54 protein-coding genes and 7 tRNA genes (2 of these 61 only partly in view) are annotated in these 55,759 nt (G+C 71.7%); 15 read left to right on the forward strand and 46 right to left on the reverse strand.

From position 1 onward, the window contains the following. From ACQB60_RS16690 to pgsA, 16 genes are all read right to left on the reverse strand, one after another. On the reverse strand, positions 1–1,312 hold the 5' portion of the coding sequence (locus tag ACQB60_RS16690; RefSeq protein ID WP_496926778.1) for a serine/threonine-protein kinase. The gene continues 11 nt to the left of window position 1, outside the view; only the first 1,312 of its 1,323 coding nucleotides appear in the window; the start codon lies at positions 1,310–1,312; its stop codon lies beyond the left edge, outside the window. 49 nt (positions 1,313–1,361) lie between these two features. Beyond that, positions 1,362–3,932 (reverse strand): RelA/SpoT family protein, encoded by a 2,571-nt coding sequence (locus ACQB60_RS16695; protein WP_496926779.1) that lies wholly within the window; start codon positions 3,930–3,932, stop codon positions 1,362–1,364. A 170-nt stretch (positions 3,933–4,102) separates the two neighbouring features. Further along, positions 4,103–4,642 carry an adenine phosphoribosyltransferase gene (locus ACQB60_RS16700; protein ID WP_496926780.1) on the reverse strand — a complete coding sequence of 180 codons (540 nt, stop codon included), beginning with the start codon at positions 4,640–4,642 and terminating at the stop codon, positions 4,103–4,105. Then, on the reverse strand, positions 4,639–5,763 hold the full coding sequence (gene secF / locus ACQB60_RS16705; RefSeq protein ID WP_496926781.1) for a protein translocase subunit SecF: 1,125 nt from the start codon (positions 5,761–5,763) through the stop codon (positions 4,639–4,641). Before secF ends, ACQB60_RS16700 begins: the two co-directional genes overlap by 4 nt. 1 nt (position 5,764) lies before the next feature. Then, on the reverse strand, positions 5,765–7,534 hold the full coding sequence (secD, locus tag ACQB60_RS16710) for a protein translocase subunit SecD (RefSeq protein ID WP_496926782.1): 1,770 nt from the start codon (positions 7,532–7,534) through the stop codon (positions 5,765–5,767). Between the two features lie 162 nt (positions 7,535–7,696). Beyond that, positions 7,697–8,161 carry a preprotein translocase subunit YajC gene (gene yajC / locus ACQB60_RS16715; RefSeq protein WP_384843366.1) on the reverse strand — a complete coding sequence of 155 codons (465 nt, stop codon included), beginning with the start codon at positions 8,159–8,161 and terminating at the stop codon, positions 7,697–7,699. A 219-nt stretch (positions 8,162–8,380) separates the two neighbouring features. Then, positions 8,381–9,454: a Holliday junction branch migration DNA helicase RuvB gene (ruvB, locus tag ACQB60_RS16720; RefSeq protein WP_496926783.1), complete on the reverse strand. Its 1,074-nt coding sequence runs from the start codon at positions 9,452–9,454 to the stop codon at positions 8,381–8,383. 59 nt (positions 9,455–9,513) lie between these two features. Beyond that, positions 9,514–10,122, reverse strand: coding sequence for a Holliday junction branch migration protein RuvA (ruvA, locus tag ACQB60_RS16725; RefSeq protein WP_496926784.1), 609 nt, complete (start codon positions 10,120–10,122; stop codon positions 9,514–9,516). After that, entirely contained in the window at positions 10,119–10,667 is a 549-nt protein-coding gene (gene ruvC, locus ACQB60_RS16730; protein WP_496926785.1) for a crossover junction endodeoxyribonuclease RuvC, read from the reverse strand. Before ruvC ends, ruvA begins: the two co-directional genes overlap by 4 nt. 104 nt (positions 10,668–10,771) lie before the next feature. Continuing rightward, complete coding sequence (locus ACQB60_RS16735) at positions 10,772–11,524, reverse strand: YebC/PmpR family DNA-binding transcriptional regulator (protein ID WP_135333390.1); 753 nt, start codon at positions 11,522–11,524, stop codon at positions 10,772–10,774. Between the two features lie 79 nt (positions 11,525–11,603). After that, the gene (pdxT, locus tag ACQB60_RS16740) at positions 11,604–12,212 is read right to left on the reverse strand and encodes a pyridoxal 5'-phosphate synthase glutaminase subunit PdxT (RefSeq protein ID WP_496926786.1); all 609 of its coding nucleotides are present in this window, start codon (positions 12,210–12,212) and stop codon (positions 11,604–11,606) included. 12 nt (positions 12,213–12,224) lie between these two features. Further along, complete coding sequence (pdxS, locus tag ACQB60_RS16745) at positions 12,225–13,139, reverse strand: pyridoxal 5'-phosphate synthase lyase subunit PdxS (protein WP_496926787.1); 915 nt, start codon at positions 13,137–13,139, stop codon at positions 12,225–12,227. Positions 13,140–13,367: 228 nt separating this feature from the next. Then, positions 13,368–13,913, reverse strand: coding sequence for a LemA family protein (locus ACQB60_RS16750; RefSeq protein WP_384843346.1), 546 nt, complete (start codon positions 13,911–13,913; stop codon positions 13,368–13,370). 218 nt (positions 13,914–14,131) lie between these two features. Further along, positions 14,132–15,292, reverse strand: a complete 1,161-nt coding sequence (locus ACQB60_RS16755; RefSeq protein ID WP_496926788.1) for a glycosyltransferase family 4 protein — start codon at positions 15,290–15,292, stop codon at positions 14,132–14,134. Then, a complete protein-coding gene (locus tag ACQB60_RS16760) occupies positions 15,289–16,251 on the reverse strand; it encodes a phosphatidylinositol mannoside acyltransferase (protein ID WP_496926789.1) in 963 nt (320 codons plus the stop codon). Before ACQB60_RS16760 ends, ACQB60_RS16755 begins: the two co-directional genes overlap by 4 nt. Continuing rightward, the gene (pgsA, locus tag ACQB60_RS16765; RefSeq protein WP_496926790.1) at positions 16,248–16,916 is read right to left on the reverse strand and encodes a phosphatidylinositol phosphate synthase; all 669 of its coding nucleotides are present in this window, start codon (positions 16,914–16,916) and stop codon (positions 16,248–16,250) included. Before pgsA ends, ACQB60_RS16760 begins: the two co-directional genes overlap by 4 nt. 259 nt (positions 16,917–17,175) lie before the next feature. Between pgsA and ACQB60_RS16770 the strand changes: the two genes are divergently transcribed. Beyond that, on the forward strand, positions 17,176–19,374 hold the full coding sequence (locus ACQB60_RS16770; RefSeq protein WP_496926791.1) for an elongation factor G-like protein EF-G2: 2,199 nt from the start codon (positions 17,176–17,178) through the stop codon (positions 19,372–19,374). 185 nt (positions 19,375–19,559) lie between these two features. After that, the gene (locus ACQB60_RS16775; RefSeq protein WP_496926792.1) at positions 19,560–21,230 is read left to right on the forward strand and encodes an AbeC-like domain-containing protein; all 1,671 of its coding nucleotides are present in this window, start codon (positions 19,560–19,562) and stop codon (positions 21,228–21,230) included. A 20-nt stretch (positions 21,231–21,250) separates the two neighbouring features. On the opposite strand, the gene ACQB60_RS16780 is transcribed toward ACQB60_RS16775, so the two are convergent. The 4 genes from ACQB60_RS16780 to ACQB60_RS16795 form a co-directional block, all read right to left on the reverse strand. Beyond that, the gene (locus ACQB60_RS16780) at positions 21,251–21,814 is read right to left on the reverse strand and encodes an HIT family protein (RefSeq protein WP_496926793.1); all 564 of its coding nucleotides are present in this window, start codon (positions 21,812–21,814) and stop codon (positions 21,251–21,253) included. Between the two features lie 101 nt (positions 21,815–21,915). Beyond that, the gene (gene thrS, locus ACQB60_RS16785) at positions 21,916–23,895 is read right to left on the reverse strand and encodes a threonine--tRNA ligase (RefSeq protein ID WP_496926794.1); all 1,980 of its coding nucleotides are present in this window, start codon (positions 23,893–23,895) and stop codon (positions 21,916–21,918) included. A 128-nt stretch (positions 23,896–24,023) separates the two neighbouring features. After that, complete coding sequence (locus tag ACQB60_RS16790) at positions 24,024–25,247, reverse strand: hypothetical protein (RefSeq protein WP_496927098.1); 1,224 nt, start codon at positions 25,245–25,247, stop codon at positions 24,024–24,026. Beyond that, on the reverse strand, positions 25,244–25,810 hold the full coding sequence (locus ACQB60_RS16795; protein WP_496926795.1) for a DUF4365 domain-containing protein: 567 nt from the start codon (positions 25,808–25,810) through the stop codon (positions 25,244–25,246). Before ACQB60_RS16795 ends, ACQB60_RS16790 begins: the two co-directional genes overlap by 4 nt. Before the next feature lie 168 nt (positions 25,811–25,978). Here ACQB60_RS16795 and ACQB60_RS16800 point away from each other — a divergent pair, with 168 nt between their 5' ends. After that, positions 25,979–26,704, forward strand: a complete 726-nt coding sequence (locus ACQB60_RS16800) for a 3'-5' exonuclease (RefSeq protein WP_496926796.1) — start codon at positions 25,979–25,981, stop codon at positions 26,702–26,704. A 72-nt stretch (positions 26,705–26,776) separates the two neighbouring features. Here ACQB60_RS16800 and ACQB60_RS16805 read toward each other — a convergent pair. The 4 genes from ACQB60_RS16805 to ACQB60_RS16820 all read right to left on the reverse strand — a co-directional run bounded on the left by ACQB60_RS16805 (position 26,777) and on the right by ACQB60_RS16820 (position 28,052). Then, a tRNA-Val gene (locus tag ACQB60_RS16805) sits at positions 26,777–26,848 on the reverse strand. A 39-nt stretch (positions 26,849–26,887) separates the two neighbouring features. Beyond that, the gene (locus tag ACQB60_RS16810; RefSeq protein ID WP_496926797.1) at positions 26,888–27,334 is read right to left on the reverse strand and encodes an SRPBCC family protein; all 447 of its coding nucleotides are present in this window, start codon (positions 27,332–27,334) and stop codon (positions 26,888–26,890) included. 139 nt (positions 27,335–27,473) lie between these two features. Further along, positions 27,474–27,545: transfer RNA gene (locus ACQB60_RS16815), tRNA-Val, on the reverse strand. A 63-nt stretch (positions 27,546–27,608) separates the two neighbouring features. Continuing rightward, positions 27,609–28,052 (reverse strand): TIGR02611 family protein, encoded by a 444-nt coding sequence (locus ACQB60_RS16820; protein ID WP_384843315.1) that lies wholly within the window; start codon positions 28,050–28,052, stop codon positions 27,609–27,611. Between the two features lie 191 nt (positions 28,053–28,243). Between ACQB60_RS16820 and ACQB60_RS16825 the strand changes: the two genes are divergently transcribed. After that, positions 28,244–28,657: an SsgA family sporulation/cell division regulator gene (locus ACQB60_RS16825; RefSeq protein WP_003959770.1), complete on the forward strand. Its 414-nt coding sequence runs from the start codon at positions 28,244–28,246 to the stop codon at positions 28,655–28,657. A 207-nt stretch (positions 28,658–28,864) separates the two neighbouring features. Then, positions 28,865–29,422, forward strand: a complete 558-nt coding sequence (locus ACQB60_RS16830) for a CGNR zinc finger domain-containing protein (RefSeq protein ID WP_496926798.1) — start codon at positions 28,865–28,867, stop codon at positions 29,420–29,422. A 22-nt stretch (positions 29,423–29,444) separates the two neighbouring features. Here the strand turns inward: ACQB60_RS16830 and ACQB60_RS16835 are convergent, their stop codons facing one another. Both ACQB60_RS16835 and ACQB60_RS16840 read right to left on the reverse strand, forming a co-directional pair. Next, positions 29,445–29,600, reverse strand: coding sequence for a hypothetical protein (locus ACQB60_RS16835; protein WP_384843309.1), 156 nt, complete (start codon positions 29,598–29,600; stop codon positions 29,445–29,447). A 240-nt stretch (positions 29,601–29,840) separates the two neighbouring features. Further along, positions 29,841–30,287 (reverse strand): hypothetical protein, encoded by a 447-nt coding sequence (locus ACQB60_RS16840; RefSeq protein WP_496926799.1) that lies wholly within the window; start codon positions 30,285–30,287, stop codon positions 29,841–29,843. Positions 30,288–30,462: 175 nt separating this feature from the next. Between ACQB60_RS16840 and ACQB60_RS16845 the strand changes: the two genes are divergently transcribed. After that, positions 30,463–31,005, forward strand: a complete 543-nt coding sequence (locus ACQB60_RS16845) for a DsbA family protein (protein ID WP_496926800.1) — start codon at positions 30,463–30,465, stop codon at positions 31,003–31,005. On the opposite strand, the gene ACQB60_RS16850 is transcribed toward ACQB60_RS16845, so the two are convergent. From ACQB60_RS16850 to ACQB60_RS16860, 3 genes are read right to left on the reverse strand one after another with little or no spacing between them, the layout of a single operon-like run. Continuing rightward, positions 31,002–31,826: a GNAT family N-acetyltransferase gene (locus tag ACQB60_RS16850; RefSeq protein WP_496926801.1), complete on the reverse strand. Its 825-nt coding sequence runs from the start codon at positions 31,824–31,826 to the stop codon at positions 31,002–31,004. The genes ACQB60_RS16845 and ACQB60_RS16850 overlap by 4 nt on opposite strands. A gap of 41 nt (positions 31,827–31,867) precedes the next feature. After that, on the reverse strand, positions 31,868–32,689 hold the full coding sequence (locus ACQB60_RS16855) for an aminotransferase class IV (protein WP_496926802.1): 822 nt from the start codon (positions 32,687–32,689) through the stop codon (positions 31,868–31,870). A 19-nt stretch (positions 32,690–32,708) separates the two neighbouring features. Beyond that, positions 32,709–33,746, reverse strand: a complete 1,038-nt coding sequence (locus tag ACQB60_RS16860; RefSeq protein WP_496926803.1) for a chorismate-binding protein — start codon at positions 33,744–33,746, stop codon at positions 32,709–32,711. A 156-nt stretch (positions 33,747–33,902) separates the two neighbouring features. On the opposite strand from ACQB60_RS16860, the gene ACQB60_RS16865 reads away from it, so the two are divergent. From ACQB60_RS16865 to ACQB60_RS16885, 5 genes are all read left to right on the forward strand, one after another. Next, positions 33,903–33,975 (forward strand) — tRNA-Gly (locus ACQB60_RS16865). Between the two features lie 39 nt (positions 33,976–34,014). Continuing rightward, positions 34,015–34,088, forward strand: a tRNA-Cys gene (locus tag ACQB60_RS16870). Position 34,089: 1 nt separating this feature from the next. After that, positions 34,090–34,161 (forward strand) — tRNA-Val (locus ACQB60_RS16875). A gap of 38 nt (positions 34,162–34,199) precedes the next feature. Next, positions 34,200–34,271, forward strand: a tRNA-Val gene (locus tag ACQB60_RS16880). Between the two features lie 30 nt (positions 34,272–34,301). Next, positions 34,302–34,376: transfer RNA gene (locus ACQB60_RS16885), tRNA-Val, on the forward strand. A gap of 60 nt (positions 34,377–34,436) precedes the next feature. Here ACQB60_RS16885 and ACQB60_RS16890 read toward each other — a convergent pair. From ACQB60_RS16890 to ACQB60_RS16905, 4 genes are all read right to left on the reverse strand, one after another. Continuing rightward, positions 34,437–34,736 carry a TFIIB-type zinc ribbon-containing protein gene (locus tag ACQB60_RS16890; protein WP_384843293.1) on the reverse strand — a complete coding sequence of 100 codons (300 nt, stop codon included), beginning with the start codon at positions 34,734–34,736 and terminating at the stop codon, positions 34,437–34,439. 69 nt (positions 34,737–34,805) lie between these two features. Further along, positions 34,806–35,774, reverse strand: coding sequence for a phosphotransferase family protein (locus ACQB60_RS16895; RefSeq protein WP_496926804.1), 969 nt, complete (start codon positions 35,772–35,774; stop codon positions 34,806–34,808). 301 nt (positions 35,775–36,075) lie between these two features. Beyond that, positions 36,076–36,279 (reverse strand): hypothetical protein, encoded by a 204-nt coding sequence (locus ACQB60_RS16900; protein ID WP_496926805.1) that lies wholly within the window; start codon positions 36,277–36,279, stop codon positions 36,076–36,078. 198 nt (positions 36,280–36,477) lie between these two features. Further along, the gene (locus ACQB60_RS16905; protein WP_384843283.1) at positions 36,478–36,768 is read right to left on the reverse strand and encodes a DUF8836 family protein; all 291 of its coding nucleotides are present in this window, start codon (positions 36,766–36,768) and stop codon (positions 36,478–36,480) included. A gap of 196 nt (positions 36,769–36,964) precedes the next feature. Here ACQB60_RS16905 and ACQB60_RS16910 point away from each other — a divergent pair, with 196 nt between their 5' ends. Next, positions 36,965–38,347, forward strand: a complete 1,383-nt coding sequence (locus tag ACQB60_RS16910) for a serine/threonine-protein kinase (RefSeq protein WP_496927099.1) — start codon at positions 36,965–36,967, stop codon at positions 38,345–38,347. On the opposite strand, the gene ACQB60_RS16915 is transcribed toward ACQB60_RS16910, so the two are convergent. From ACQB60_RS16915 to ACQB60_RS16955, 9 genes are all read right to left on the reverse strand, one after another. Beyond that, positions 38,338–39,165: a TrmH family RNA methyltransferase gene (locus ACQB60_RS16915; RefSeq protein WP_496926806.1), complete on the reverse strand. Its 828-nt coding sequence runs from the start codon at positions 39,163–39,165 to the stop codon at positions 38,338–38,340. The genes ACQB60_RS16910 and ACQB60_RS16915 overlap by 10 nt on opposite strands. A gap of 112 nt (positions 39,166–39,277) precedes the next feature. Beyond that, entirely contained in the window at positions 39,278–40,522 is a 1,245-nt protein-coding gene (cobA, locus tag ACQB60_RS16920) for a uroporphyrinogen-III C-methyltransferase (RefSeq protein WP_496926807.1), read from the reverse strand. A gap of 316 nt (positions 40,523–40,838) precedes the next feature. Then, positions 40,839–44,558, reverse strand: coding sequence for a nicotinate-nucleotide--dimethylbenzimidazole phosphoribosyltransferase (cobT, locus tag ACQB60_RS16925; protein WP_496926808.1), 3,720 nt, complete (start codon positions 44,556–44,558; stop codon positions 40,839–40,841). A 410-nt stretch (positions 44,559–44,968) separates the two neighbouring features. Next, on the reverse strand, positions 44,969–46,186 hold the full coding sequence (gene cbiE / locus ACQB60_RS16930) for a precorrin-6y C5,15-methyltransferase (decarboxylating) subunit CbiE (protein ID WP_496926809.1): 1,218 nt from the start codon (positions 46,184–46,186) through the stop codon (positions 44,969–44,971). 152 nt (positions 46,187–46,338) lie between these two features. Continuing rightward, positions 46,339–46,992 (reverse strand): GNAT family N-acetyltransferase, encoded by a 654-nt coding sequence (locus ACQB60_RS16935; RefSeq protein WP_496926810.1) that lies wholly within the window; start codon positions 46,990–46,992, stop codon positions 46,339–46,341. Between the two features lie 150 nt (positions 46,993–47,142). Beyond that, positions 47,143–47,961 (reverse strand): MetQ/NlpA family ABC transporter substrate-binding protein, encoded by an 819-nt coding sequence (locus ACQB60_RS16940; protein ID WP_496926811.1) that lies wholly within the window; start codon positions 47,959–47,961, stop codon positions 47,143–47,145. A 93-nt stretch (positions 47,962–48,054) separates the two neighbouring features. After that, positions 48,055–48,789, reverse strand: coding sequence for a methionine ABC transporter permease (locus ACQB60_RS16945; protein WP_496926812.1), 735 nt, complete (start codon positions 48,787–48,789; stop codon positions 48,055–48,057). Beyond that, positions 48,786–49,841, reverse strand: a complete 1,056-nt coding sequence (locus tag ACQB60_RS16950) for a methionine ABC transporter ATP-binding protein (RefSeq protein ID WP_496926813.1) — start codon at positions 49,839–49,841, stop codon at positions 48,786–48,788. The genes ACQB60_RS16945 and ACQB60_RS16950 overlap by 4 nt, the downstream gene beginning before the upstream one ends. Positions 49,842–50,232: 391 nt before the next feature. Continuing rightward, positions 50,233–50,892: an HAD-IA family hydrolase gene (locus tag ACQB60_RS16955; RefSeq protein ID WP_496926814.1), complete on the reverse strand. Its 660-nt coding sequence runs from the start codon at positions 50,890–50,892 to the stop codon at positions 50,233–50,235. Between the two features lie 69 nt (positions 50,893–50,961). On the opposite strand from ACQB60_RS16955, the gene ACQB60_RS16960 reads away from it, so the two are divergent. Together ACQB60_RS16960 and ACQB60_RS16965 are read left to right on the forward strand one after the other, a co-directional pair. Continuing rightward, positions 50,962–51,321 carry a hypothetical protein gene (locus tag ACQB60_RS16960; RefSeq protein WP_384843252.1) on the forward strand — a complete coding sequence of 120 codons (360 nt, stop codon included), beginning with the start codon at positions 50,962–50,964 and terminating at the stop codon, positions 51,319–51,321. A gap of 1 nt (position 51,322) precedes the next feature. Beyond that, on the forward strand, positions 51,323–51,760 hold the full coding sequence (locus ACQB60_RS16965) for a hypothetical protein (protein WP_496926815.1): 438 nt from the start codon (positions 51,323–51,325) through the stop codon (positions 51,758–51,760). On the opposite strand, the gene ACQB60_RS16970 is transcribed toward ACQB60_RS16965, so the two are convergent. The 3 genes from ACQB60_RS16970 to ACQB60_RS16980 all read right to left on the reverse strand — a co-directional run bounded on the left by ACQB60_RS16970 (position 51,747) and on the right by ACQB60_RS16980 (position 54,085). Beyond that, positions 51,747–52,250: a GNAT family N-acetyltransferase gene (locus ACQB60_RS16970; RefSeq protein ID WP_496926816.1), complete on the reverse strand. Its 504-nt coding sequence runs from the start codon at positions 52,248–52,250 to the stop codon at positions 51,747–51,749. The genes ACQB60_RS16965 and ACQB60_RS16970 overlap by 14 nt on opposite strands. A 37-nt stretch (positions 52,251–52,287) precedes the next feature. Next, positions 52,288–52,845 (reverse strand): sigma-70 family RNA polymerase sigma factor, encoded by a 558-nt coding sequence (locus ACQB60_RS16975; RefSeq protein ID WP_496926817.1) that lies wholly within the window; start codon positions 52,843–52,845, stop codon positions 52,288–52,290. 73 nt (positions 52,846–52,918) lie between these two features. Beyond that, positions 52,919–54,085, reverse strand: coding sequence for a glycerophosphodiester phosphodiesterase (locus ACQB60_RS16980; RefSeq protein WP_496926818.1), 1,167 nt, complete (start codon positions 54,083–54,085; stop codon positions 52,919–52,921). A gap of 342 nt (positions 54,086–54,427) precedes the next feature. Between ACQB60_RS16980 and ACQB60_RS16985 the strand changes: the two genes are divergently transcribed. Next, the gene (locus tag ACQB60_RS16985; protein ID WP_496926819.1) at positions 54,428–55,117 is read left to right on the forward strand and encodes a lysophospholipid acyltransferase family protein; all 690 of its coding nucleotides are present in this window, start codon (positions 54,428–54,430) and stop codon (positions 55,115–55,117) included. A gap of 85 nt (positions 55,118–55,202) precedes the next feature. On the opposite strand, the gene ACQB60_RS16990 is transcribed toward ACQB60_RS16985, so the two are convergent. Beyond that, positions 55,203–55,759, reverse strand: partial view of an MFS transporter gene (locus ACQB60_RS16990; protein WP_496926820.1) — the 3' portion only. 997 nt of this gene lie beyond the right edge of the window; 557 of the gene's 1,554 nt are visible here — the last part of the coding sequence; its start codon lies off the right edge, out of view; it ends in the stop codon at positions 55,203–55,205.

The following is a 55,759-nucleotide window of genomic DNA, read 5'->3' on the forward strand; positions in this document are numbered from 1 at the left end:
CCGCTCCTTTGCGCCGGTCGACGTACTTGTTCACCCGGGCCAGCAGGTCCAGTGCCTCGCGCCCGGCGTCCAGCCTGGCCAGGCATACAGCTTGCCAGTACTGGCTCGTCAGCGTGGTCGGATGGTCGGGACCGAGACGCGCGGCACAGACGGGCACGACGGCCGCCAACATCCGTGCCGCCGACTCGAGTTCGCCGCGCTGGACGAGGGTGACCGCCTCGCGCTGGCGGGACAGGGCGGTCTCGCGGGACATGCTGCCGAGCACCATGCGGCGGGTGTTGTCGCTGAGGGTGGGCGGCCCGGCGCCGGGGACGGCGACCGGGACGTGCACGGCGCCCGTCGCTGGCTCGTCGGTGCGCGGGGCGGGCACCGCCACCTCGTCCCACGCGTACTCGGGCCCCTTCTGCAGCCGTACGCCGCGCACTGTCCGTACGGCCTGGTCGCGCAGGAGCGTGGCGAGCCGCCCGATCACGACGTCCTGGCCGCCCGCGAACAGCGTCCCGAGCGCCTCCACCACCTCGGTCGCCGTGCGCGGCCGCTCCCCGGGGTCCTGGGCGCACAACCGGTCGACCAGTTCGGCCAGTTCGGCGGGTGGTCCGGAAGGGCGCCCCGCGAGGCGGGGGATGCCGGTCCCCAGGGCCCGCTCCACGACGGCCCCGACGTCGACGGCGGGGCCGAGCGGGCTCTCGCCCGTGAGCATGAAGTACATGCAGGCCCCGAGCCCGTACAGGTCGGCCGCCGTGCCCGCGCGTCCGCCCTTCATGGCCTCGGGCGCCATGAACTGCGGGGAGCCGAGCACCACCCCGGTCGCCGTGATCGCCCGCTCGCCGGCGAGGCGGGCGAGGCCGAAGTCGTGCAGCACGACACGGCCGTCACGGGTCAGGCTCACGTTCGACGGCTTGATGTCCCGGTGCATCACCCCGGCCTTGTGCGCGGCGGCGAGCGCCTCCGCCATGCTCAGGGCGATCCAGCACACGGCCCGGACCGGCAACTGGCCGGTGGAGCCGACGAGATGGGCGAGGTTGCGCCCGTCGAGGATCTGCATGACGAGATACGCGACCCCTCGGTGCAGGCCGCTGTCGTACAGCGTGACGACCCCGGGGTGCTCGATCCGCGCCATCGCGCGAGCCTCGCGCCGGAACCGGTCGAGCTCCTCGCCGCCCGGCTCCATTCCCCCTACGGCGGTCAGGAGCTTCACCGCGACCCGGCGCCCCAGCTGGGTGTCCTCGGCCTCGTAGACCTCGCCCATGCCGCCGCGGCCCAGGAGCCCCACCAACCGGTAGCGCCCGTCGACCAGTTCGCCCCGCGCCATGTCCTCCCCCGTGAACTCGCCCTGAAGTCAGGCTAGTTCACGAGGGGCCTCATGGGCGGCGCGCCGACGTCACCCGGTACACGTCGTAGACGCCCTCGACTCCCCTGACGGCCTTGAGCACATGGCCCAGGTGCTTCGGGTCGCCCATCTCGAAGGTGAAGCGGGACGTGGCGACGCGGTCGCGGGAGGTCTGGACGGCGGCGGACAGGATGTTCACGTGCTGGTCCGAGAGGATGCGCGTGACGTCCGACAGGAGCCGGGAGCGGTCGAGGGCCTCCACCTGGATGGCGACCAGGAAGACCGACGACTGCGTGGGCGCCCACTCGACCTCGAGGATCCGCTCGGGCTCGCGGGACAGCGAGTCGACGTTCACGCAGTCGCTGCGGTGAACCGATACGCCACTGCCGCGCGTGACGAAGCCGATGATGGGGTCGCCGGGCACGGGCGTGCAGCAGCGGGCCAGCTTGACCCAGACGTCCTCGACGCCCTTGACGACGACGCCCGGATCGGCGTTCGACCGGCGCTTGGAGCGGCCGCGCGAGGGCGGTGTGCTCTCGGCGATGTCCTCGTTGGCCGCCTCCTCGCCGCCGAGCGCCTGGACGAGCTTCTGCACGACGGACTGGGCGGTGACGTGGCCCTCGCCGATCGCCGCGTACAGGGACGAGATGTCGGGGTAGCGCATCTCGTGCGCGAGGGTCACGAGCGAGTCGCCGGTGAGGATGCGCTGGATCGGCAGGTTCTGCTTGCGCATGGCGCGCGCGATGGCGTCCTTGCCCTGCTCGATGGCCTCGTCCCGGCGCTCCTTGGAGAACCAGGCACGGATCTTGTTGCGCGCCCGCGGCGACTTGACGAAGCCGAGCCAGTCCCGGGACGGACCCGCACCGGCGGCCTTCGAGGTGAAGACCTCCACCAAGTCGCCGTTGTCCAGGGTCGATTCGAGCGGCACGAGCCGTCCGTTGACCCGCGCCCCTATGGTGCGGTGGCCGACCTCGGTGTGCACGGCGTACGAGAAGTCGACCGGGGTGGCGCCCGCCGGAAGCGCTATCACGTCGCCCTTCGGCGTGAAGACGAAGACCTCGTTGCGCGAGAGGTCGAAGCGGAGCGACTCGAGGAACTCGCTCGGGTCCTCGGTCTCCTTCTGCCAGTCGAGCAACTGGCGCAGCCACGCCATGTCGTTGAGGTGGTCGTCCTTGCCGCTGCCCTTCTTGGGCACGTCGGTGCGGACCTTGGAGGCGCCGGCGACGGCCTCCTGCTTGTACTTCCAGTGCGCGGCGATGCCGTACTCGGCGCGGCGGTGCATGTCGAACGTGCGGATCTGCAGCTCGACGGGCTTGCCGTTGGGGCCGATCACCGTCGTGTGCAGCGACTGGTACATGTTGAACTTGGGCATCGCGATGTAGTCCTTGAACCGGCCGGGAACCGGATTCCATCGCGCGTGCACGGTGCCGAGCGCCGCGTAACAGTCGCGGACCGTGTCGACAAGGACGCGAATACCCACCAGGTCGTAGATCTCGGCGAAGTCGCGGCCGCGCACGATCATCTTCTGGTAGACGCTGTAGTAGTGCTTCGGCCGCCCGGTGACGGTGGCCTTGATGCGGGCGGCGCGCAGGTCGGCCTGGACCTCGTCGGTCACTATGGCGAGGTACTCGTCCCGCTTGGGGGCGCGCTCGGCCACCAGACGCACGATCTCGTCGTACATCTTGGGGTAGAGGATCGCGAAGGCGAGGTCCTCCAGCTCCCACTTGATGGTGTTCATGCCCAGGCGGTGCGCCAGCGGAGCGTAGATCTCCAGCGTCTCGCGGGCCTTCTTCTCCTGCTTCTCGCGCTTCAGGTACCGCATGGTGCGCATGTTGTGCAGGCGGTCGGCGAGCTTGATGACCAGGACGCGGGGGTCCTTGGCCATGGCGACGACCATCTTGCGCACGGTCTCGGCCTGCGCGGCCTCGCCGAACTTGACCTTGTCCAGCTTGGTGACGCCGTCGACGAGCAGCGCGACCTGGTCGCCGAAGTCCCGGCGCAGGGTGTCCAGGCCGTACTCGGTGTCCTCGACGGTGTCGTGCAGGAGGCCCGCCATGAGCGTGGCCGGGTCCATGCCGAGCTCGGCGAGGATGGTCGTGACGGCGAGCGGGTGCGTGATGTACGGGTCGCCGCTCTTGCGCTTCTGGCCGCGGTGCCAGCGTTCGGCGACCTGGTAGGCGCGCTCGATCTGGCGGAGCGTGGACGTCTCGATCTTCGGATCGTTACTGCGCACTATCCGAAGGAGCGGCTCCAGGACCGGGTTGTACGGGTTGGAGCGCTGCACGCCGAGGCGGGCGAGGCGGGCCCGCACGCGGTTGGAGGAGCCGGAGCGCTCGGTCCTGCCCGCGCCCTGCCGGACGGCGGGCGGGGCCGGGGCCGGGCGGTTCTCGGGAGCGGCGGGCTTGGCGCGCGTCGGCTCCGTGGCAGACGTGCCGCCCCGCGCGCCGTCGCCCCGCGCCTGCTGCGCGGACGTCCCGCTCTGCGCGGACTTCCCGCTCTGCGCGCCCTCCGACCCGTTCGCAGGCGTGGCGGCGGGCGGAGCGGGCCGCTCGGCCCGCTCGGCGGCCTTGGCGGCGGTCAGTGGCTGGGACTCGTCTGGCAAGAGCGCTCCCTGTGCGCGATCGGGTCCCCCGGTCAGGTCCCGAAGAGCCCATGGTATCGATCCTGGGCCCGCGGCTCGCCCTCGGCCGGTGAGACGGCTCTGTACTGGAGGAACACCAGAGGCGGGCGCCGGATTCCTCCGGGCCCGCCTCCGGGTGCGTCTGAAGGGGCTCAGACCGTGAGCAGCGCCTCCAGAGGGGCGCCGTCCAGGGCTGGAACCAGTCGTTCGCGGCCGGGCAGGAAACCCAGCTCCATGAGCACCGCGACGCCCGCGACCTGGGCCCCGGCACGGCGGATGAGCTGGACCGACGCCTCGGCGGTGCCCCCGGTGGCCAGGACGTCGTCGATGACCATGACGCGGTCCTCGGAGCTCAGGTCCTCGGCGTGCACCTCGATCTCGGCGCTGCCGTACTCCAGGTCGTACGACTGGCTGAGCGTCGCTCCGGGGAGCTTGCCCGCCTTCCGTACGGGGATGAAGCCGAGCCCGGCGCGGACGGCGACCGGGGCGCCGAGGATGAAGCCCCGGGCCTCCAGCCCGACGACCTTCGTGGCGCCGTTGGCCACGCAGAGCTCGGCCAGCGCGCCGGTGAGCGCGGTGAAGGCCGCCGGGTCCGCCAGGAGCGGGGTGATGTCCTTGAACATCACGCCCGGCTCCGGGTAGTCCGGCACATCGCGGATGCGGCTGAGCAGGAGCTCCTTGACGTCGGTCATCGCCGCTTCCCCGAGGGGCGCCCACGGCCGCGGTTGCGCGACGCGGGCTGGTTGCGGGGGCCGACGACCGCGGGGGCGCCCTTGGACGGCTCGGCGTCCTCCGGCTCACCGGGCTCACCGGTCTCCTTCGGGCCCTCGGCGGACTCGCCCTTGGCGGCGGCCGCGGCGCGCTTGGCGAGCACGCGCTTCTTGAGGGCCTTCATCTGCGGCTCGGTCTCCTTGAGGTCGGCGACGAGCGGCGTGGCGATGAAGATCGAGGAGTACGCACCCGCGGCGAGGCCGACGAACAGCGACAGGGAGATGTCGTTCAGCATGCCGGCGCCGAGGACACCGCCACCGATGAACAGCAGGCCCGCGACCGGCAGGAGCGCGACCACCGTGGTGTTGATGGAGCGCACCAGCGTGCCGTTGATCGACCGGTTGGCGATCTCGCTGTACGTGAACTTGGTCTGCTTGGTGATGTCCTTCGACTGTTCCTTGAGACTGTCGAAGACCACGACCGTGTCGTAGAGCGAATAACCGAGAATGGTCAGCAGACCGATCACCGTGCCCGGTGTGACCTCGAAGCCCACCAGGGCGTAGACACCGACGGTGATCGTGATGTCGTGGATCAGGGCGATCAGGGCCGCGATGGCCATGCGCCACTCGAAGGCGATCGCCAGGTAGATCACGACAAGGACCATGAAGATGGCCAGGCCCTGCCATGCCTTGTTGGCGATCTGCTCACCCCAGCTGGGGCCCACGAGGTCGGCGTCGATCTTGCCCTTGATGTCCAGATCCTTGGCCAGGGCGTCCTTGATCTGGTCGGACTTCTTGATGTCCACGCCCGCGATCTGGATGCGGAGCTTGTCCCCGCCCAGCTTCTGGACGATCGCCTCGTGGCCGGACGCCTTCTCCGCGGACTCCTGTGCCTGGGAGACCGAGGCGGTCGTCTTCGGAGTGTTGAAGACGGCACCGCCCTCGAACTCGATGCCCATGTTCAGGCCGCGCACCGCGAGGCCGACGATCGCCGTGATGGTGATCAGGATCGAGACGCCGTACCAGATCTTGCGCTTGCCGATGAAGTCGTAGCCGACCTCACCGCGATACAGCTTGGCGCCGAGATTGCCGAGCTTCGACATCTCACGCCTCCTTCGTGTCGACGGGGGCGCTGACGCGGCGGGAGCGCCGCAGCGGGGGCTTGGCGCCGAGCCGCTTGGGGTCGAGTCCGGACCACTTGTGGCCGTTCGCGAAGAACTTCTTGCGGGCCATGATCGTCATCAGCGGCTTCGTGAAGAAGAAGACCACGACGACGTCGAGGAGCGTGGTCAGGCCGAGCGTGAACGCGAAGCCCTGGACCTTGCCGACCGTCACGATGAAGAGCACCGCGGCGGCGAGGAACGACACGAAGTCGGAGACCAGGATGGTGCGCCGCGCGCGGGGCCAGGCCCGCTCCACGGCGGGTCGCAGCGTGCGCCCCTCGCGGACCTCGTCACGGACGCGCTCGAAGAACACGATGAACGAGTCCGCCGTGATGCCGATGGCAACGATCGCACCACACACCGCAGGCAGGTTCAGCGCGAAGTGAATCGTCGGGCCGAGCAGCGTCATGATCGTGTACGTCAGCGCGGCGGAGACCCCGAGGCTCGCGATCGCGATGAGCGAGAGGCCGCGGTAGTAGACGACCAGGTAGAGGATGACGAGGGCGAGACCGATGGCGCCGGCGATCAGACCGGCGCGCAGCTGCTCGCCGCCGAGGGCCGGGCTGACCGTCTGGACGCTCGCTTCCTTGAAGGTCAGCGGAAGCGCGCCGTACGACAGCATGTTGGCCAGGTCCTTGGCGGACTCCTGGGTGAAGCTGCCGGAGATCTCCGCGTCGCTGTTGAGCCGCTGCGAGACGGACGGGGCCGAGACGACCTCGCGGTCCATGACGATCGCGAACTGGTTCTGCGGCGGCTGCTGCGAGGCGAGCTTGCCGGTGATGTCGGCGAACTGCTTCTGGCCCTTGTCCTTGAAGGACATGGTGACCATCCAGCCGCGCGACCCCGAGGTGTCGTAGACGGCGTCGGCCTTCTTGACTTCCTTGCCGTTGATCTCGGCGGGGCCGAGGATGAACTTCTCCCAGTTCTTGCCGGAGGAGTCCAGGCCGCAGGCCACGGTGGGGTCGGAGGGCTTGACGCCCTCACCGACGGCGGCGCGCGCCTTCGGGTCGGTGCAGTCCAGCTTGGTGAACTGCTCCTGGAGCTTCTTCGTGTCCGTCGACGGGGAGGGGGACGAGCCGTCCTTCTTCTTGTCCTCGCCCTTGTCCTTGGCCTTGTCCGAGGCGCTCGGCGTCGGGTCGGCCTTCAGGGCGTCCGTGACGGCGCGGCCCTGGGAGGTGGGGGTGGCGGACGGTGACGTCGCCTTGTCCTTGCCGGACTTGTCGGCGTCGTCCTTCTTGTCCTTGCCCTTGTCCTTGTCCTTGTCCGTGCCGGACGGGGTGGAGGAGGGCTCGGGGGTCGGCTTTCCGCCGGCCATCGTGAGCACCGGGCGGAAGTAGAGCTGAGCGGTCGTGCCGACCTGGTCGCGCGCCTGCTGCGAGTTCGTGCCCTTGGGGATGTTGACGATGATGTTCCGGTCGCCCTGGGTCTGAACCTCGGCCTCGGAGACACCCAGACCATTGACACGGCGGTTCATGATGTCGACCGCGGTGTTCATGTTGGTCGAGTTGATCGCGTTCTTCTGGCCCGGCTCGTTCTTCGCCTCGAGCGTGATGCTCGTACCGCCGGCGAGGTCGATGCCGAGGCGCGGCGTGGTGTGCCCGGAAAGGAACATCCCCCCGGTGAGCGCCACCAGTGCGATCAGGATGAAGACCAGCGAGCGGCCCGGCCTCCCCTGGGCGCCCTGCCTTCGGCCCTTCTTCGGTGCTGCCACCTTCTCGTTCTCCCTGTCCAACCACCCGGCATCCGGTGGCTTCCCTCACTGCGCGGGGGAAGCCCTGGGCGGGCGGCCATGAATGGTGTCGAGATTCGGCGCGAAAACACGGCTCGGGGGCCGCGGCGCGCGAGCGGGCGCTGCCACGGACCCCGGTCGTGACTACTTCGCGTCGGACTCGCCGTCGGTCTTCTTCGGCTCCGCGTCGTCGGCCTTGTCGGCGGCGTCCGCGTCCTTCTTGCCGAGGTCGATGGGCGAGTCGTCGGTGGTGGCGGCGGGCTCGTCGGTCTCGGTCAGGGAGGAGGCGTCGTCGGGGACGACGGGCGTGTCCGTCTTCAGGTCGTCCGCGCCGTGAACGATGCGGTTGTACTCGTCGTCGTCCAGCACGGCGCCGATGGCGTTCTTCGCGTACACGGCGTGGACGCCCGGGGCCACCTCAAGGAGGACCGAGTCGTCGTGGACCTCCTTGACGACGGCGTACATGCCCCCGATCGTGCGGATGCCGGTGCCGGGCTGCATCTCGTTACGCATCGTTGCGGCCGCCTGCTGCTTCTTCTTGGCGGACCGGGTCATCAGGAACATGGCCCCGATGAGCACGATGAACGGGAGGAGGGTCACGATATTCACGGGACGGAGTTTCCTTCGCACGACCGCGCGGATAAGCGGCCTGATGGATGGGGGTGGGCACGCCGCCCGCAAAGGCGGCATCGGCGGAGTCTAAGCGAGTCCGCGCCTAACGAACAACGCTCAGCATGGCACCGCAGTTCCTGCCCCGGCGAGTGTCCGCGCCGTCGCGTTGCGCTCGCGCCGTCCGTACGCCCCCGATCCCCCCGGACCGCGCCGCCGTCACGTCCCGAACAGGTCCTGTTGTCCGCTTCCGCCCCCCTGCTGGGGCGGGGTGAGGCCGAGGTGGGCCCAGGCCGCGGGCGTGCCGACCCGGCCCCGCGGGGTGCGCGCCAGGAGACCTTCGCGGACCAGGAAGGGCTCGGCCACCTCCTCCACCGTCTCGCGCTCCTCCCCCACCGCGACCGCGAGCGTCGACAGGCCCACCGGTCCCCCGCCGAACAGCTTGAGCAGGGCCTCCAGGACGGCGCGGTCGAGGCGGTCGAGGCCGCGGCCGTCCACCTCGTAGACGCTCAGGGCGGCGCCCGCGATGTCGCGGTTGATGGCGCCGTCGGCCTTGACCTGGGCGTAGTCCCGTACACGGCGCAGGAGACGGTTGGCGATGCGGGGCGTGCCCCGGGACCGGCCCGCGATCTCGGCGGCGCCGGCCGGGTCGATCTCCACGTCGAGCAGGTGGGCGGAGCGGTGGATGACGCGCTCCAGCTCGGCCGGCTCGTAGAACTCCATGTGCGCGGTGAAGCCGAAGCGGTCGCGCAGCGGAGGCGGGAGCAGTCCCGCGCGCGTGGTGGCGCCGACGAGGGTGAACGGCGGGAGTTCGAGCGGGATGGCGGTGGCGCCGGGGCCCTTGCCGACGATGACGTCGACGCGGAAGTCCTCCATCGCCATGTAGAGCATCTCCTCGGCGGGCCGGGACATCCGGTGGATCTCGTCGAGGAAGAGGACCTCGCCCTCCTGGAGGGAGGAGAGGATCGCGGCGAGGTCACCCGCGTGCTGGATGGCGGGGCCGCTGGTGATGCGGATGGGGGCGCCCATCTCGGCGGCGATGATCATCGAGAGGGTGGTCTTGCCGAGGCCGGGGGCGCCGGAGAGCAGGACGTGGTCGGCGGTGGCGCCGCGCGCGCGGGCGGCGCGCAGCACCAGGTCGAGCTGCTCGCGGACCTTCTCCTGGCCGATGAACTCGCCCAGGTCCTTGGGGCGCAGGGCGGCCTCCACGGCCTGGTCCTCGCCGTCGGCGGACGCACCGACCAGCCGCTCGGCCGCCCCGGCAGCTTCGTCGGTCGTGTCGTCCCAGTTCATGCGGTGTGCCTCGCGATGCGGTTCAGGGGGTGGCCGGCGGGTGCGGAGATGCGGAGTGACTAGCGGGTGCGGTTCAGGGTCTGGAGCGCCGCCTTCAGGAGCGGGCCCACCTGCGGCGAGTCCATGGCCTCGGCCTGCGGGGCGACGGCGGTGACCGCCTCGTCCGCCTCGCGGGTGGCGTAGCCGAGGCCGATGAGCGCGGCGTGCAGCTGGTCGCGCCAGCCGGAGGTGACCGCCGTGCCGATCGCGGGGCCGCCGGTGCCGAGGGGCTCGCCGAGGCGGTCCTTGTACTCCAGGAGCAGCTTCTGGGCGCCCTTCTTGCCGATGCCGGGCACGGCCGTGAGCGCCTTCTCGTCGCCGGTGGCGACCGCGCGGCGCAGGGCGTCGGGGCTGTGCACGGCGAGCATGGCCTGGGCCAGGCGCGGGCCGACGCCGCTGGCGGTCTGCAGGAGCTCGAAGGTCTGCCGCTCGTCGTCGTCCGCGAAGCCGTACAGCGTCAGGGAGTCCTCCCGCACGACGAGGGAGGTGGCGAGCTTGGCCTGCTGGCCGAGGCGCAGGCCGGAGATGGTGTTCGGCGTGCACTGGACGGCCATGCCGATGCCGCCGACCTCGACCACCGCTGAGTCCGGGGCGAGGGCGGCGACGGGGCCGCTGACGAAGGCGATCATGCGGTACGGCCTTTCAGTGCTTTGGATGCGTGAGCTGCGTGCAGCGCTGCTGCCTGCTGGAGTCTGTTCTGCGCGGGGGCGCGCCAGATGTGGCAGATGGCGAGGGCAAGCGCGTCGGCGGCGTCGGCCGGCTTGGGCGGTGCGTCGAGCCGGAGCAGCCGCGTCACCATGGCGCCCACCTGTGCCTTGTCGGCGCGGCCGCTGCCGGTCACGGCGGCCTTGACCTCGCTGGGGGTGTGCAGGGCGACGGGGATGCCGCGGCGGGAGGCACACAGCATGGCGACGGCGCTGGCCTGGGCCGTGCCCATCACCGTACGGACGTTGTGCTGGCTGAACACCCGCTCCACGGCGAGGACTTCGGGCCGGTGCTCGTCGAGCCACTGCTCGATGCCCTGCTCGATCGCGACGAGGCGGTGGCCCAACTCGGCGTCCGCGGGCGTCCGTACGACACCGACGCCGCGCATGGTCAAGGGCCGTCCCGCAACCCCCTCGACCACCCCGACACCGCACCGGGTAAGCCCCGGGTCCACGCCCAGTACGCGCACGCCTCGCCCCCAACTCTCCTCGCCTGTTCGTGCAGGCTATCGGGTGCCACCGACAAAACGACGGGCCGACGGGTGTGTCCCGTCGGCCCGTCGATGCTGCCGGGTCAGGCGTCGACCTTCTCCATGACCTCGTCCGAGACGTCGAAGTTGGCGAAGACGTTCTGCACGTCGTCGCTGTCCTCCAGCGCGTCGATCAGCTTGAAGATCTTGCGGGCGCCCTCCTCGTCCAGCTCGACCTGCATGGTCGGGACGAAGTTGGCGTCGGCCGAGTCGTAGTCGATGCCGGCGTCCTGGAGGGCGGTGCGGACCGCGACCAGGTCGGTGGCCTCGGAGAGGACCTCGAAGGACTCGCCCAGGTCGTTGACCTCTTCGGCGCCCGCGTCCAGGACCGCGCCCAGGACGTCGTCCTCGGACAGCTCGCCCTTGGGGACGATCACGACGCCCTTGCGGTTGAAGAGGTAGGACACGGAGCCCGGGTCGGCCATGGAGCCGCCGTTGCGGGTCATGGCGACGCGCACGTCGGAGGCGGCGCGGTTGCGGTTGTCGGTGAGGCACTCGATGAGCACCGCGACACCGTTCGGGCCGTAGCCCTCGTACATGATCGTCTCGTAGTCGGCGCCACCCGCCTCGAGGCCGGCGCCGCGCTTGACCGCGGAGTCGATGTTCTTGTTCGGCACCGAGCTCTTCTTGGCCTTCTGGATGGCGTCGAAGAGGGTCGGGTTGCCGGACACATCGGCGCCACCGGTGCGGGCCGCGACCTCGATGTTCTTGATCATCTTCGCGAAGAGCTTGCCGCGCTTGGCGTCGATCACGGCCTTCTTGTGCTTCGTCGTAGCCCATTTAGAGTGGCCGGACATCTGCCTGTCTCCTTCGCGTAAGCATCTCCGTACGAACTCCCCCAGGGCCTGAAGGGCCTGGGAGGTACCCCCGGAGATCCTACAAGGGTCCGGGGGCCGCCTTGCCCCGCACCATCTCCACGAACAGCGCGTGCACCCGGTGGTCACCGGTCAGCTCCGGGTGGAACGAGGTGGCGAGGGCGTTGCCCTGGCGTACGGCGACGATGTGACCCTCGTGCTCGGCGAGCACCTCCACCGTGGCGCCCACGGACTCCACCCAGGGGGCGCGGATGAAGACGCCCTCTACAGGGTCGCCCTCGACGCCTCGTACGTCGACCGCCGCTTCGAAGGACTCGTTCTGCCGCCCGAAGGCGTTGCGGCGCACGATCATGTCGATGCCGCCGACGGTCTCCTGGCCCGAGCGCGGGTCGAGGATCTTCTCGGCGAGCATGATCATGCCCGCACAGGTGCCGTACACCGGCAGACCGTCCCGCACGCGCGCGCGGAGGGGCTCCAACAGGCCGAAGAGCTCGGCCAGTTTGAAGATGGTGGTGGACTCGCCGCCCGGGATGACCAGGCCGTCCACCTCGGCGAGCTCTTCGGGGCGCCGCACCGGCCTGGCCACGGCGTCGGCCGCGGCCAGGGCGATGAGGTGCTCCCGTACGTCGCCCTGGAGGGCAAGGACGCCGACTACGGGGGTGTCAGTCATCTTCGGAGTGCCTTACCAGCCGCGGTTCGCGTAGCGCTCGGCCTCGGGCAGGGTGTCGCAGTTGATGCCGACCATGGCCTCGCCGAGGTTGCGGGACGCGTCCGCGATGATCTTGGGGTCGTCGTAGAAGGTGGTGGCCTTCACGATGGCTGCGGCGCGCTTGGCCGGGTCGCCCGACTTGAAGATGCCGGAGCCGACGAAGACGCCCTCGGCGCCGAGCTGGCGCATCAGGGCGGCGTCGGCCGGGGTGGCGACGCCGCCGGCGGAGAAGAGGACCACCGGCAGCTTGCCCAGCTCGGAGACCTCCTTGACCAGCTCGTACGGGGCGCGCAGCTCCTTGGCGGCGGCGTAGAGCTCGTTGTTGTCGAAGCCGCGCAGCTTGGCGATCTCGTTCTTGATCTGGCGCAGGTGGCGGACGGCCTCGACGACGTTGCCGGTGCCGGCCTCGCCCTTGGAGCGGATCATGGCCGCGCCCTCGGCGATGCGGCGCAGGGCCTCACCGAGGTTGGTGGCGCCGCACACGAAGGGGGTCGTGAAGGCGAACTTGTCCGAGTGGTTGACCTCGTCGGCCGGGGTGAGGACCTCGGACTCGTCGATGTAGTCCACGCCGAGCGACTGCAGGACCTGGGCCTCGACGAAGTGGCCGATGCGGGACTTGGCCATCACCGGGATGGAGACGGCGCCGATGATGCCCTCGATCATGTCCGGGTCGGACATGCGTGCCACGCCGCCGTCCTTGCGGATGTCGGCGGGGACCCGCTCCAGGGCCATGACCGCGACGGCGCCCGCGTCCTCGGCGATCTTCGCCTGCTCCGGGGTGACGACATCCATGATCACGCCGCCCTTGAGCTGCTCGGCCATGCCGCGCTTCACGCGCGCGGTGCCGGTCTCGGGAGTCTGGGGGTTGCTGGAGAGCGTGCTGGACACGGGTTGACCTCATTCGCCGAAGAAGGTTTCTGCAGCCCCGAGGAAACTCCCACCAACCAGGCCACAACAAGGGCCAATGGATAACCGGTGGCTCATTTTTCTTCAACGCACCTGGTCAGCGACCTTTTCGAGCAGTTGACCACCCGTCTTGCACGGGTCTCGGGCCGGCGCGCCCACGCGTCTCGGACCGTCGTACCCACGCCTCTCAGACCGTCGTACCCACGCCTCTCAGGCCGCCGCCCGGTCCGCCAGGGCCACCGGCGGCTCGTCGTCCATCTCGAAGGCCATCGGGAACGGCGCGTGCCCCGCGAGCCGGAACCAGCGCACCTTGCGGTGGCGGCGCAGCGCGCGGGCCGCGCGCACGGCGTCGTTGTGGAACCGACGGGCCATCGGCACCCGCCGTACCGCGGCGGCCAGTTCGGTGGCCGCCTCACTCCCGCCCGGCGCCTCGCGCACCGCCTCGACCTGCTGGGCCTCCCCGAAGATCGCACGCAACGCCTGGCTGAGCTCGCTCTCGGCGACCTCGCGCTGCTCCTCCTCGGCCTGCCGGGCCGCGTGCGCCGCCTCGTACAGGACGATCGAGGCCGCCGGATCGAGCACCCCGGAGGTGGCCAGCTCCTGGGCGACCGAGGCGCGGCGCAGCAACTGGGCGTCGAGGGCGGCCCGCGCGGCGTCGATGCGGGCGTGCAGCCGGTCGAGGCGTCCCGCGGTCCAGCTCAGGTAGAGGCCGATCGCGAAGAGCGCCGCCGCGATCCAGATCAGTGTGGAGGTCACGGGCGGTAAGGCTAGTCGCCCCGGGGCGCACGCCATGCCGCCGGGGACACGGACCGGCCGTCAGCCCCGCACCCGCACGAAACGACAGCCCCACGCGCCCGAAGCCTCAGCCCCTGCCCGACCGCCCCGCAGTCCCCGCCCGACCAACCCACAGCCCCAGCCCGACCGCCCCCCCCCAATCCCGGCCGACCAACCCACAGCCCCGCCCCGACCGCCCCTCAGTCCCGCGCCAGCCCGAACCGCGCCCGCAGCCCCGACCGTTCGTCCGCCGCCACCGACGCCGCGCCGTCCGTCACCGTCTCGTACACCGCGAGGATGTCCGCGCCGACCGTCGACCAGTCGAAGCGCCGCACGTGCTTGCTGCCCCGCTCGCGCAGGCCCTGCCGCCGCTCGGGGTCGCCCAGGAGCCGCAGCGCCGCCTCCGCGAGGGCGTCCGCGTCCTCGTTGGCGAAGAGGTCACCCGCACCGCCCTGGTCGAGGACCTGCGCGAAGGCGTCGAGGTCGCTGGCAAGGACGGGGGCGCCCGCCGACATCGCCTCGACCAGAATGATGCCGAAGCTCTCGCCGCCGGTGTTCGGGGCGACGTACACGTCGACGCTGCGCAGCAGCCGCGCCTTGTCCTCGTCGCTGACCATGCCGAGGAACTCGACCCGCGCGCGCATGTCGGCCGGGAGCGAGGCCACGGCCTCCTCCTCGTCGCCGCGCCCTGCCACCAACAGCCGTGTCTGCGGCCGCTCTTCGAGGATCCTGGGCAGCGCCTTCATCAGGACGGGCAGGCCCTTGCGGGGCTCGTCGATCCGCCCGATGAAGCCGAGGGTGTCCCCCTGCCACTCGGACTTCGGCTCGGCCTCGGCGAAGAAGTCGACGTCGACGCCGTTCGGGATGACGACCGCGTCGCCGCCCAGGTGCTCGACGAGGGTGCGCCGCGCGTACTCGCTCACCGCGATGCGGGCGCTGATCTTCTCCAGGGCGGGCTGCAGGATCGGGTACGCGGCGATCATCGCCCGCGAGCGCGGGTTGGACGTGTGGAACGTCGCGACGATCGGGCCCTGCGCGGCCCAGCAGGTGAGCAGGCCGAGCGACGGGGAGGTCGGCTCGTGGATGTGGATGACGTCGAACGTGCCCTCGTGCAGCCAGCGCCGCACGCGCGCGGCCGACAGGAAGCCGAAGTTGAGCCGGGCCACCGAGCCGTTGTAGGGCACCGGGACCGCGCGGCCCGCCGACACCACGTACGGCGGCAGCGGGGTCTCGTCATCGGCCGGGGCAAGGACGGAGACGTCGTGCCCGAGGCGGATGAGGTGCTCCGCCAGATCACGGATGTGGAACTGGACGCCGCCCGGCACGTCCCAGGAGTACGGGCAGACGATGCCGACCTTCACGCCTGCCCCTTGGCCGGGCCGTCCTCGGGGCCGTCGCCCGAGGCCCCCTCCGCGGGCGCCTTGGCCGGGTCGAGATCCGCGAGCCACAGTCTCTGCAGCATGTGCCAGTCCTCCGGGTGGTCGGCGATGCCCGAGGCGAAGGCGTCCGCAAGGGCCTGCGTCATGACAGACGTCTTCTCCGCACGAGTACCTGTCTCGGGGACGTCGATCGGCGGATGCACACGCCCCTGCATGACGGGCGACTCGTCGTACCAGAGCGTGACCGGCAGCAGCAGGGCGCCGGTCTGCTGGGCCAGCATGGCGGGTCCGGCGGGCATGCGCGCCGTGTCGCCGAAGAACTTCACCTCGACCCCGGACGCCGACAGGTCCCGGTCGGCCACCAGACAGACGAGCCCGCCCGCGCGCAGCCGCCGCGCCAGCGTCCCGAAAGCGGCCCCTCCGGTGTGCGGCAGGACCTCCATGCCGAGGCTGCCGCGATAGGCCACGAACCGGTCGTAGAGGGACTCGGGCTTGAGCCGCTCCTGCACCGTCGTGAAGGGCGTCTCCAGCTTCGTCGTCACCCACGCGCCCGCGAGGTCCCAGTTGGCGAGGTGCGGCAGGGCGAGGATGACGCCCTTGTCGGAGGCGAGGCCGTCGGTCAGGTAGTGGACGTCCTTGGGCACGAAGCCGGTCCTGATGCGCTCCTTGCTCCAGGCGGGCAGCCGGAAGGACTCCATCCAGTAGCGCATGTACGAACGCATGCCCGCCTTGGAGAGCTCGGCGAGCCGCTCCGGAGTCGCGTCGGGCACCACGCGCGCGTAGTTGGCCTCAAGACGCTGGATGCCCTTGCCGCGGCGCTTCCACGCGGCGTCCGCGATGGTCCGGCCGAGCTTCACGGCGACCGGCTCGGGGAGCTTCTTCACGGTGGACCAGCCGACTCCGTAGAGGGCGTCGGTGAGCTTCTCCGTGGCGCCGCTCACGAGGCGGTCTCGCTCTGCTGGTCGGTCGCGGCCGCCGCGTCGGCCTCCGCCGACTCGCGCCGCACGGTCACCACGCGCTGGACGAGGGTGACCAGGCTGCCCACCGCGACGATCCACAGCGCGATCGGCAGCAGCACCTGGATGCCGGGCACGCCGAACTTGTGCAGCCCCGCGAAGCCCGCGGCGACCAGCGAGATCACCAGGCGCTCGGCGCGCTCCACCAGGCCGTTGACCGCGACGGGCAGGCCGATCGCCTCACCGCGGGCCTTCGTGTACGAGACCACCTGGCCGCTCGCCAGACAGAAGATGGAGACGGCGCACAGGATGTTGTCGTCGCCCGACCCCGCGTACCAGAGCGCGAGCCCGCCGAAGATGGCCCCGTCCGCGACGCGGTCGAGCGTGGAGTCGAGGAACGCGCCCCAGCGGCTGGAACGGCCGAGCTGGCGCGCCATGTTGCCGTCGACGAGGTCCGAGAAGACGAACAGCGTGATGACGACCGTGCCCCAGAAGAACTCACCGCGCGGGAAGAAGACCAGCGCCCCCGCCATCACACCGGCCGTGCCGATCAGGGTGACCGCGTCGGGGCTGACCCCACGGCGGATGAGAAATGCGGCGAACGGCGTGAGGACACGCGTGAAGAATGCACGCGCGTACTTGTTCAGCATGGCCTTCCCGAGGGTCAGGTGCGCCGCGCGGCCCCGTTGGCCACCGGCCGACCCATCGTAGTCACGCCCTTCACACTCCAGCTCGCCCCCTCACGATCGCGTACGACGTATGGACGCACCGTGACACGAGTGGAAAGCTCGAAAGCACCGCGGGCGTCGCCGGAGCCGACCCGCACCTGGGTCCCGCGTGCCCGCATGCAGCCAGCATCCCCGAGGGGGCTGTGCCTCCTCGCCGTGCACGTAACCGGGAGGCCAAGGCATGGGCGACAAGGCGAACGCACACCCCGGAGCCGCCGGCAGGGCAGCGACGGCCGACCATCCCGCGTCCGTACGGAATGTGGTGCTGGTCGGCCACAGCGGATCGGGCAAGACGACTCTGGTGGAGGCCCTCGCGCTGACGGCGGGGGCGGTGAACCGGGCGGGCCGGGTGGAGGACGGCACGGCCGTCTCGGACTACGACGAGATCGAGCACCGGCAGCAGCGCTCGGTCCAGCTGTCCCTGGTTCCCGTCCAGTGGGACGGATACAAGATCAACCTCCTCGACACTCCCGGATACGCGGACTTCGTCGGGGAGTTGAGGGCCGGTCTGCGCGCCGCGGACGCGGCCCTTTTCGTGGTCTCGGCGGCCGACGGCGTGGACGGCGCGACCCGCATGGTGTGGGAGGAGTGCGCCGCGGTCGGCATGCCCCGCGCCATCGTGGTGACCCACCTGGAGGCGGCCCGCGCCGACTTCACCGAGATGACCCGCACTTGCGCGGAAGCGTTCGGCGCCGACGACCCGGACGCCGTGCTCCCGCTCTACCTGCCCCTCCACGGCGAACAGGGCCCCGACGGCCACGCCCCCGTGACCGGCCTGATCGGGCTGCTCTCGCAGCGGGTCTACGACTACGCCTCCGGTGAGCGCAAGGAGTCCGAACCGGGCGCCGAGCAGCTCCCGTTGATCGAAGAGGCGCGCAACAAGCTGATCGAGGGGATCATCGCCGAGAGCGAGGACGAGTCCCTGATGGACCGCTACCTCGGCGGCGAGGACATCGACCTCAAGACCCTCGTGGACGACCTGGAGCGGGCCGTCGCACGCGGCATCTTCCACCCCGTGCTCGCCGCCGCCCCGGCCGCCGAGGGCGCCCGTCAGGGCATCGGCACGGTCGAGCTCCTGGAGCTCATCACGGGCGGCTTCCCGACCCCCTCCGAGCACCCGCCCCCGGCCGTCACCCGCCCCGACGGCAGCGGGCGCCCCGCGCTCAGCTGCGACCCGGAGGGCCCGCTCGCGGCCGAGGTGGTGAAGACGGCGTCCGACCCGTACGTGGGGCGCGTCTCCCTCGTACGCGTGTTCTCGGGCACCCTGCGCCCGGACGAGACGGTGCACGTCTCCGGGCACGGCCTCGCCGACCGCGGCCACGAGGACCACGACGTGGACGAGCGCGTCGGGGCGCTCTCCTCCCCCTTCGGCAAGCAGCAGCGCACCCTGACGCACTGCATCGCCGGGGACCTGGCGTGCGTCGCCAAGCTGGGCCGCGCCGAGACCGGCGACACCCTCTCCGCCAAGGACGACCCGCTCCTGATGGAGCCCTGGGACATGCCCGACCCGCTGCTCCCGCTGGCCATCCAGGCGCACAGCAAGGCCGACGAGGACAAGCTCTCCCAGGGGCTCTCGCGCTTGGTCGCCGAGGACCCGACCATGCGTCTCGAACAGAACCAGGACACCCACCAGGTGGTCCTGTGGTGCCTGGGCGAGGCGCACGCCGACGTCGCCCTGGAGCGGCTGCGCAGCCGGTACGGGGTGCAGGTCGACGTGGTGCCGCACAAGGTCTCGCTGCGGGAGACCTTCGCGGACCGGTCCGGGGGCCGGGGCCGCCATGTGAAACAGTCCGGCGGGCACGGGCAGTACGCGATCTGCGAGATCGAGGTCGAGCCCCTGCCCGGTGGCAGCGGCATCGAGTTCGTCGACAAGGTCGTCGGGGGCGCCGTGCCACGGCAGTTCATCCCCTCCGTGGAGAAGGGCGCCCGGGCCCAGGCCGCGAAGGGCGTCGCCGCGGGCTATCCCCTCATCGACGTGCGCATCACGCTGCTCGACGGCAAGGCGCACTCGGTGGACTCCTCGGACGCCGCGTTCCAGACGGCGGGCGCCCTGGCCCTGCGCGAGGCCGCGTCGGACGCGCGGATCCACCTCCTGGAGCCGGTGGCCGAGGTGCAGGTCCTGGTCGGGGACGACCATGTCGGCGCGGTCCTGAGCGACTTGTCGGGGCGGCGCGGCCGGGTGGTCGGCACCGAGCAGGCGCCCGGGGGCCGCACGCTCGTACGGGCCGAGGTGCCGGAGATCGAGATCGGCCGGTACGCGGTGGACCTGCGCTCCCTCTCCCAGGGCACAGCGCGGTTCAGCCGCAGCTACGCACGGCACGAGCCGATGCCCGCCCAGCTGGCCGAACGGATCCGTGAACAGGCGCAGGACGTCACGTAGTTGAGCCGGAACGGGGTCGGGCAGGGCCCCGGTGCCGCCCGCCCGTCCCCTCCGGCGGGCGGCATTCGATGCACCCCTGACGGATGTCGGTGACCCCCGATACGCTGATGACCTGATCAACAGGTGGCTCAACAGGTGTGCCGGAGACGGAAGTCGGGAAAGGCCGCACCGAAGGCGTTGCGGCGATGGGGGCGGCAGTGGCGGACGATGCATTCGACTTCAGGCCCGGGGCCCAGGTCCCGCTCTCGGGCGCCGACGGCCAGACCGCGGCCACGCACGCCCTCGCATCGGCGGCGTACCGGGACGGCGAGGTCGCGGAGATACTCAAGGCCAACAGCGACTGGCACAAGTCCGAGGTGAAACCCGGCCTGTTCGGGATCTTCGCGCCCAGCCTGGGCGAGGCGTTCTCGCGGGCGGTGCAGCTGCGGATGCTCGGCGGCGGCCGCAAGCCCCTCATCCAGTCGTTCGGCACGGAATCGCCGTCGGTCGTCGAGCACTGCCTGGCGGCCAACAAGATCCGCCGCGAGCGCGACAAGTGGCTCACGATCGTGATGGGCGTCTGCGGACTGCTGTTCCTGCCGGGCCTGTTGGTGTGGCTGATCGGGTTCAGCGCCAAGAAGTGGCTGGACAAGCAGAAGGACAAGCGCACCAAGCTGATCGGCACGATCCTGCTGATCGCCGTGGGCGTGCTGCTCGCGATCTTCCTGATCAAGACGCCGCTGCACGGCTTCTGGGCCTGGTACGCACGCGCGTGTGCCGTCGTCCCCGTCATCGGCTGGCTCTGGGCCCGGCAGATAGCCGAGCGCTCCGCCAGGGTCCTGCGCGAGCAGTGGGACAGCCTCCTGGCGGGCGGCGCCATCGGCGCGAAGATCCCCGAGGCGGTGCCCGGCAGCCCCGGTGAGACCGCCGCCGAGCGGCTGCGCCAGGGCCTGGCCAGCATCGCCGCCGAGGAGCAGAGCAACTCGGTCTTCTACGCGGGCCCCAAGGGCATCCTGGGCATGGGCACCCGCTGGGGCAGCTGGCAGCTCGCCGAGGACCTGGTCCCGCTCAAGGAGGGCGGCGAGATCCACCCGTTCCGCAGCTGGGACGTGATCCGGGTCATCCACGACCAGCTCCACCGCCTCAACCAGGGCCCGCTCAAGACGAACGGCTTCCCGGCCCCGTCCATAAAGCACTGGATCGTCTCCGCCATCGGGGAGAACGCGAACAAGGTCGCCCGCCCCGCCGGCGGCACGGACGTGGAGGCGTTCCAGATCCGCGGCCACGAGATCCAGCGGATCTGCAACGAGCAGCAGTTCGGCAGCGGCGACCGCCACTACCTGGGCGTCCAATTCGTGCTCTGGGACGGCCAGTTGGTCATCACGATGCTGATCACCGTGACGGTGCTGCACGAGACCCTGCGCATCGAGGTCACCGGGCACGCCCTCGGCCCCGTGCACGCCCTGTTCACCAGCAAGCCGTCCCCGAAGACGAAGACGGTGAGCAAGTCGGTCAGGTTCTGGGAGACCAAGGACGTCCAGCTGCCGCTCGCCACCGCGGGCGAGGTCGTCCGGCTCTCGGTCCGCGCCCCCTTCAGCTGGTACCCGCCGATGCTGGACTACCTCGGCGGCAAGCTGGTGCTCCCCGAGCCGTTCGGCCTGCGCCACTCCTGGGCCGACAAGCCCTGGCGGCACCGCTTCATGGCGGACGACGCGATGCGTGCGGCCACCCCGGTGCTGCGGGTGGTGCACGCGGCGGCCATCAAGGTCCTCGAGGAGAACGGCGTGAACACGGAGCGCTTCGGCGCCCGCTCGGGCTTCCTCAGCGGCGCCGTACAGGACCCGTCGCCGCGCAAGGCGGACGTGTACGACGCGTAGGGCACCGGGCGCGCGGAGCGCTAGCTCGTCGTCGGCCAGGCCGCGGCGAGCATCGCCCGCGTGTCCGCGAGCAGTTGCGGCAGCACCTTCGTGTGCCCGACGACCGGCATGAAGTTGGTGTCCCCGCCCCAGCGCGGCACGATGTGCTGGTGCAGATGCGCGGCGATCCCCGCACCCGCCACGGTGCCCTGGTTCATGCCGATGTTGAAGCCGTGCGCCCCGGACGCGGTGCGCAGCGCCGTCATCGCCTGCTTGGTGAGCTCGCCGAGCTCGGCCGTCTCCGGGCCGGTCAGCTCGGTGTAGTCGGCGACGTGGCGGTAGGGCACGACCATCAGGTGCCCGCCGTTGTACGGGTAGAGGTTGAGCACCGCGTACACCTGCTCGCCGCGCGCGACGATCAGGCCGTCCTCGTCGGACTTGGCCGGAATGCCGCAGAAGGGGCAGCCGTCGTCGGCCCCCGGGCCGGTCGGCTTGTTCTCGCCCTGGATGTACGCCATCCGGTGGGGCGTCCACAGGCGCTGGAACGCGTCCTGCGTCCCCACTCCGATCTGCTGCTCCGGCTCACTCGTCATGAGGTGCAGCATATGACTTCGCCCGGTCGGCCCGTGCCGCCGGGGCAACTGCTCGGGCCCCGGGGTGCGCGCAGCACCCCGGGGCCCGTCACAAGCCGCGTACCGCGCCCGGGTCAGACCTGCGCCCGCTCCTCGACGACCTTCGCGATCTTCGCGATGGCGTCCTCGACCGGGATGCCGTTCTCCTGCGAGCCGTCGCGGTAACGGAAGGACACGGAGCCGTTGTTCATGTCCTCGTCACCGGCGATGACCATGAAGGGGACCTTGGCCTTCTGGTGGTTGCGGATCTTCTTCTGCATCCGGTCCGAGGAGGAGTCGACCTCGACGCGCAGCCCCTGGGCCTTCGCCTTCGCGGCGAACTCCTGGAGGTAGGCGACGTGGCCGTCCCCGATCGGGATGCCGACCGCCTGCACCGGCGCGAGCCAGGCCGGGAAGGCGCCCGCGTAGTGCTCGAGGAGCACGCCGAAGAACCGCTCGATGGAGCCGAACAGCGCGCGGTGGATCATGACCGGCTGCTGGCGCGAGCCGTCCGCCGCGGTGTACTCCAGGCCGAACCGCTTGGGCTGGTTGAAGTCGACCTGGATCGTCGACATCTGCCAGGACCGGCCGATCGCGTCCTTGACCTGGACGGAGATCTTCGGGCCGTAGTAGGCGGCACCGCCCGGGTCCGGCACCAGCGGCAGGTCCTGCTTCTCGGCAGCGAGCCGCAGCGCCTCGGTGGCCTCCGCCCAGTCCTCGTCCGAGCCGATGAACTTGTCGGAGTCGTCGCGGGTGGACAGCTCCAGCTCGAACTCGGTCAGGCCGTAGTCGCGCAGCAGGTCGAGCACGAAGGTGAGGAGCTTGTCGAGCTCCTCCGCCATCTGCTCCCTGGTGCAGTAGATGTGCGAGTCGTCCTGGGTGAAGCCGCGCGAGCGGGTCAGGCCGTGCACGACGCCCGACTTCTCGTAGCGGTACACGGTCCCGAACTCGAAGAGGCGCAGCGGCAGTTCACGGTAGGAGCGGCCGCGCGACTTGAAGATCAGGTTGTGCATCGGGCAGTTCATCGCCTTGAGGCGGTAGTTCTGCTCGTCGAACTCGATGGCGGGGAACATCGCCTCGCCGTAGTGCGGCAGGTGCCCCGAGATCTCGAAGAGCTTCTCCTTCGAGATGTGCGGGGTGTTCACGAACTCGTAGTCCGCGTCCTCGTGGCGGCGCCGCGAGTAGTTCTCCATCTCCTTGCGGATGATGCCGCCCTTGGGGTGGAACACCGCGAGGCCCGGGCCGAGCTCCTCGGGGAAGGAGAACAGGTCGAGCTCCGCACCGAGCTTGCGGTGGTCGCGCTTCTCGGCCTCGGCGAGGAACTCCAGGTGCGCCTTGAGCTCGTCCTTGGAGGGCCAGGCGGTGCCGTAGATGCGCTGCAGCATCGGGTTCTTCTCGCTGCCGCGCCAGTAGGCGCCGCCCGAGCGCATCAGCTTGAACGCCGGGATGTTCCGGGTGGTGGGCAGGTGCGGACCCCGGCAGAGGTCCTTCCAGCACAGCTCGCCGGTCTTCGCGTCGAGGTTGTCGTAGATGGTCAGCTCGCCGCCGCCCACCTCCGCGTCGGCCCCGTCGGCGGCCTGCGCGGCATTGCCCTTGAGGCCGATGAGCTCCAGCTTGTACGGCTCGTCGGCGAGCTCCACGCGCGCGTCGTCGTCGGTGGTGACGCGCCGCGAGAACTTCTGCCCCCGCTTCTGGATCTCCTGCATCTTCTTCTCGACGCGCTTGAGGTCCTCGGGGGTGAACGGCTCGGCGACGTCGAAGTCGTAGTAGAAGCCGTCCCGGATGGGCGGGCCGATGCCCAGCTTGGCCTCGGGGAAGAGCTCCTGCACGGCCTGCGCCATGACGTGCGCGGTCGAGTGGCGCAGGATGTTCAGGCCGTCCTCGGAGGAGATCTCCACGGGCTCGACGACCTCGCCGTCGACGACCTCGTACGCGAGGTCCTTCAGCTCGCCGCCCACGCGCGCGGCCACGATGGTGCGCTCACCGGAGAAGAGGTCGGCGGCGGTAGTGCCCGTCGTCACCACGCGCTCTTCCCGCTCGGAATCGCGTTGGATGATCACACGGACGTCTGACACCGGTCTCTCCTGCCTGAAGGTGGATGCGCGGCCCCGTTCCCTGGGGTGCGCACTAGGGATCGTACCGAGCCCCGGGCACCCACTGCGAAACGGTTAATCCGTCGCCCCCACCGACAGCGCCCGTGCCCTCACTCCCCGCTGCACGCCTCCTCGAAGAAGTCGAGGTTCTCGTGCAGCGACTTCATCAGCCGGTCCCGCTCGGCCTCGTCGACCTGCACCGGCACCACACCACTGGCCCCGGTCAGGCGCCGGAAGCCGCTCCTGCTCTCCAGGCGCCCGTGCACCCGCACCGGAAGCCCCACCAGATGCGCGTGCCCGGCGATGCGGTACGCCTCCTCGTCCAGCGTCATCCGTACGTGCGGGACCTCCGCGCCCGCGAGCACCCGCAGCCGCACCACCCCGCTCCCCCGCGGCCCCGACCGCCGCATCCGCACCACGGCCCCGGTGATCCGCACCGGCACCGACGGCTCCTCGCGCAGGTACCGGGCGCTCGCCTCCCGCAGCACCGGCAGGTCGCCGGGCGAGAACTCGACGGGCTCGGCGGCCGCCGCGCACCCCTCGGGCACCCCGGCCGCGGGCGCCCACTCGACGGCCACGCGCGCGCCCTCCGTGCCCCGCACCAGGGCCATCAGCGCCTCCGTCAGCTCATGGCTGGCGCCCGCCTCCACGGCCCCGTCGAAGGCGTCCATGCCGCCGGTGGCCCGCTGGTAGTCGACGGCCTCGCGGATGGCGTACAGCGCCTGGTGCAGCCGGACCACCAGGGGGCGCCCGGTCAGGACGGGCACGAAGGCGGTGAGCTGCCGCCCGCCCGGCGCGGGCCCCACCAGGACGCTCTCCAGCGAAGCCGCCGCGGGCCCCCGGTGCCGGGCCCCGTAGTACCCGGCCCGGCCGCGCGCCGCGAGCGCCCCGGCCAGCAGCAACTGCCGTGCCGCCGAACGCAGTTGCTCCTCGGTCGTCCAGCTGGCCGCGCCCGCAGGACCCATCGGCACGTCGCGCCACCACCGGATCTCGTCGCTGGGCACCGCGAGCGCGACGAGCACCTCGCGGGCGGCGGGCGAGGGGTTGCGCGTCAGCGCGGTCAGGGCCTCCCCCAGCAGATCCTCGCTGTCGGGAAAGGCCCGGCTCTCCGGCACCAGCAGGCTGAGCCCGCCGCTCCCGGCCCCGGGCGGGGTCCAGCGCGCGTACCGCCCCGCCGCTCCCCCGCGCCGCCGCCAGCCGTGCCGCCGCAGCAGCGCGCCGAGCACGGCGGGGTCGACCCGGCCGGGCTCGGGCGGCTCGGAGAACAGGTCCGGGGGCGGTACGGGGTGGGGCCTCACCGGTCGTCCCGGCTCGTCGATCGGACGGTGCATCAGGGTCTCCCTCCCGTCCCCACCCGCGTCATGATCTCGCAGAGCGCCCGGTCGTCGAAGATCCGCGAGGTCGGGACGCGCACGGTGGTCCTGCGCCGGCCGGTCACCGGGTGTCCGGCGAGATTGGTCCAGTAGCAGCAGTGCCGCAGGTCGAGCCGGTCGTGGCCGGCCCGCAGCCAGTCGTCCTGGGATCGGGGCACGAGCATCACGACCAGGATCTTGTGCACCGAGACCGGGGTACGGGCGAGCTTCTCCAGGTGCGCGTTGTCGAGCGTGAAGGAGAAGGCGGGCCCACGGGGGCTCGGCGGTATCTGGTACGTGCACTTGAGCTGCACCTTGATGGTGACTTCGTCGTCGACCGTGTGCCCGGGGGCGCTGTGGCTGACGTGCCAGTCGATGCCGTTGTCCGGAAAGGGCTGCGAGAGCGAGCACCCCGCGGCGGCCGCCACGGCATGCAGATAGCCCACCTGAAGGGTCTCCATACAGGCGGTGGTGGCGAGAGTGCCGCGCGGCGGTGCGATCCGCTCGGGCAGCAGCCCGCCCTGTTCGGGCTGCGCGAGCGCCATGTCCAACAAGCCTTCCGAACCGGTCAGTCGTCACGGCGGGCCGGTCAACTGCCCGGCCCTGTACCTGTGTTGTCTCCGGGCCGCGTATGGCGCAAACAGCCCGGGTATCACCTGCGTGGGCAGAGGAGGCAGGCCGTCTGCCGGAGTTGAACGAGGAGTTGCACCATCATGACGTGCTGGTACGAGGGGCCCTTGGCCGCATTCGACACGGAAACCACAGGCGTGGACGTCGAGACCGACCGGATCGTGTCGGCGGCGCTCATCGTCCAACAGGGCGCGGGCACCCGGCCGCGCGTCAGCCGCTGGCTGGTCAACCCGGGTGTCCCGGTCCCCGAGGCCGCCACGGCGATACACGGCCTGACGGAGGAACATCTGCAGCACAACGGCCGCTGGCCGGCGCCGGTCATGGAGGAGATGGCCCGCGAGCTCGGCGAGCAGTGCGCGGCGGGCCGCCCCCTGGTGGTGATGAACGCGCCGTTCGATCTGACGCTCCTGGACCGGGAGTTGCGCAGGCACCGCGCCTCGTCGCTCTCCGCCTACCTGGCGAACTCCCCGCTGTGCGTCCTCGACCCCCGCGTCCTGGACAAGCACCTGGACCGCTACCGCAAGGGCCGCCGCACCCTCACGGACCTGTGCGCGCACTACGAGGTGGAGCTGGACGCCGCCCATGACGCGGCGGCCGACGCGATGGCCGCCCTGGACGTCGTACGGGCGGTGGGGCGCCGTTTCGCGTCCCGGCTCGAGCGCCTCTCCCCGGCCGAGCTGCACACGCTGCAGGCGGTCTGGCACGCGGCGCAGGCCCGCGGCCTGCAGGCGTGGTTCGCGCGCAGCGGCACCCCGGAGACGGTGGACCCGGCCTGGCCGGTGCGCCCCGAACTCCCGGCGGCCGCCTGAGCGTTGGGGTGCCCGGACCGCGTCAGGGCATGAAAAAACCGGTCCGTCGGTGACGGACCGGCATTCTCCGGGTGGGCGATACTGGGTTCGAACCAGTGACCTCTTCGGTGTGAACGAAGCGCTCTCCCACTGAGCTAATCGCCCGGGAACGGGTTGAACCATACAGGTCCTCGCGGGTTTCCTTCAAACCGATTCGAGGTAGCGGACCAGGCCACGCCGTCCGGCCCGCATCATCAGCCCGTGGTTGAGCAGGAACAGCGGCCGCCCGGGCACGGCGAGACGCCGCATCAGCGGCTTGCGCACGTCCACCTCCTGCTCGTAGACCGCACGCGTCCCACCGGGCCGCGCCCGCACCGTCCAGCGCGCCCACCCCTCGAGATCCCCGCTCATCGCGATCTCGAGGACCCCGGCCCTCTGATCACGGCGCACCGCCAGAGCGGTCACGAGCAGGTCGTACGGGAGCAGGGAACGAAAGCGCGCCAGCCCCTGGTCCGCGCCGGTCGGCGTCACCTCGCGCACCTGGGGCCACCACAGCGGATAGTCCTCGGCGCGCTCCAGAACGGCGAACACGGCGTCGGGCCCGGCGGCGAGCTCCCACACACTGCGGAAGCGGAAATGACTCCAGTCCATACCTGAGTATCCGTCGGCTTCCCGCCAACGGTGAGCCCGGCAAGCGGAATTGACTGATCCCATTGACTAATCGCCGGGAAAACAGCGGAATTACGACTGCGGCCCGGAGGCTTAAAGCCTCCGGGCCGCAGTTCCGGGGTGGGCGATACTGGGTTCGAACCAGTGACCTCTTCGGTGTGAACGAAGCGCTCTCCCACTGAGCTAATCGCCCCGGGCGCACGGAGAACATTACCGCATGTCAGCGGGTGCTCCGACCGCCGTGGGGTGGCCCCCGTCACTCGTTGATCTTCCAGGGCATCTCGAGGCCGAACTTCCAGACGTAGACGCCGACCAGAGCCGCGACGATCACGAGGCCGATCGTGGTCAGGATGATGTTGCGGCGGCGCACCTTGGGGTCGAGCGCCCGCTGCGTCGCCTCTGTGACCTTGCGCTTCGTCCAGCGGAGCACCAGCTGGGCCCAGACGAACTCGGTGGCCCAGATCGCCATGCCACCGAAGATGACCAGCCACCCGGGACCCGGCAGCGGCAGCATGATGATGCCCGCGACGACCACCGCGAGACCCACGATGAAGACGCCTACCTGCCAGCTGAGGTGCAGGGCCTTGCGGGCCTTGATGAACTCCGGTGCCCGCGATCCGAGCGGCTGCTCACCGGAGGCCGCGCCGGTGGCCCCGTCGGCCGCGACCGCGCCCGCCGGTTCGTTACTCCCCGTATTCATGCAGCCAAACCTTACCGGACGGAAACCCCTCACCGGAATGGGTGAAGCGGCCGAACACCGACCCCGCCAAGCGAGCTACCTAAAGACACGCAAAACCCTCAGAGGGGTTTACAACGGCACCGTAGGTGGCATGTCGATTTCGCCGACGTGCGAATCCCCGAGCGCACACTGAGCGAAAGGCCCTGGCGCTTATGAACACCACGGTCAGCTGCGAGCTGCACCTGCGCCTCGTTGTGTCGAGCGAGTCCTCACTGCCTGTACCCGCAGGACTGCGGTATGACACGGCCGATCCCTATGCCGTGCACGCCACCTTCCACACCGGAGCCGAGGAGACCGTCGAGTGGGTGTTCGCCCGCGACCTCCTCGCCGAGGGCCTTCACCGGCCCACCGGTACCGGCGACGTCCGAGTCTGGCCGTCCCGCAGTCACGGTCAGGGAGTCGTCTGCATCGCCCTGAGCTCACCCGAGGGTGAGGCCCTGCTCGAGGCCCCGGCGCGGGCCCTGGAATCGTTCCTGAAGCGAACCGACGCGGCGGTGCCGCCCGGCACCGAACACCGCCACTTCGACCTCGACACCGAGCTCTCGCACATCCTGGCCGAGAGCTAGCGAGGCTCCGTCGAGATACGCCCGGCGCCGTCCACTCGGGGAGACGGCTCGGGTGCTGCACAACGGAACACAGGCAGACCCAGCAGACACCGGCGCCGTCGCCGCGGACCTTCCGTGGCGACGGCGCCGGTGCGCGCGTCGACGGAGCCGCTAGCATCGGCCAGCATCGGCGGGCACCAGCCCGACCTCCAGGCCAGGGAGCGAATCGTGCTGATCACCCACGACACCCGGTGCGCGCTCGACACTGTCGTGGATCTGGTGAACACCGCGCCAGACGAGAACGGGTCCGACGGGCTCGCTGATGTGGCGGCCCTGGCAGATTTCGTACGAAGCCACGACATCAGCGATGTCGGGGTGCTCGGCGAGCGGGACCTGAACACGGTGCGTGACATCCGCGGGCGCTTCGCGGAGGTCTTCGCCGCCCCCGACCCGCGCACCGCAGCGGCGCTGATCAATGAGCTGGTGGCGGCCGCGGGCACCACGCCCCGGCTCACCGATCACGACGGCTACGACTGGCACGTGCACTACTTCGCGCCGGGGGCGTCCGTCGCGGACCACCTCGCGGCCGACTGCGGGATGGCGCTCGCCTTCTTCGTGGTGGCCGGGGAGGAGGAGCGGCTGCGGCGATGCGAGGCCCCGGACTGCCGGCGCGCCTTCGTGGACCTCTCCCGCAACCGCTCCCGCCGCTACTGCGACAGCCGCACCTGCGGCAACCGGCTGCACGTCGCGGCCTACCGGGCCCGGCGCAAGGAAGCCGCGGGCTAGCACCCCGTACCGGGGCGGCGGCCTACAGCAGGAACAGGTCGTGCAGCGAGGCCATCAGGAGCAGACAGCCGATCACCGCCAGGAAGATCATCAGGGGTGGCTGGGAGAGCGCGAAGAGGCAGCCTCTTCGCTCTTCGGTGGGCGGGGCGGCATCGCGCGGCGGGGTGGTGTCCAGCATCTCGCCGCGATGATGACGCAGCGGACGGGCGGCGGGTGGTCAACACGCCCGGAGAACGCGGGAGTTCGCCGGATCATGTGATCTCGATGCGGCGCCCGTGACGCCTGTGCGCCGGGGGGAGCCGCTCGGGGGCGCACGGGCGCCGAGGCCGCCATCCCCCGCCGGGCACACCGCTGTTGACGACGCCCTCGGGGGCAGAGGCCCAACCCCCTTGGCGCGGTGGGCCCTTGACGGGTCGGATCAGATGCCGTGCTTCTTCAGGATCGCCTCGATGTCGCTGAAGTCCTCCGCGGGCGCCGCCGACTTCGGCTGAGCCGCGGGCTTGGCCGCCGGGCGGGAGCCCTGGCCGAGCGAGGGGGCCGAGGCCGTCGGGGCCACCGCCTCGCCCTGGGCCGCCCTCGCGGCGGCCTTGCGCTCCTTGCGGGTGCCGCCGGAGCGGCGCTCCACCGCGCGCGTGGTCATGAACAGCAGCCAGGCGACTCCGAGGACGCCGATGCCCGCCCACGCCTTGACGCTGAAGGCCGTGTCGGCCGCCCAGCCGACCACGCCGGTCATCACCAGGCCGATGGGCACCAGGGCATAGGCGCCGACGCGGGCGGCCGCGAGGAAGCGCTTGCGATAGGCCGTGACCGCGGCGATGCCCAGGCCGGCCGCGGATACGGCGGAACACACGGTCTCGGCAATCATCCCGTCCTCCAGGCGTGGCTGTTTCGTCCCCTCCATCCTGCACCGCCACCCGGTGAGTCAGCCACGTACCGGGCAGACCTCAGGGAGATATCGGGGTCCGGATCCTCCGCAGGTGCCGGATCAGCGCGCGGGGACCGGATTGGGCGGCGCCCCGGGCTGCTGGGAGACTGGGCCCATGAGCGACTCCTCCACCGCCCGCCCCGTCACCGTCGACGTCTGGTGCGAGCTCCAGTGCCCCGACTGCCGCACCGCCCTCGATGACGTCCGCGCCCTGCGGGAGCGCTACGGCGACCGCGTCGAGCTGCGGCTCCGGCACTTCCCCCTCGAGAAGCACAAGCACTCCTTCGCCGCCGCGCAGGCCGCCGAGGAGGCGCTCGTCCAGGGGCAGGGCTGGCCGTACGTGGAGGCCGTGCTCGGCCGGGTCGAGGAGCTGGACCGCAAGGGCGAGCCCCTCCTGGTCGAAGTGGCGCGTGAACTGGGCCTGGACGCCGAGGAGTTCGACACCGCCCTGATCGACGGGCGGCACATCCTGATCGTCGACGCCGACCAGGCCGAGGGCAAGGCCATCGGCGTCACCGGCACCCCGACGTACGTCGTCGGCGGGGAGCGGCTCGACGGCGGGCAGAGCCAGGAGGGGCTGCGCGAGCGCGTCGAGGAGCTCACCGACCGGCTGCTCGCCGCCGCGGGCCAGGAGCCACAGGACAGCCAGAACAGCTAGAGCAGCTGCTTGTAGAGGTAGTACGAGGTCGGCTCGTAGCCCAGGGACTCGTACAGACGCAGGGCCGTGGTGTTGCCCGCGAAGACGTTGAGGCCCATGGCGGTGCTGCCGGACGCGTGCGCCTGCTGTTCGGCGAGGCGCATCAGGGAGCGTCCGTGGCCCCGGCCGCGGTGTGCCTCGTCGACCCGCACGTCGTAGACGAAGGCGGTGTCGCCGAGCAGGGCGACCCAGAGCGTGCCGACGGGCGTGCCGTCCGCCTCCAGGACGCTCAGGTTCGTGTCGGGCGACGCGAGGCCGTTCGGGAGGCTGGCGGCGTGGTCCGCCTCGGCCTTGGCGCGGGCCTCCGCCTCGGGCACGCCGCGCGCGACCCACGTCCGGACATAGCTCTCGGTCTGCGCGGCGATCCACGGCCCGTACTCGGCCTCGGTCATGGGCCGGCCGCGCACGCCCTCGGGCAGGGCCTCGGGGGCCGTCGGCAGGGGCTTGGCCATCTGCCGGTTACGCTCCACGTAGCCGAGGGCGGTGGCGAGGTGCAGGGCCGCCGTCGCGGTCGCGGGGACGGTCGCCTCGATGCGCGTGCAGCCCCAGCCCCGCACCACTTCCTCGGCGGCGAGCGCGGCCACCGTGCCGCGGCCGCGCCTGCGGTCCCGCTCGTCGATCCGCAGCGCGCGGATCTGGCCGACGCGCGGCCCGAAGACCGCGTGCGTGCCGAGCTCGATGGCGCCCACCGGACGGCTGTTCACGCAGACGTCGAACGTGCGTGACTTCGCGCCGTCGGCGCTCTGTTGAAGCGGCCCGCTCGGCCGCAGAGTCGTGGTCATCACGGGTGTTCTACCCGCGGCGGGCCCCGTCGTCATCAGATTTACGGGTCGATGTCGTCGGCGGCGCGCTCCGCGAAGACCCGCATCGCCTTCGCCGTCACCGGGCCCGGGGCATCGGGCAGTTGGCGCCCGTCGATCCGGTGCACGGCCTGCACGTCGCGCAGCGTCGAGGTCAGGAAGACCTCGTCGGCCCGGTTCAGCACGTCGAAGGGCAGCTCGGTCTCGCGCGCGCCCGTCCACTCGACGACCAGCTCACGGGTGATGCCGCCGAGGCAGCCGGAGGCGAGCGGCGGCGTGTGGAGCTCGCCGTCGACCACGACGAAGACGTTGGTGCCCGTGCCCTCGCACAGCTTCCCCACCGTGTTCGCGAACAGGGCCTCGGAGGCGCCCTGTTGGGTGGCGCGGGCGAGCGCCACGACGTTCTCCGCGTACGAGGTGGTCTTCAGGCCGGCCAGGGCGCCGCGTTCGTTGCGGGTCCAGGGGACGGTGATCACCGCGGTGGTGTCGGGGCGGCGGGCGGCCGCGCCGAGGGCGACGACGAGCGTGGTGCCCTCGTCGCCCCGGTCCGAGCCGAGGGGCGAGAGCCCTCCGGTGTACGTGATGCGCAGCCGCCCGAGTTCCATCGGGTTGGCCTCCAGGACGGCGGCGCAGGCCCGGCGCACCGCGTCGGCGTCCGGCTCGGGCAGGCCGAGGCCGCGCGCGGAGCGGGCCAGGCGGTTCAGGTGGCGGGTGAGGGCGAAGGGGCGCCCCTCGACGGCCTTCACCGTCTCGAAGATGCCGTCGCCCACCGTGAGTCCGTGGTCGAACACGGAGACGCGGGCCGCGTCGAGGTCCTGCAGCCCGTCATTGAGCCAGATCTTCACGTCGGGGTCCTTCCACCACTCACACTTCGTACGTCCCCGAAGCTACCTCCAGCAGCCGGGCGGCCTTCAGCTCGGTCTCCCGCCACTCGTCCTCGGGGTCCGAGCCCCAGGTGATGCCCGCCCCGGCTCCGTACCGCAGGACGCCCTCGGCCCGGTCGATCCAGAAGGAGCGGATGCCGACGGCGAGCTCGCCGGTCCCCCGGTCCGCGTCGACCCAGCCGATGCCGCCGCAGTACGGGCCGCGGGGCGCCGTCTCCAGTGCGTCGATGATCCGCAGCGAGCTGGACTTGGGGGCGCCGGTGACGGAGCCGGGCGGGAAGGCGGCGTCGAGCAGTTCGGGCCAGCCGGCGCCGGGGCGCAGCTCGCCGGCGACCGTGGAGACGAGGTGGACGAGGCCGGGGTGCTTCTCGACCACGCACAGCTCGGGCACGGTCACGGAGCCGGTCACACAGACCCGCCCCAGGTCGTTGCGGACGAGGTCCACGATCATGACGTTCTCGGCGTGGTCCTTCTCCGTCAGCTCCGCCTCGGTGCGGCCCGTGCCTTTGATCGGCCCGGACTCGACGACGCGGCCCGCGCGGCGCAGGAACAGCTCGGGCGAGGCGGTGGCGATCTCGACGCCGTGCTCGGGGAGGCGGATCGTTCCGGCATAGGGAGCGGGGTTCCCGCGCGCGAGGAGAGCGGTCAGCTCGTCCACGTCGGCCTCGGGCGCGATCGGCGCGGAGAGCACTCGGCAGAGGTTCACCTGGTAGACGTCGCCCGCCGCGATGTGCGCCCGGATCTTCCGTACACCCTCCGTATACGCGTCGTGGCCGAGCGACGACATCCAGTCGGCCGGGGCGGGCCCCCGCCACTTCCCGGGCACCGGCAGCGGCACGGGCGCCTCGCGCACGTCCGCGAAGCGGGCGCAGGTCAGACTCCCCTCGAAGTCGGCGGCGACGGCCCAGAAACCGCTGCTGTCCAGGGCCGAAGGGTCGCTGGTCACGTCCAGGAGACCGGTGGCCACGCGGCTGCCGAAGCGGGCGAGGGGAGGGAGTGTGGAAGAGGGGCTGTGCACGGCTGCGAGTCTATGACCGGTGTCCTGAGGCTGTCCTGACGGTGCCTGGCGGGGGTCGCACCGCAGCACGCTGCGCAAACGCGTTTTTGTATCGCCCCAGGAATCCGCTAGAGTTCAACACGTCGCCGGGACGCGCAAGCGGACCGGGAAAGACAAGCGGACGTAGCTCAGTTGGTAGAGCGCAACCTTGCCAAGGTTGAGGTCGCCAGTTCGAACCTGGTCGTCCGCTCGCAAGAAGTGGGGGATCTTCCCGAGACCCCGCACTCCTGGTGGAGTGGCCGAGAGGCGAGGCAACGGCCTGCAAAGCCGTCTACACGGGTTCAAATCCCGTCTCCACCTCCATGCGCGATTAGCTCAGCGGGAGAGCGCTTCCCTGACACGGAAGAGGTCACTGGTTCAATCCCAGTATCGCGCACTGGATCTTCGGACTCCGGTCCGTCACTGATCCGTCCCGCGCGATTAGCTCAGCGGGAGAGCGCTTCCCTGACACGGAAGAGGTCACTGGTTCAATCCCAGTATCGCGCACGCAGTACCGAGTAAAACGCAGGTTGACCTGCGCGATTAGCTCAGCGGGAGAGCGCTTCCCTGACACGGAAGAGGTCACTGGTTCAATCCCAGTATCGCGCACCAGCAGTACGAAGCCCCCGGCCGGATCCTCGGCCGGGGGCTTCGTCGTTCCTCCGTGAGGCGTCAGGAGGAGAAGAGCATGTGTCCGAAGCTCTTGTGACGGTGGTGTCCGCCGTGGTGGCCGCCGTAGTGACCGCCGTGCTGCGCGCCCCAGGCGGGCGCGGCCGGGGCCGGGGCGGCGGGGTAAGCCTGCGGGGCCGCGGGGGGCGGCGGGGCCTGCTGGCCCCACTGGGCCTCGAGACGGGTCAGGGACTCCAGCTCGCCGTAGTCGAGGAATATCCCGCGGCAACCGCTGCACTGCTCGATCTGGACGCCGTTGCGGTTGTACGTGTGCATGGGTGCGTGACACTTGGGACACTGCATGGACGGCTCAACTCCTCGCCGGTCGTGACTGCTTGGCCGGATCTCTTCCCGGCTTCGGTGCGTTGCACCCTACTTGGCCTGCTCGGTCGCGAACTCGGGCGGGAGGGTGGCCATTCGGTCACAGGTGTCGATCACAGCCTGTTCGACCTCGTCCAGGCGACGTCCCTCCGTGACCGCCTTGGCGATCGCGAGGGCCGCGGTCTGGATGGTGAGGGCGCGGGCCGGGACGTCCAGGGCGGGCCAGGGGTCGGTGCCGGGCGGCGGGACGGCGGGGCCGCCCGCCTGTTGGTAGGCGGTGAGGAAGCGGGTCCACTCCTCGGGGGCGAGGAGGCCGCAGGCGTACCAGGCGGCGGGGCGGGCGAGGTCCCAGGCGGGGGTGCCGAGGCCCAGGTCGTCGACGTCGATGAGGCGCCATGCCCCTTCCTCGCACGGTTGCCCCGGGGCCCGGACCAGTTGTCCCAGGTGGAAGTCGCCGTGGCAGACGGTGTCGCGGGTGGGGTCCGGGGTCTCGGCGCGGGCCCAGGGGGGCAGGGTGCGCCAGGCTCGCTCGACGGGGGCCGCCGCGGGGTGCGGGCCCGCTGCGCGGAGGCGGGCCAGGGCGCGGGCGGACTTCTCGGGGCCCCTCATGTCCGGGAGCGGGTGCGGGAGTTCGGCGGGCGGTACGCGGTGGAGGCCGGCCAGGAGGGTGGCCGCGGCCTCCCAGGGGGCGGCTTCGGGGGTGTCGGGGTCCACGGGGGTGCCGTGCGGCCAGAGGGTGACCTGGCGGTCGTGGAGGGGGGTGGCGGACGGGTGCAGTGGGGGGAGGAGGGTGCGGGTGAGGGCGGGGTGTGCGGCCACGGCCAGGCGTACGGAGAGTTCCGTGGGGTCCGTTCCGGGAGCGTGTGCCTTGGCCACGGCGGTGCCGTGGCGGACGACCGTCGCGTCGGGGCGGTCCGCCAGGGAGGCTCTCTCGCACGTGCAGGGGCACTCCGGGGTGGCGTGCACCAGGGCGTGGGCCGTGGCCTGGAGGGCGGGGACGAGGGGGTTGGGCGGGGGCACGGGGTGAGCGTACGCAGGGGCTCGGGCGGGAGTTTCCCCAGCCCCGGGCGAGTTCGCCCTCAAGCGCCGGACGGGCGGCATGAGTGCGAAGCCAGGACCCCCGGAACCATCAATTGAGGAACCACCACGGCGAGCAATTTGGTCCGCGAAAGCGGCGCCGGCTTAGGCGCAAAATACGGCGACGGCCCGCGCAGCTCCCCAGCTGCGCGGGCCGTCATGCCGTCCGCCGCACCCCCGTCCCCACGGGGTTTCATGGCCGGATGTCCCCGCCCGGACCGCTCTTCCGGGCCTGGGGCGCCGCTCAGCGCCCCAGCATCACGCCCACGGACGACGCTTGTGTGACCACTGCGTCCCAGCCGCCGAAGACGACTACGAGCAGGGCCGCCAGAGGAAGGACCATGGCTGTCGCCACCAAGGGATGGCGGGTGCCGGACGGGCGGGCGCCGAACGCGAAGGTCTTGCGCCCCTGCGTGCGGACCATGGTCCGCGGTGCCGTGTCCGCCATGGTTCCTCTCCCGGCTCGATTCTTTGGTTCTGGCAAGCGGCGGGTGGCTGACCTCGGGGGACGAGTGCTGCACCCGCCGCTTGACCTCAAATCTAGGGGCGCGGGGCGCTGGGGACGTCATGCCCTCGTATCGATTGGCGGGCCTCCCGGAGGATGACCGCGCGACGATCGCGTACTCCCGTGGGTGGAGAAGGGGTCCTAGGACTCGGGGTCTTCCCGGAGGGGTCGCCCGCTCTGACCCGTCGTGTGCTCGGGCGTGCGCTCTGAGGTGTCCTCCCTCGGGACGGGCTGCTCGACCAGCGCGAGGACGCGGGTCGACATGAAGCGGGCCGTGCGCACCACGGAGCCGCTGCGGGTGACTTCGCTCACTTCCACGACTCCCCTGCGGACCGCCGTCTCCACTCTGCGGCCCGCTCGGCTCGCCACCACCTCGTACGTCCGGGTCGTGTCACCGGCGTCCACGACTATCTCCACGCGATCACCCTTCACGGGATCAATCCCCCTTCAGCGATGGATGGTTGGCGGTGCGAGGGGCGGCAACGAGCGCCGCTCCGCCGCGTCCTGACCACTCTTCAAGTTTCCCATCCGGCACTGACAATCGATCGGACCGCGAGGGCGCGGCCTCTGCACGTGCCCGGCCGTGGAAACGTAAGCTGTGGCTCGTCAGACGGACCGGGCAGCGGGGATGGACATGGCGATGATGCGGCTCCGGCGCGAGGACCCGCGTGTCGTCGGCTCGTTCAGGCTGCACAGGCGCCTGGGCGCCGGCGGCATGGGGGTCGTCTACCTGGGCTCCGACCGGAGGGGGCAGCGGGTCGCGCTGAAGGTGATCCGGCCCGATCTGGCGGAGGATCAGGAGTTCCGGTCGCGGTTCGCGCGGGAAGTGTCGGCCGCGCGGCGCATTCGTGGCGGCTGCACCGCCCGGCTCGTCGCCGCGGACCTGGAGGCCGACCGGCCGTGGTTCGCCACCCAGTACGTGCCAGGGCCCTCGCTGCACGACAAGGTCGCCGCCGAGGGGCCGCTGTCGGCGGCCGACGTGGCCGCGGTCGGTGCGGCGCTCTCCGAGGGGCTCGTGGCCGTGCACGAGGCGGGCGTGGTGCACCGGGACCTGAAGCCCTCCAACATCCTGCTGTCCCCGAAGGGGCCGCGGATCATCGACTTCGGCATCGCCTGGGCCACCGGCGCCTCGACACTCACGCATGTGGGGACCGCGGTCGGCTCGCCCGGGTTCCTCGCGCCCGAGCAGGTGCGCGGGGCCGCCGTCACGCCCGCCACGGACGTGTTCGCGCTCGGCGCCACACTGGCGTACGCGGGGATGGCCGACTCTCCCTTCGGGCACGGCAGTTCAGAGGTCATGCTCTACCGCGTGGTGCACGAGGAGGCGCAGCTCGGCGGGGTGCCGGACGCGCTCGCCCCGCTGATCAGCGCCTGTCTCGCCAAGGACCCGGAGGAGCGGCCCAGCACGCTGCAGCTGTCGCTCAGGCTCAAGGAGATCGCGGCGCGTGAGGCCCAGGGCGGGCTGGCCGACGTGCGGCCGCCCGCGCCGCGGCAGGAGCAGGACCGGCCGACCGGGCGCCTCGCCGAGAGCTACGCGGACCAGCGCACCCAGCGGCGCACCCAGCCCGGCACTCCCCCGCCGCGGCCCAGCTCGTCCCGGCCCGGCACGTCCCGGCCGAGCGCGTCGCAGCCGGGTGCCTCCCGGTCGCAGTCCGGTTCCGCGCGCTCGGGCGCCCGGCCCACCGGGGCCCGGAACACGGGCCGTTCGGGCAGCAGGCCCGCGCCGCGCAGTGGTGCGGGGCGGCAGGGGCCGCGCACCACGGGCACGGGGCGGCGGCCCGCCAATCCGCGGCTGCTGCGCCAGCGGCTCTTCGTCTTCGTGGTCGTGACGCTGCTCGTGGCCCTCGGGATCGCCGCGGCGCAGGGATGCCAGGGGCCCGCGCGCGGGCTCGGGAATGACGGGCTCGGCAACGGCGGGCACCGCTCACCGGGCGTGGCCCAGGAGCGGTTCGGCCCGGACGCCGGGTCCGGCAGCGGATTCGGTTCCGGGGCCCGGCGGAATCAGAGCTGAGGGCGGCCCGTCGCCACCGCGTAGAAGGCGACGGCGGCCGCCGCTCCCACGTTCAGCGAGTCCACGCCGTGGGCCATCGGAATGCGGACCCACTCGTCGGCCGCGACCAGCGCCTGGGTGGAGAGTCCGTCGCCCTCCGCGCCGAGCATCAGCGCGACGCGGTCCATGCGGTGCGGCGCCGCCTCGTCGAGGGTGCGGGCCTTCTCGTCCGGAGTGAGGGCGAGGAGGTTGAAGCCCGCCTCGCGCACGCCTTCGAGGCCGCGCGGCCAGGACTCCAGGCGGGCGTACGGAACGGAGAAGACCGCGCCCATCGAGACCTTGACGCTGCGGCGGTAGAGGGGGTCGGCGCAGTCCGGGGACAGCAGGACCGCGTCCATGCCGAGGGCGGCCGCCGAGCGGAAGATGGCGCCGATGTTGGTGTGGTCGTTCACCGACTCCATGACGACGACGCGGCGGGCCGTCCGCAGCAGGTCGTCGGCCGTGGGGAGCGGCTTGCGCTGCATGGAGGCGAGGGCGCCGCGGTGCACGTGGTAGCCGGTGACCTGCTCGGCGAGGTCGGGGCTCACCGCGTACACCGGGGCGGGGACCTCGTCGATGACGTCGCGCATGACGTCGACCCACTTGGCCGAGAGCAGCATCGAGCGCATCTCGTAACCCGCCTGCTTGGCACGGCGGATGACCTTCTCGCCCTCGGCGATGAAGAGGCCCTCGGCGGGCTCGCGCTTGCGGCGCAGTTCGACGTCGGTCAGGCCCGTGTAGTCGCGCAGGCGCGGGTCCGCCGGGTCTTCGATGGTTTCGATGCTGCTGAGATCGGCCACAGGGTGATACTGCCTTGTCCGGGATGCGGTGCCAACGGCTGGGAGGGAGTTCCGTTACCGCTGGTTACTCGCGTGCTGGTACCGCTGGTTACTCGTGTGCTGGTCGGTCGTGTCAGGCGCGGTGTGCGGGTCCCACCTTCACCACGTCGCCGATGACGATGACCGCCGGGGGCTTCACCGATGCGGTCACGACGGTCTCGGCCACGGTGGCGAGGGTCGCGTCCACGCGGCGCTGGGCGGCGGTCGTGCCCTCCTGGACGAGGGCGACGGGGGTCTGTGCGGGCTTGCCGTGCGCCATCAACGTACGGGCGATGGCGCCGATCTTGTCGACGCCCATCAGGACGACGAGGGTGCCGCGCGAGGCGGCGAGGGCGGGCCAGTCGACCAGGGAGCGCTCGTCGTCGGGGGCGACGTGGCCGCTGACGACCGTGAACTCGTGGGCGACGCCGCGGTGGGTGACCGGGATGCCGGCCGCGCCGGGGACCGAGATGGAGCTGGAGATGCCGGGCACCACGGTGTAGGGGATGCCCTGCTCCTCGAGGGCGATCGCCTCCTCCATGCCGCGCCCGAAGACGAACGGGTCGCCGCCCTTGAGGCGGACCACCGACTTGCCCTGCTTGGCGTGCTCGATCAGGGCGTTGTTGATGGCCTCCTGGGCCATGTAGCGGCCGTACGGGATCTTCGCCGCGTCGATCACCTCGACGTGCGGCGGGAGTTCGTCGAGGAGGTCGCGGGGGCCGAGGCGGTCGGCGATGACGACGTCGGCCTCGGCGAGGAGGCGGCGGCCGCGGACCGTGATCAGGTCCGGGTCGCCGGGGCCGCCGCCGACCAGGGCGACGCCGGAGGTGCGGCCGCGGTGGTGCGGGGCGACGAGGGTGCCGTCGCGCAGGCCCTCGACGACGGCGTCGCGGATGGCGGCGGTGCGGCGGGGGTCGCGGCCCTGGAGGTCCGTGGTGAGGACGGCGACGGTGACGCCTTCGGAGCGGCCGGTCGCGGGGGTGAGGGCGGTGGCGGCGTCGGCGTCGTCGGCGCGGACGCACCAGACGCGGTGTGCCTCGGCCTCGGCCGACGCGGCCGTGTTGGCCTCCGGGTCGTCGGTGGCGATCAGGGCGTACCAGGCCGTGGCCAGGTCGCCCGGGGCGTACGGGCGGCGCTCCCAGGTGATCTCGCCCGCGTCCGCCATCGCCTCCACGGAGGGGGTGGCGGTGGGTGAGACCAGGGTGACGGCCGCGCCTGCGGCGATGAGGGCGGGGAGGCGGCGCTGGGCGACCTGGCCGCCGCCGAGGACTACCGTCCTGCGGCCGGAGAGGCGGAGTCCTACGGGGTAGGCGGGGGTCGTCGCCGGGTGGTCGGCCATGGTGGGTGGCTCCTCGTGCGTGTCCTCGGGCGAGGCGGTGCTTCAGCGGGGCCGCTGCGGCAGTGGAGCGACCTGGGTGCGGGGGCTTTGACGTGCGGGTTCAGTATGGCGGGGGTGGGGTTGTTTCGTTTCCCCGAGCCCGCCCCTTCCCGAAACCGGGGCTCCGCCCCGGGCCCCCGGGGGCGGGTTGTCCCGTCGTCCGCTGCGGGCCGGGGGCGTTTATGCCCACCCGTCCCGCCGTGCGGGACGGGTGCCCACGAACGAGGGCGGGACAGCCGCCCACGGACGAAGGTGGGACGGCTGCCGCTGACGCGGGCTACTTCTCCGTCACTCCCGCCGAGTCGAACGTCGCCACCTCGTGCATCGCACGGGCCGCGCTCTGGACCACCGGGAGGGCCAGGAGGGCGCCGGTGCCCTCGCCGAGGCGGAGGTCCAGGTCGATCAGGGGGCGCAGGCCGAGCTTGTTGAGGGCCGCGACGTGGCCCGGTTCGGCGCTGCGGTGGCCCGCGATGGAGGCCGCCAGGACCTCGGGGGCGATGGCCCGGGCGACCAGCGCCGCGGCGCCCGCGCTCACGCCGTCCAGGATGACGGGGGTCCGGAGGGACGCGCCGCCCAGCAACAGGCCCACCATCGCCGCGTGTTCGAGGCCGCCGATCGCCGCGAGCACGCCGATCGGGTCGGCCGGGTCCGGCCGGTGGAGGTCGAGGGCGCGGCGGACCACCTCGATCTTGCGGGCGTGGGTCTCGTCGTTGATGCCCGTGCCGCGGCCCGTCACCTCGGCCGGGTCCGTGTCCGTGTAGACCGAGATGAGGGCGGCCGACGCCGTGGTGTTCGCGATGCCCATCTCGCCGGTGAGCAGAGCCTTGTTGCCTGCCGCCACCAGGTCGCGGGCCGTCTCGATGCCCACCTCGACGGCCGCCTTGACCTCCTCGCGCGTCAGGGCCGGTCCGGTCGTCATGTCGGCCGTGCCGGGCCTGACCTTGCGGGGCAACAGGCCGGGGGTGGCCGGGAGTTCGGAGGCCACGCCCACGTCGATGACGCAGACCTCCGCGCCGACCTGGCTCGCGAAGGCGTTGCAGACCGCGCCGCCGCCGAGGAAGTTGGCGACCATCTGGCCCGTCACCTCCTGCGGCCAGGGGGTGACGCCCTGGGCGTGCACGCCGTGGTCGCCCGCGAAGATCGCCACCGCGGCGGGCTCCGGGATCGGGGGCGGGCACATCCGGGAGAGGCCGGAGAGCTGGGCCGAGATGATCTCCAGCATGCCGAGCGCGCCCGCGGGCTTCGTCATGCGCTTCTGCCGCTCCCACGCCTCGCCGAGCGCCTTCGCGTCCAGCGGGCGGATGCTGGCGACGGTCTCGGCGAGCAGGTCGTGCGGCTCCTCGCCGGGCAGCGCGCGACGGCCGTACGTCTCCTCGTGCACGACCCAGGAGAGCGGGCGGCGCTTGGACCAGCCCGCCTGCATCAGCTCCGGCTCGTCCGGGAACTCGTCGACGTATCCGACGCAGAGGTAAGCGACGACCTCCAGGTGCTCGGGGAGGCCGAGCGTGCGGACCATCTCGCGCTCGTCGAAGAAGCTGACCCAGCCGACGCCGAGGCCCTCGGCGCGGGCCGCGAGCCAGAGGTTCTCGACCGCGAGGGCCGAGGAGTACGGGGCCATCTGCGGCTGCGTGTGCCGGCCGAGCGTGTGGCGGCCGCCGCGGGTCGGGTCGGCGGTGACGACGATGTTCACCGGGGTGTCGAGGATGGCCTCGATCTTCAGTTCCTTGAACTGCTTCGCGCGGCCCTTGGGGAGGGACTTGGCGTACGCGTCCTTCTGGCGCATGGCCAGTTCGTGCATCGTGCGCCGGGTCTCGGCGGAGCGGATGACGACGAAGTCCCAGGGCTGGGAATGGCCGACGGACGGCGCCGTGTGGGCCGCCTCCAGGACGCGGAGCAGGACCTCGTGCGGGATCGGGTCGCCGCGGAAGCCGTTGCGGATGTCGCGGCGCTCACGCATGACGCGGAGCACCGCCTCGCGCTCGGCCTCGTCGTAGCCAGGGGCGGGGGTGCCGGTCGGCTCCGCCGGGGGCTGGTCGGGGGCGGGCTGCTGCTCGGGGACGAGCTCCTCGGGGGCCGCGTGCTCGGGGGCCTGCTGCTCGGGAGCCAGGTGCGCGGGGGCGGGCTCGGCGGCCGGGGCCTGGTCCGTGAGGGACTCGGCCGACACGGACTCGGACGCCGGCTGGGCCTGGACCTGGTCCTGGACCTGGGCGGTCGGCTCCGTGGGGGGCTCCGGGAGAGGCGTCGCCGCGTCCGCCGGGAGGGGCTCCGCAGTCTCGGACTCCGCCGCTTCCGCCGCTTCCGCCGCTTCCGCTGCTTCCACTGATTCCGTTGCCTCCGCCGCCTCCGCCGCTTCCGGCTGGGGGGTGGGTGCCGGGGTCTCTTGTACGGCCGTTTGTACGGGTTCCTGGGGGAGCTCCTGAACCGGTTCCTGGACGGGCTCCTGGACGGGCTCCTGGGCCGGTTCCGCTTCCTGCCGGGGCTCGGTGGCCTCGGGCGCGGTGGCCGTCGGCTCGGGCTCCTCGGCGACCGTCACGGCCTCAACGGGCGCTCCCTGCGCGGGAGTTGCCTCCGCTGCCGGGCCGCCGTCACGGGGCGCGGGCACGGTGGGCGCGGGCTCGCCGACCGCGGGCTCGGGCGTGAGGGGCTCGGGCTGCGGTGCTTCCGGGGCCACGGCCTCGGGAGCCGCCGTCTCGGGCGCGGGCTCGGGGGCGGCCTCCGGGACTGCGGTCTCGGCCTGCGCCTCAGGGGCGGGCGCCTCCTGGGACACCTCCTGGGGCGCCTCCGGCTCCGAGGGCTCGACGGCCTGGAGCTGCTGCGGCTCCTGGGGCTGCTGCGGTTCCTGCGGCTGCTGCAGTTCCGGTTGCTGCTGGGGGTCCTGGGGCTCCTGCGACTGCTCCGGCTCCAGGTACTCCGGGGGTACGGCGACGGGGCGCGGGGGCGTCGGCGCGAGGTGCGGGGTGGTCGGGACCGAGCCCTCCACGGGCACGAACTGGCCGAGCGGGGCGGCCGCGTGGGCCTGCGGGGCGTCCACCCACTGCTGTGCGGGCTCGGCGGGCGGCACGGGCTGGAACTCCGGGGACTGCGCCGGGGTCTGGGCCTGGGCTTGCGCCTGGGCCTGGGCGTACTCGGGGGGCGTGGGCTCCGGGATCGTCGGCTGTTCCGGCTGCTGTGGTGCGGGAGTTGAAGGTGTGACGGGAGTCGCGTGTGAGGCCACCGGGGCCTCCGGGGCCGGTGCGCCCTCTGGGACGACCGTTTCTGCGGGTGTTCCCCGCAGGGCGAACTGGACCTGCGGCTGCTCGGCCGGGGTCTGCGGCTGTCCGGCCGGAGTCTGCGGCTGCGCCGCCCACGGCGTCAGGCCCTGGGGCGGGATCTCGCCGAGCTGCGGGCCGGGCAGCGGCGCCGCCTCGTCGCGCGGGATGTCGAAGTACTCGGGGCCGGTGGTCGGGGGCCCCGCCTGACGTACGGGAACGGCGTGCTGAGGCGCGCCGGCTGCGGGGCCGCGGTCGGCGAGGGAGCGCACGGGGCTGCCCGCGCCGTCCGGCACACCCGGGCCCGGAGTGGCGGGGCCGCGGTGCAGCGGGCGGCGGGCGGGGCCGCCGTGACCGGCGGGCGAGGTGGTCTGGGTGCCGGGCATCTGCACGCCGTTCAGGTCGACCGAACCGCTGTCCCGGCCCGCCGTCTCGTGCGGGCCGGGCTGGTGCGCAGGCTGCGACTGCAGGCCCTGCGGGGCCGGGGCCGCGTGGGCCGGGGGCGCCTGGACCTGGGCCTGGGCTTGGGCCTGGACCTGAGCCTGCGCCTCGCTCCAGGCGCCCTGGGCGCCCGGCATCAGCAGCAGGTCATCGTCGTCAGCGGCGGTCTCGGAGGGGTCGAGGAAGGTGTACGCACCCGGGGCGGGAACGCCCGGCTGCTGAGCCCCGGGGCCCTCAACGGGCCCGGGAGCGGCGCCTCCTGCGTTCTCCGGCAGTCCCTCGGCCGGGACCTGGCCGGTGTCGGTCATGCGAACCCCTCGCCCATCGGTTAGTGCTCCTTCGCCCCCCGCGGCCCCTCGGCCCGGGTGACCCCTTGACCGGAGCGGCGCACCAACCGCCCGTTCTTCTCAACGAGCGTGTGAGCCGCGCGGCACGTACGGACTGACGACAACGCCGTCAACAGGCATTGTTCCGGTCGGCCCGCCCCCGTGGCGGGTGGATCCGCCACGCTCCGCTGTGGACTGCGCCACTTCGCGCGTCCTCCGGTCCTGCCGTACCACACGCACCCCTCAAAACGGGCGAGCTTTCCGGACATTGACCGACGAACTGACGGACACCCGGGAGCAGTACAACGATCGGCCAGCCTACCTCGGGCCGCCGCAGCGCGGGGTCACGGGGAGCGTTCCACCAGTCCCGCCCGTCGCCCGACCACCGCCCCTCAACGAGGCGCTTCGCGCCGCTCCAATACTGCTGAGAGCAGGAAGACGACCGTCCGCTTCTTCTCCGTCCAGGCGCGTGTGTCCAGCTCGACGGATTGCAGGAGGGCGCAGTCGACCGCGTAGCCGTGCTCCGTCAGGTCCCTGCCGATGAGTTCGGCGGCGTCGCGTGTCCCGGCGTGCGTGACGATGCGCGCGGGGCGGCGGTCGGCGACGGCGGAGACCACGGCCGCTCCCCCGCCCCCGACCCGTACGACGTCGGGCTCGGGCAGGTTCTCCAGGACGTGCGGGGCGGCGCCCTGGACGACCTGGGCCTCGACGCCGAGGCGGCGGGCCAGGGCCGTGGTGCGGGCGCACGCCTCCGGGTCCTGGTCGACGGCGATGACGGCGGCGCCGAACCGGGCGCACTCCGCGGTGAACGCGCCGCTGCCGCTGCCGATGTCCCAGACGAGGTCGCCGACGCGAGGGCCAAGGCGGGCGAGTTGGGCGGCGCGCAGCTGGTCGGACTCGCCCTCGCCGAGCCGTACGTCGCCGCCGTACGCGGCGGCGGGCAGGGCCCAGCCGCGGTCCTCGGAGGCGGGGTCGCGGCCCGCGATCCAGCCGCTGTCGCCGGCGACCGGGCCGCCGATGACGATGACCACGTTCGGGTCGCGCCAGGAGTGGTCGGCGGCCTTGTCGGACGTGACGACGGTGACCTGCTCGCGGTCGGTGCCGAGCTCCTCGCAGATCACGAAGGTGCGGTGGACGCCCTCCAGGAGCAGCCCGAGCTCGGCGGGCCCGGCGCCGGGCGAGGTGAGGACGGCGACCTTGGTGTGCGCGCGGCAGACGTTCACGGCGCGGCGCAGGGTGCGCCGGTGGGCGACGACGACCTGGGCGTCGTCCCAGGGCATCCCTGCCCGGGCGAACGCCTGGGCGACGGAGGAGACGGCGGGCACGACCTCGACCTCGAGGCCGAACTCGGGGGCGCGCAGCGTGCGGACGACACCGAAGAAGCCCGGGTCGCCGTCGGCGAGGACGACCGCGGTGCCCCGGTGGGCGGCGATGCGGCGGGCGGCGAGGCTCACGCTGCCGAGCCGGATCCGCTCGGCGGCCTGCGGCACCTCGGGCAGTGCCAGGTGGTGGGCGGCGCCCGCGACCAGCGTCGCGGCGCCGAGCGCGGAGCGCGCCGCGGCGGTCAGCGGCGTGCCGTCCCAGCCGATCACCGTGACCCGGTCCGCCATCGTCGTCTCTCTCCTGGGTGTTCGCGGGTCGTCAGGTGCGGCAGGGGTGGCTGCGACGGGCAGCCCGCGCACGCGGCCACGGCGAGAGTACCTGCTGGACCGGGATGGTGCCCGCGGGGTGCGGCGGGCGGGACCTTGGGCCGGGCCCGCGGTCAGTTCCAGTCGGAGAAGGCGGTGAAGCCGCTCTCGGCGAGCTGGTCGCCCGCGCCCTCGAGGTCCTCGGGGAGCAGGCTCCACACGATGAGGTCGGTGCGGGTGTCGAGCCAGCCGCCGAGGGGGTCGCCGCCGTCCTTCACGCGCGCTATCCAGGCGCCGCGCAGGACGCCCTCGCTGATGCAGCCGATCTTCTGGGCGACCTGCTGGGAGGCGGTGTTGTCGGCGGCGGTGCGCAGCTCCAGGCGCTCGAACTGCTGGTCGTGGAAGAGCCATTGGGCGGTGGCGAGCGCCGCCTCGGAGGCGTAGCCCTCGCCGCGGGCCCAGGGGGCGACGACGTAGCTCAGCTCGCTGGAGCGCACCCGCCAGTCGGTGTTGCACAGACGGACGATGCCGACCAGGCGCTGGGTGAGGAACTCCGTGACGGCGAAGGCGATGCCGCGGCCCTCCGCCCGCTCCGCCGGGGCGAGTTCGGTGATCCAGGTGCGGGCGTGGGCCTCGGTGTAGGGCTGCGGCGCGTCGGTCCAGGCGGTCACGTGCTCGTCGCTCATCATCTCCGCGTACGCGGGGACGTCGGCTTCCTCGAACGGGCGCAGCACCAACCGCTCCGTGCTGATGGAGATGTCGGGGAACCCCGAGAAAGCTGTGGTCATGCGGCGCTCCGTAACCCTCATGGCCCTCAAGTACCGTCGTCCGAGGGCCAGCTGAACTGCCCAGCATGCAGCATGGTGGCGCACGGACGCACCACGGGGTCCACTCCTGTCGCAGGAGTGGACCCCGTGGGAGGAGCCTCTTCAGAGGGCTCAGAAGGCGGCGACGACCGCGCCGTCGTACTTGTCCTCGATGAACTTCTTGACCTCGGGCGAGGTGAGGAGCTTGGCGAGCTTCTTCACCTCCGGCTTGTTCTCGTCGCCCTTCTTGACGGCGAGGAAGTTGCCGAAGGGGTTGCCCTTGACGGCCTCGGCCACGATGGCGTTCTTCTTCGGGCTGAGGTCGGCCTCGATGGCGTAGTTGCCGTTGATCACCGCGGCGTCGACATCGGCGAGGGAGCGGGGCACCTGGGCGGCCTCGAGCTCCTTGAACTTGAGGTCCTTGGGGTTCTTGACGATGTCCTTGGGCGTGGCCGTGAAGCCGACGCCGTCCTTGAGCTCGATCAGGCCGTTGTCGGCGAGGAGCTTGAGGGCGCGGGCCTCGTTCGTCGTGTCGTTGGGCAGCGCGACCGTGTTGCCCTTCTCCAGCTCGTCGAGCTTCTTGATCTTCTTCGAGTACACGCCGAGCGGCTCCAGGTGCACGGTGGAGCCCGGGACCGGCACGATGTCCGTGCCCTTCTTCTTGTTGAAGTCGTCCAGGTACGGCTTGTGCTGGAAGTAGTTGGCGTCGACCTCGCCCTGCTGGACGGCGGTGTTGGGAGTCACGTAGTCCGTGTACTCCTGGACCTTGAGGTCGAGTCCGGCCTTCTTGGCGAGGTTGTCCTTCACGTACTGGAGGATCTCGCCCTGCGGGGTCGGGGTCGCGGCGACGGTGAGTGCCTTGTCGTCGTCGGAGCCGCCACAGGCCGTGAGGCCGAGGGTGAGGGCGCCGACGGCGAGGGCAGCGGTGGTGATCTTGGCGGTGTTACGCACGAAAAGTGCCTTTCCTAGGGGTGGTGCGATCCCCGCAAGAGGTGCGCGGGGAGCGGTGCTGAACCGGTCGGCGGCTCATGAGGCCGCGGCGGCCTAAGCGACCTTGACCGGGTCGTTCTTGGGGGCGGCGGCGCGCAGGAAGCGCAGCTTGGGTGCGGCGCCCGAGCGGCCGCCGCGGCGGTGCAGGGAGCGCGCGGCCCAGTCGCCGGCGAACTGGATGATCGAGATGACCACGGCGAGGATGCCGACGGTGATCCACATCAGGTCGGTCTCGAAGCGCTGGTAGCCGTAGCGGATGGCGATGTCGCCGAGGCCGCCCGCGCCGACGGCGCCGGTGATGGCCGAGTAGCCGATGATCACGACGATGGTCGTGGTGACGCTGGAGATCAGCGACGGCAGCGACTCGGGCACCAGGACCTTGCGCACGACGGTCCAGGTGTTGCCGCCCATCGACTGCACGGCCTCCACGAGACCGTGGTCCACCTCGCGCACCGCCGTCTCGACGAGCCGCGCGAAGAACGGGATGGCGCCGACGGCGAGCGGCACGATGGCGGCATCGCGGCCGATGGAGGTGCCGACGATGGAGCGCGTGAAGCCCATCAGGGCGACCATCAGGATGATGAAGGGCATCGACCGCGCGATGTTCACGATCTGCCCGATCACCTTGTTCACGAAGGCGTTCTGCAGCATTCCGCCCTTGTCCGTGAGGACGAGCAGGATGCCGAGCGGCAGACCGCCGACGACGGCGATGAACGTGGCCCAGCCGACCATGTAGAGCGTGTCCCAACACGCCTGCTCCAGCAGCGGCTGCATCTCCGACCAGGTCACTTGGCACCTTCCTTGACCAGCAGCGGGGAATCCGCGGGGGCGGGGGCGTCGTCGCCCGCGATGTCGACCTGCAGTCCCTGCTCGCGCAGGAAGCCGATCGGCACGACGTTCTCCTCGAAGCGGCCGGGCAGTTCGATGCGCATCCGGCCGACCTGCTTGCCCGCGACGGTGTCCATCGCGGCGCCCAGGATCGAGATGTCGATGTTGTACGTGCGCGACAGCTGCGAGATGACCGGCTGCGTCGCGGCCTCGCCGTGGAAGGTGACGTCCACGACGGTGCGGTCGGCGCCCGTCGCGTCGCCGCTCACCGGGAAGAGCGCGGCGGCCAGTTCGGAGCCGGGGGTGGCGAGCAGCTCGCTGACCGTGCCGGACTCGACGATCCGGCCGCGCTCCATGAGGGCGGCGGAGTCGCAGACGGACTTGACGACGTCCATCTCGTGCGTGATGAGCAGGACGGTCAGGCCCAGCTGCTCGTTCAGGTCGCGCAGCAGCTGGAGGATGGAGCGGGTGGTCTCCGGGTCGAGGGCGGACGTCGCCTCGTCGGAGAGCAGCACCTTCGGATCGCCGGCCAGGGCGCGGGCGATGCCGACGCGCTGCTTCTGGCCGCCGGAGAGCTGGGCCGGGTGGGACTTGGCCTTGTCGGCGAGGCCGACCAGGTCGAGGAGTTCGAGGGCCTTGCGGGAGCGCTCGCGGCCGCTGAGGCCGAGGATCTCCAGGGGCAGCTCGACGTTGTCCTGGACGGTGCGCGAGGACAGCAGGTTGAAGTGCTGGAAGACCATGCCGATGCGGTTGCGGGCCCGGCGCAGCTCCTTGCCCGCGCGCGGGCCGCGCCCGGCGAGGGCGGTGAGGTCCTGGCCGGCGACGGTCACGGTGCCGGAGGTGGGGCGCTCCAGGAGGTTGACGCAGCGGATCAGGGAGGACTTGCCGGCGCCGGACTGGCCGATGACGCCGTACACCTCCCCTTCGCGCACGTGCAGATCGACGCCGTCGAGCGCGGTTACTTCACGACCGCGTGAGCGGTAGACCTTGGTCAGGCCGGAAGTGGTGATCACAGGGGTTTCCGTCACTGTCGAGTGCGCGGCGCGGTGTGCGCCGGGCACGGGGCATTCGTTCGGAACGCGGCACGGTTCTCGCGGTGATGGTGCGGTGGAACCGGAGGACGTGTGCGCGGGGCGGGCTCGCTTCCTGCGTCGACTACTTCACGTACGTCGGGCAGGGCGCGGCACAGCGGCTTCGCTTCGGGGCGCGAGGCTCAGAGGTGGTGCGGGGGCCCTCAGAAGGCGCACATTCGACACATACAACGAGCACCGGGCGTCGTCATCGCCTCGGTCGCAAGGGTGCGGCTGCTCGTCGTGGTCATGCGGTAAGTAAAGCAGACATGAGCGCAGGGGCCGCCCCCGCTGTCCGTATAGCGGACAGCGCTGGACGGCCCCGGGGGTGCGCTCAGTCCTCGGCGGTGATCTCCACGCCGGCCTCGGTGGCCAGTGCGGACACGGCCGACAGGTCCTTCACGACCACGTCGGGGGCGAACGCGGCGAGCTCGTCCGGCGTGTGCGTTGTGGCCAACGCCACGGTCTTCATGCCGCCCGCGCGGCCCGCGGCGAGCCCGGCGGGGGCGTCCTCGAAGACCACGCAGCGCTCCGGGTCGGCGCCCAGCTTGGCGGCGGCGAGCAGGAAGGGCTCGGGGTCGGGCTTGCCGCGCGTGATGTCGTCGGCGGCGATCACGAGGGCGGGCTCGACGCCGACGGCGGCGAGCCGGGCCTCGGCCAGGCGCCGGGTCGCGGAGGTGACGACGGCCCAGCGGCCCTCGGGGAGCGAGTCGAGCAGCTCGCGGGTCCCCGGGAGCAGGTGCACTCCCCCGCCCGGCACGTCCTCGACCTCGAGCTCCTCGATGCGCGCGACGGCCTCGGCGACCTTCTCGGGCGGCAGCAGGTCGGCGGCGATCTCGGCGGCGGGGCGGCCGTGCAGCTCCACGGCGGCGAAGTCCTCGGCGGTGATCCCGTACTCCTGCGCCCAGCGGGTCCAGCAGCGGTACACCGACTCCATGGAGGACAGGAGGGTGCCGTCGTTGTCGAACAGGAGGGCGTCAGCGTGGATCTTCATGCCCCGACCCTACGGGGGCGTACCGGGGGTCGGCGCATCGGGCCTTTTGGCCCGTAATAGGGTCTCGGCATGCTTGATGCCCTGACGGTCGCGACCGGCGTCGCCGCGCTCGCGCTCGCCGCGTGGTGCGGATTCGCCGCCTACCGGGACCAGCCGACCAAGGACTGGCACTTCATCGGGATGGGCGTGGTCACGCTCCTCGCCGTGGTGCAGCTGATCGTCGGCATCGTCCAGCTGGCGCGCGGCGAGAAGCCGGAGCAGGGGACGACGATCTTCGTGGCGTATCTGCTCGGCGCCTTCGCCTGCGTTCCGGCGGCGGGCTTCATGTCCCTTGCGGAGCGCACCCGTTGGGGCTCCGCGACGGTCGCCGCGGGCGGCGTGGTCCTCGCCGTCCTCGAAGTGCGGCTCTACGACATCTGGGGAGGCTGAGGTGACCGTGGCCGACGAGAAGCCCCGCACCCGGCAGAAGCTGATCACCGGCCCCGGCATCCTGCTGGTCTGGCTGTACGGCGTGATGGTGGTCGGCGCGGTCTCCCGCTCCGTGGTGCAGATCGCCACGGACTTCGACAGGGCCCCGCTCGCGTACTCGCTGTCGGCCGTGGCCGGGGTGGTCTACGGCTTCATCACGTACTCGCTCGTACGCGGCGGGGAGACGGCCCGCAGGGCGGCGCTGGTGTGCTGCGCCGCCGAGCTCGTGGGCGTGCTGGCCGTGGGCACCTGGACGCTGGCGGACTCCGCCGCCTTCCCGGACGCCACGGTCTGGTCGGACTTCGGGATGGGCTATCTCTTCATCCCCGTGCTGCTGCCGGTGACGGCGATGGTCTGGCTGACCAGGGCGCGCCGCGCGCAAGCCGCTACGCGCTCGTGACGTAGGCCCGGGCCTCGGCCTCCTTGGAGAGGGTCACCAGGGTGAGCCGGTCGTGCACGCGCTGGGTCCGCACCGGGGTGTAGCCGTGCTTGCGGTACAGCTGCAGGTTGCTCTCGCTGCGGTGGCCCGTGAAGAGTTCGAAGCGCTTGGCCGCTCCGCCGATCCGCTGCTCTATGGCGGCGAGCAGCCGGCCGCCGAGGCCGTGGCGCTGCATGCGCGGGTGGACGATGAGCTTGTTGATCCGCGCCGTGCCGTCCGCGTCGACCGTGGCCCTGACCGAGGCCACCACCTCGTTCCCGAGGCGCGCCACCAGGGCGGTGTCGGAGGCCAGTTCGGCCTTGAGGGAGTCGAGGGACTGCGTGAGGGGCTCGATGGTGTAGTCCCCGTAGAGCTCGGCCTCGCTCTGGTAGCAGAGGTACTGCAGTTTGAGGATCTGCTCGGCGACATCCTGGTCGTCGGCCGCCGCCGAGATGGTCACGCTCATGCCCATGTGCGCATGCCTCCCGCTCACCTGCTCCACCGGTTGTCTAACGCTCCTTTCCCCAGGGTTCAGGAGCCGCAACCTCCGCCGCCAGCATTCTGCGCAGACATCCCAGGCATCGGGAACGTTCCGGCCCCAGACTGCCCTGTGACATACCCAACTCCCCTGCGATCTCACGGTAGGTGAGGTCCTTCGGGGACAGGAGTGCCGCCACGAGGCGGGGGCAGCGTCCGGGGAGCCTGCGCACGGCGGCGTGCACGGCGCGGCGGCGGTCCGCGGTGAGGGCGCGCTGTTCGGGGCCGCGCTCGGTGTCGTCAGCGGGCTCGGCGGGCTGACCTGCGTACGGGAGTTCGTGCTGGGTCGCGGTGCGCAGGCGGCGGGCCTCGGCGCCGACGGTGCGGCGCAGCCAGTCGGCGGTGTCCTGGGGCGGCCCGCCCGCGTCCAGGCGCTCCAACAGGCGCAGCCAGACGCCCTGTTCGAGGTCGCGCGGGTCGGTGCCGGAGGCGTGCGCCTCGGCGGCGGCCTCGGCGGTCAGCAGCGGGTGCAGGGCGGTGAGCAGGTCCTGCGCGCGGGTCGCGGGGTCTGCGGCGGTCGTGAGGGTCATGCCCGGGGGACGTCCCCGCCCCGGCGCGAGGTTGCCGGGGCGGGCACCGTTCCCCCCAAGTGGGGCCGGGCGGCTAACCGTTGACGAAGTCCTCGCGGGCGAGCAGCGCGGTGTCGCAGTTGTCGGAGAAGACGCCGTCGATGCCCGTCTCGAAGTACGCCTTGAAGGCGCCGAAGGCGTCGCCGTAGGCGTTCGGGTCGGTACCCTTCTTGAAGTTCGTGGGCAGGAAGGTGTTCTCGTTGCGCATCGTGTACGGGTGCAGGATCAGGCCCGCCGCGTGCGCGTCCTTGACGAGGGTGGAGGGGGTGCCGAGGCTGCCGTCCGCCTTCTTCGGGATGACCAGGTCGAGGGTGGGGCCGATGCCCTGCGCGTACGAGGCGATCCAGTCCAGGCCCTCGGGCTTGATCAGGTCGGCGACGGTGCGCGGGTCGCCCGCCTCGACGAAGTCCCAGGGGCGGGAGTTCGCGGTCGACAGGAGGACGACGAGCGGGTTGCCCACGAGCTTGTTCAGGCGCTGGATGGAGCTGGGCTCGAAGGACTGCAGGAAGGCGGGCGAGTTCTTCTTGTTCAGGCCGTACTTGCGCAGCAGCTTGGCGAGCGGCTCCTCCAGACCGAGGCCGATCTTGCGGAAGTAGGTGGGGTGCTTGGTCTCGACGTGGATCCAGACCTGCCTGCCGCGCTTCCTGCTCTGCCGCTCACGCCACTGGAGGACCTCTTCGAAGGTGGGGATCTCCCAGCGGCCGTCGTAGAGGGTGTTGCGCTGGCGGGTGCCGGGGATGCGCTCCTTGGCGCGCAGGGTCTTCAGCTCGGCGAGCGTGAAGTCCTCGGTGAACCAGCCGGTGATCGGCACCCCATCGACGGTCTTCGTCGTCTTGCGGGAGGCGAACTCGGAGTGGGCGGAGACGTCCGTGGTGGCCGTGATGTCGTTCTCGTGGCGGCAGACGAGGTGGCCGTCCTTGGTGGGCACCAGGTCGCCGGCCTCGATGACGTGCGCGCCCATGTCGAGGGCCAGCTGGTAGGAGCCGAGCGTGTGCTCGGGGCGGTAGCCGCTGGTGCCGCGGTGCGCGATGACCGTGGGGACGGGCAGGTCCTTGTAGCCGCCGTGGCCGTGCTTCTCCCCCGCTCTCGCCACGCCGGGCAGCCCGACCGTGGCCACGCCCGCGCCGAGCACCGCCGCCCCCAGGACGGCGCGCCGCCCCGGACTCGTCCCCTGCTGCCGCTTCGATCCCTGCGTCGCCATGAGCGCTCCCCTCGATGTACCTGACAAAGCGGGACCGATCGTAGGTGCCCGTGCGTGACAGGGGGGAGACCTGGGGTGAAACGGGGGATGACGGCGCGTATGCGGTGGTGCGGCCTGCGCGGCGACCCGGCCGGCACTCCGGCCGACGTGACAAGCACCACGACCCCGCACAACACGGTTCCCTCGCGGCTACGGTCCTCACAGGAGGATGACAGGGCGGTTACGCCGCGCGAGCCCACGTCAACACTGCGTATCGGATCGGTGAACCCGATGTGCGCTCGGGCCTGACCCGCGAGTATCGTCCTCACCTGCACATACTCGTCAGACTCGTCATCGAACTCGTTGACCCCGGAGGGCCCGTTGTCCCGTCTAGCGCTCATCAAGGCAGTGCTCGGACCGATCTTGCGCCTGATGTTCCGCCCGCGGGTAGAAGGCGCCGAGAACATCCCGGGGAGCGGTCCGGTCATCCTGGCCGGGAACCACCTCACGTTCATCGACTCGATGATCCTGCCGCTGGTCACGAACCGGCCGGTGTTCTTCATCGGCAAGGACGAGTACGTGACCGGCAAGGGCTTCAAGGGCCGCCTGATGGCGTGGTTCTTCACCGGCGTCGGCATGATCCCGGTGGACCGGGACGGCGGCCGGGGCGGTGTGGCCGCGCTGATGACGGGGCGGCGCGTCCTCGACGACGGCAAGGTCTTCGGCATCTACCCGGAGGGAACGCGCTCGCCCGACGGGCGGCTGTACCGGGGCCGTACCGGGATCGCCCGGCTGACGCTGATGACGGGGGCGCCCGTGGTGCCCTTCGCGATGATCGGCACGGACAAGCTGCAGCCGGGCGGCAAGGGGCTGCCGCGGCCCGGCAAGGTGACGGTGCGGTTCGGTGAGGCGATGGAGTTCTCCCGGTACGAGGGGATGGACCGGGACCGGTACGTGCTGCGGGCCGTGACGGACTCGGTGATGACCGAGGTCATGGAGCTGTCGGGTCAGGAGTACGTGGACATGTACGCCACGAAGGCGAAGGCGGCGTAGCCCGCTCTCCACGCTTCGCGCGCCCGTCCCGTCGCTGGGGTCAACCCCCCCCCGCGACGGGGCGGGCGTTGTTGTTGCGGAGGGGCTACGACTCCAGGCGTTGGCCCTTGAGGAGGAACCAGGCCGCCACCGCCGTGGCCAGGAGGACGCCCGCTCCGACCGCTGAGGCCAGGCGCAGGCCGTCCACGAACGCGTCCTGGGCCGAGGCGAGGAGGGGCTCGGCCGTGCGGGGCGGGAGCGTCGCCGCCGATTCGACCGCGCCGCCCAGGGACTCGTGGGCGGCGGACGCCACGTCGGGCGGCGTGCCCGGTGGGGCCGTGAAGTCGCGGTAGACGCCCGTCACGATCGAGCCGAGCAGGGCGATGCCGAGGGCCGCGCCCAGTTCGTACGCCGTCTCGGAGACCGCCGAGGCCGCGCCCGCCTGCTCCTTGGGCACGCTGGAGAGGATCACGTCGGCGGTGACCGTGAACGAGAAGCCCGCGCCGACGCCGACCACCAGGAGCGAGGCGCCGAGCAGCGGGTAGCCGGTGGACTGGCTGATCCCGGTGAGCGCGGCGAGCGCGAGACCCACCGCCGCGAGTCCGCCCGCCACCACCGCCCGCACCGAGAAGCGGCGCGCGACCATGCCTGCGATCAGCCCCG

Source organism: Streptomyces odontotermitis (assembly GCF_050510915.1).
Taxonomy (GTDB): domain Bacteria; phylum Actinomycetota; class Actinomycetes; order Streptomycetales; family Streptomycetaceae; genus Streptomyces.

Coding starts and splice junctions, on each gene's coding strand:
- ACQB60_RS16970 (WP_496926816.1), bottom strand. CDS start 52,250: ATGGGCATGAGCGTGACCATCTCGGCGGCGGCCGACGACCAGGATGTC.
- ruvB (WP_496926783.1), bottom strand. CDS start 9,454: ATGAACTGGGACGACACGACCGACGAAGCTGCCGGGGCGGCCGAGCGG.
- ACQB60_RS16835 (WP_384843309.1), bottom strand. CDS start 29,600: ATGCTGGACACCACCCCGCCGCGCGATGCCGCCCCGCCCACCGAAGAG.
- ACQB60_RS16980 (WP_496926818.1), bottom strand. CDS start 54,085: ATGGCGACGCAGGGATCGAAGCGGCAGCAGGGGACGAGTCCGGGGCGG.
- cobT (WP_496926808.1), bottom strand. CDS start 44,558: ATGACCGACACCGGCCAGGTCCCGGCCGAGGGACTGCCGGAGAACGCA.
- ACQB60_RS16800 (WP_496926796.1), top strand. CDS start 25,979: ATGACGTGCTGGTACGAGGGGCCCTTGGCCGCATTCGACACGGAAACC.
- ACQB60_RS16910 (WP_496927099.1), top strand. CDS start 36,965: ATGGACATGGCGATGATGCGGCTCCGGCGCGAGGACCCGCGTGTCGTC.
- cobA (WP_496926807.1), bottom strand. CDS start 40,522: ATGGCCGACCACCCGGCGACGACCCCCGCCTACCCCGTAGGACTCCGC.
- pgsA (WP_496926790.1), bottom strand. CDS start 16,916: ATGCTGAACAAGTACGCGCGTGCATTCTTCACGCGTGTCCTCACGCCG.
- ACQB60_RS16845 (WP_496926800.1), top strand. CDS start 30,463: ATGAGCGACTCCTCCACCGCCCGCCCCGTCACCGTCGACGTCTGGTGC.
- ACQB60_RS16700 (WP_496926780.1), bottom strand. CDS start 4,642: ATGACCGACGTCAAGGAGCTCCTGCTCAGCCGCATCCGCGATGTGCCG.
- ACQB60_RS16935 (WP_496926810.1), bottom strand. CDS start 46,992: ATGACCACAGCTTTCTCGGGGTTCCCCGACATCTCCATCAGCACGGAG.
- ACQB60_RS16770 (WP_496926791.1), top strand. CDS start 17,176: ATGGGCGACAAGGCGAACGCACACCCCGGAGCCGCCGGCAGGGCAGCG.
- ACQB60_RS16820 (WP_384843315.1), bottom strand. CDS start 28,052: ATGAATACGGGGAGTAACGAACCGGCGGGCGCGGTCGCGGCCGACGGG.
- pdxT (WP_496926786.1), bottom strand. CDS start 12,212: ATGACTGACACCCCCGTAGTCGGCGTCCTTGCCCTCCAGGGCGACGTA.
- ACQB60_RS16775 (WP_496926792.1), top strand. CDS start 19,560: ATGGGGGCGGCAGTGGCGGACGATGCATTCGACTTCAGGCCCGGGGCC.
- ACQB60_RS16780 (WP_496926793.1), bottom strand. CDS start 21,814: ATGCTGCACCTCATGACGAGTGAGCCGGAGCAGCAGATCGGAGTGGGG.
- ACQB60_RS16900 (WP_496926805.1), bottom strand. CDS start 36,279: ATGGCGGACACGGCACCGCGGACCATGGTCCGCACGCAGGGGCGCAAG.
- ACQB60_RS16810 (WP_496926797.1), bottom strand. CDS start 27,334: ATGGACTGGAGTCATTTCCGCTTCCGCAGTGTGTGGGAGCTCGCCGCC.
- ACQB60_RS16890 (WP_384843293.1), bottom strand. CDS start 34,736: ATGCAGTGTCCCAAGTGTCACGCACCCATGCACACGTACAACCGCAAC.
- ACQB60_RS16975 (WP_496926817.1), bottom strand. CDS start 52,845: ATGACCCTCACGACCGCCGCAGACCCCGCGACCCGCGCGCAGGACCTG.
- ACQB60_RS16735 (WP_135333390.1), bottom strand. CDS start 11,524: ATGTCCGGCCACTCTAAATGGGCTACGACGAAGCACAAGAAGGCCGTG.
- ACQB60_RS16795 (WP_496926795.1), bottom strand. CDS start 25,810: ATGGCGCTCGCGCAGCCCGAACAGGGCGGGCTGCTGCCCGAGCGGATC.
- secF (WP_496926781.1), bottom strand. CDS start 5,763: ATGTCGAAGCTCGGCAATCTCGGCGCCAAGCTGTATCGCGGTGAGGTC.
- ACQB60_RS16825 (WP_003959770.1), top strand. CDS start 28,244: ATGAACACCACGGTCAGCTGCGAGCTGCACCTGCGCCTCGTTGTGTCG.
- ACQB60_RS16840 (WP_496926799.1), bottom strand. CDS start 30,287: ATGATTGCCGAGACCGTGTGTTCCGCCGTATCCGCGGCCGGCCTGGGC.
- ACQB60_RS16960 (WP_384843252.1), top strand. CDS start 50,962: ATGCTTGATGCCCTGACGGTCGCGACCGGCGTCGCCGCGCTCGCGCTC.
- cbiE (WP_496926809.1), bottom strand. CDS start 46,186: ATGGCGGACCGGGTCACGGTGATCGGCTGGGACGGCACGCCGCTGACC.
- ACQB60_RS16850 (WP_496926801.1), bottom strand. CDS start 31,826: ATGACCACGACTCTGCGGCCGAGCGGGCCGCTTCAACAGAGCGCCGAC.
- ruvA (WP_496926784.1), bottom strand. CDS start 10,122: ATGATCGCCTTCGTCAGCGGCCCCGTCGCCGCCCTCGCCCCGGACTCA.
- ACQB60_RS16955 (WP_496926814.1), bottom strand. CDS start 50,892: ATGAAGATCCACGCTGACGCCCTCCTGTTCGACAACGACGGCACCCTC.